Genomic DNA, 57671 nt, shown 5'->3' with positions numbered 1-57671 from the left:
CGTGGCGCTGGACGCGGCCGACTCCGTCTTCCCCGAGCTGGTGCGCCGCCAGGTCCACGACGACCGCTCGGCCCCGGCGAGCGCGCTCGGCATGAGCGGCGGGGACGCGCTGCCCGGCTTCTTCGCCGGACGGTACGCGATGCTGCCGCTCAACCTCTCCTACCGGCAGCAGATACAGCAGCAGGCGCCCAAGGGCTTCGACTGGGTGACGCTGCCGCTGCCGGTGGGCGCCGGGGCGCCGGACGGCGGGCGCGCGCAAGGGGTCAGTCCGCAGACGCTGTCGGTGTCCCGGAGCTGCAAGCACAAGGAGGCCGCCGCCGCCTTCATCGACTTCATGACGCAGACCCCGCATCTGGTGCAGCTGGCGCGCGGCGACTGGATGGCCCCCACCGGCAGCGACGCGCTGCGCGACCCGTCGCTCACCACGGACGCGCTCGGCTGGCGTACGGGCATGGCCGTCGCCGCGCACCTGGTGGCGTCCCCGGCGCTGGGGCGGCGCGGCTACCCGGAGTGGTCGGACAAGGTCGCCACGCCCGCGCTCCAGCAGTTCTACAGCGGTGCCATCGGCCTGGACGGGCTGCGCGACAAGCTGGTGCGCGACGGCAAGCGCGTCTTCGACCGCTACCGCGCCTGAGGTCCTGCCCGCCGCGGAGCCGTGCCGGTCCGGCGACGCCCGTCCGGACGGCCCGGCTCCGCTCCCGGGAGCGGCAACCCCCGACGCGGGCGGGCGCATCCGCCCCCGAGCACGACCCCGGCCGGCACGAACGGCCCCGACGCGAACCGCCCCGCCACGGAAGGAGCCCCGGCCGTGCCCCGTACGTCAGCCGCCGGCCGGACCCGCGCCTCGTCCCGGACCGCGCACCGCCCGCCGCCGCACCCGCGGCCGCCGCCGCACGGGCGGCGGCACGGCGCACCTCGGCACCACCCCGCAGGACTCACCAGGAAACGGCACGTCATGAGCACAACTCCCCCGCCCCTCGCCGCCCCCGGCACCGACGCCCTCTCCTCCACCCCGCCACCCGTCGGTCCCCGGCAGCCCCCGCCCCTGCCCGGCTCGCCCCGTGACCACGCGCGCGGCGCCCTCACCGGCCTCGCGGTGGGCGACGCGCTGGGGGCCCCGGCCGAGAACATGAAACCGTCGCAGATCCGCAAGCGCTGGGGCCGCATCGAGGACTTCGTCACCGACGACCCCGCGGGCACCGACGACACCGAGTACGCGATCCTGTCCGGCCTGCTGCTCGGCCGGTACGGCTCGGCCCTCACCCCCGCGGACGTCGAGACGGCCTGGCACGTCTGGATCGCCGACCGCGACGAGGGCGCCTTCCGTGGCGCCGGGTTCAGCGAGCGCGGCACCCTGGAGAACCTCCGCCGGGGCCTCGCCGCGCCGATCACCGCGCAGCACCGGCACGCCTGGAGCGACGGCCTGGCGATGCGGGCCGCGCCCTGCGGGGTATTCGCCGCCGGGCGCCCCGCGGAGGCCGCGCGGCTGGTCGCGATCGACGGCACCGTCAGTCACGAGGGCGAGGGCATCTACGGCGGCCAGGCCGTCGCCGCCGGGGTCGCGGCGGCGATGGGCGGCGGCGACACCGCGGCCGTGATCACCGCCGCGCTGTCGGTGGTGCCCGAGGACTCCTGGACCGCGCGCTCGCTGCGCCGGGCGGTCACGGTCGCGAGCCGGCTCCGGCTGGACCCGGCCCTGGCGGTGCTGGACCGCGAGCGGGCGCTGCGCGCCGCGGTCGTCATCGGCGGCTACCCGTGGACGGACCTCGCGCCCGAGGCGGTCGGGCTCGCGTTCGGCGCGTTCGCCCTGGCGGGCGGCGACTTCACCGGTTCGGTGCTCACGGCGGTGAACATGGGCCGGGACGCCGACACCACCGCCGCCGTCGCCGGCGCCCTCGCCGGCACCCTCGGCGGCTGGACCGCGATCCCCGAGCGCTGGTCCAAGGCCGTCAAGGAGGTCCACGGCAGCTGCCTGCCCGCGATGTCCGGCTACCACGTCCTCGACATCGCCGACCTCCTCTCCCCCGACACCCCCACCCTGGCGGCGTCATGACCACCCCCGGCACCCCACCGCCGCACCCCGGTCCCGGGCCCGCCGGAGGCTCGGCGCCCGGGGGAGGTCCCGGGCGGGCCGCAGGGCCGGTGCCGGGGGCCCGCGGCGCGGTCCCGGCACCGGAGGAGGAGGCGCGGTCGCGGGTCGAGGGGATGCTGCTGGGGCTCGCGGCCGGGGACGCCGCCGGGTGGCCGGCGGCGCGGCACCGCGCGGTGCGCATGCCGGAGTGGACGCGGCGGCTCACCCGGGAGCTGGACACCTTCGCCGAGCAGAACGAGACCACGACCCTGCCCGTACCCATCGCGCTCAACCAGCCGCCCGAGCCGCTGCGGCTCGGGCCCTCAGACGACGCCGAGTGGGCGGCCTTCACCGCCGAGGCGGTCGTCGCCTCGCGCGGCGCGCTGCTCAGCGACCTCAGCCGGGACCGGCGGGTGCGCGCCGCGGTGGACCTGGCGTGGATGTCGCTCGCCGCCGAGATCTCGTCGGCGGCGGCCCGCGCCCCGGAGGTGGAGTCCGCCGAGATCCCGCTGCGCGCCCGTATCTCCGTACGCGCCGGGCTCGGCAATCTCGCGACAGGTCTGCGCCCGCCCGCCTCCGGGCACGACAACCCGCACTTCTTCGACGACGCGGCGTGCGTACGGGCGTGCGTCCTCGCGGTCGTCCACCCCGGCGACCCCGAGGGGGCCGCCGATCTCGCCGAGTTCGACGCGCGCTACACGCAGGACGAGGACGGGGTGCACGGCGCCCGCGCGATGGCCGCCGCGGTGGCGCTCGCGCTGGCGGGCGCCACCGCGCCGGAGTGCGTGGCCGCCGCGCAGGCGCAGCTGCCCGTGGGCTCGGAGATCGCGCGCAACGCCGAGCACGCCGTCGACCTCGCCCGCGCCGCGGCCGAGGAGGCCCCGGGCGGGCGGGCGTTCGGGCTCGTACCGCTGCTGGAGCACCAGATCATCGACCACGTCTACAGCTACGGCATCGCCGCCGCCGACACCGTGCCGGTCGCGCTCGCGCTGGTGCTCGCGGCGGACGGCGCCGCGGTCGAGGCGGTGCCCGCCGCCGCGTGCCTGTCGCGGGTCGCGGACTCCGCCCCCGCGCTCTCCGGAGCGCTCGCGGGCGCCCTGGGCGGCGCCCGCTCGCTGCCCGCCCCGTGGCGCGCGGCGTGCCGCATCCTGGCCGGCTGCGCGCTGCCGCGCATGGCGGGCGTGGACCTCATGGAACTGGCGGGGCGGCTCGCCGCCATCGAGCCGGCCGTGCCCGCCGCCCCCTCGGCCCCGTCAGCCCCCTGCGACACCTCCACGGAAGGACTCGCATCCCATGCAACCGACGCTTGAGGACCGCATCACCGGCTGCCTGGTCGGCGCCGCCGTCGGCGACGCGCTGGGCGGCCCGGTGGAGGGCTGGACGCCCGAGCAGATCGCCGAGCGGCACGGCGGGAGGGTGCGCGGCATCGTCGGCCCCTTCCACGCCGACTGGCGTACGGCCCGGCCCATCGCGCCGTACCACAAGGGCGACGGGCACGTCACCGACGACACCCTCATGACACACGCGCTGGTCCGGGTCTACGCGAAGGTGCGCGACCACCTGGACGCGTACAGCGTCGCCGAGCACCTGGTTCCCGACCTGATCGGGACGCCCCGCTGGGTCCCGGAGCTGGAGGCCGAGGCGCTGCCGCTGCAGCGGATCTTCCTCGCCGAGAAGTGGATCGTGGCGCGGCTGCACTACGGGCACGTCGACCCGCGGGAGGCGGGCACCGGCAACATCGTCAACTGCGGTGCGGCGATGTACATGGCGCCGGTCGGCGCGGTCAACGCGGGCAATCCGGCGGGGGCGTACGCGGAGGCGCTGGAGGTCGCGGCGCCGCACCAGTCCTCGTACGGGCGGGAGGCCGCCGGGGTCTTCGCGGCGGCCGTGGCCGCGGCGTTCCTGCCGGGCGCGACGGCCACCAGCGTCGTCGACGAGGCGCTGGCCCTGGCCAAGGACGGCACCCGCGCCGCGATCGAGGCGGTCTGCGAGGCGGCGGTGGCGTACGACGACTGGGAGCGGGCGCTCGGGCCGCTGCGCGAGGCCGTCGCGCCCTTCGACACGGTCGGCCCGCACTACCGGGAGCCCTCGCTCGGCGCTCGCCGCCCCTCGCGGCTGCACGCCATCGAGGAACTGCCGGTGGCGCTCGGCATGCTGCTGGTCGCGGACGGCGGGTACGAGCCCGCGGTGCTCGGCTCGGTCAACTACGGGCGGGACTGCGACTCCATCGCCACCATGAGCGGCGCGGTCGCGGGCGCGCTCGGCGGCAGCGCGGCGGTGCCGGAACGGTGGAGCACCGAGGTCGCCCGCGCCAGCCGCCTCGACCTCCACGCTCCAGCCGCCGAACTGGCCACCGTCACCCGCGAGGTCTTCACCCGCGACACCGCTCGCCGCCGCACCCACGAGGCGGCGTTCGCCGCACTGGCGGAGGCGAGGTGACCGCCCCGGCGCCCGGCGGCGCACCCGCGGCGGAGGCGGAAGACGCCCCCCGTCCCGCACCTCTCCCCGTCCCCCGGCACCCGCACGGCACGGCGCACCGACCGCTCCGGGCGTGTCGCGAACCCGCCGCCACGCCACACCCCGCCCCCCGCCGGACCCGGGCACGCGGCCACCACCCGCACGGCACGGCGCACCGACCGCCCCGGGCGTGTCCCGAGGGCCTCACGGCGGCGGGGGACGGCAGTCGGGCGGGAGTGCGGTGAACGACATGCTGCGGCTGACGTGGGTTCAGCCGGAAGACCTCATCGGGCACGAGCTCCGGCAGGCGGCGGAGGACGGCCGCGACGCCCACGACGTCCGGCGGCGCTGGCTCGCCGCGGGCGGTCACCTCGCGCCGCCGCGCGCGGGGGCCTCGCCCACCGCGGCCCCTCCCGCGCTACGGGCCCTCGCGGAAACGCTCCTCGACGAACTCGCCGCCCGCCCCAGCCCGCTGGCCGCGGACGAGCCGACGGGCCTCGACGCGATCCACGCCCTTGCACCGGCGTGGCGGACAGCGTCCCCGGCGGGGGGACGTACCGACCCGTCCGGCGGCTGCGCAGGTCACGGCGTACCGGCCGGCAACGCCCGTGGCGGATCCCGGCCCCACGGCGGCGCGGCGGATCCGTTCGGCGGTCGCGCCGTTCCGGGCGCGGACCGGCCGGCGCCGACGCCGCCCCCCGGCGGGCGCTCCGGCGGGCGCTCCGGCCCTGCTCCGGCCGGCAGCGGGGCGGGCACGGGGCCCGGGGCCGGGGGCGCCGCGCCCCCGGAAGCCCTCGTCCGGCGGCTGGAGGCCGGGTGGCTCGGGCGGGCCGCGGGGTGCCTGCTGGGCAAGCCCGTGGAGAAGCTGCCGCTGGAGGGGATCCGGGAGATCGCGCGGGGAACGGGCAACTGGCCGCTGCGGACGTGGTTCACGGCGGTGGGGCTGGATCCCGGCGTGGCGGCACGCCATCCGTGGAACAGGCGCAGCGCGCCCACCTCGCTCGCCGAGAACATCCGCGGGATGCCGGAGGACGACGACCTCAACTACCCGCTGCTCGGGCTGCTGCTGCTGGAAGCGCACGGGCACGGCTTCCGCACCGCGGACGTCGCGGAGCTGTGGCTCGCCGAACTTCCCGCGGGCCGGACGTTCACCGCGGAGCGGGTCGCCTACCGCAACCTGCTGGAAGGGGTCGAGCCGCCGCTCACCGCGCTGCGGCGCAACCCCTTCCGGGAGTGGATCGGCGCCCTCATCAGGGCCGACGTCCACGGCTGGACACACCCGGGCGATCCCGCGGGCGCGGCGGACGCGGCCTGGCGGGACGCGGTGCTCACGCACACCGCCAACGGCATGCTCGGGGCGATGTTCGCGGCCGCCGTGATCGCCGCGGCGGCGGGCGGCGGCGCGGACGTGCACGCGTGCCTCGCCGCCGGGCTCGGCGTGCTGCCGCCCCGCTCGCGGCTGGCGGCGGCGGTGCGGTTCGGCGTGTCGGCCGCCCGCGCGGAGCCGTCCGGCACGCCCGAGGGCTTCGCGGGCGTGGTGGACGCGCTGCACGCCGCGTACGGCGGCCACCACTGGGTGCACGTCCTGCCCAACGCGGCGCTGCTCGCCGCCGCACTCACCCACGCCGGGGGCGACTTCTCCGGCTCCGTCACCCGTGCCGTCTCCGGCGGCTGGGACACCGACTCCAACGGCGCGACGGCCGGCTCGGTCGCCGGGCTGCTCGCGGGTTCGCCCGCCGCGCTGCCCGCGCGCTGGACGGGCCCGCTGGAGAACCGGCTGTCCACGACCGTCGGGGGTCTCGACGGCATCGGCTTCGACACGCTCGCGCGGCGCACCGCCGCGCTCGTCCACGCACGCTAGGGAAGGCAGTTGATGACCGTCACGAAGGCCGCGGTCGCGGTGCTCGGCAGCGCCAACATGGACCTGGTCGCGTACGCGAAGGCCGCGCCGCGGCTCGGCGAGACCGTCACCGGCGAGTCGTTCCGGACCGTGCCGGGCGGCAAGGGTGCCAACCAGGCGATCGCCGCGGCGCGCGCGGGCGGCGCGGTCACCATGATCGGCGCGGTCGGCGACGACGACTTCGGCGTACAACTGCGCGCGGCGCTCGACCGGTCGGGCGTCGACACGGTCCGGCTGCGTACGGTGCCGGGCCCGAGCGGCATCGCACAGATCACCGTGGACGGCGCGGGCCACAACGCGATCGTCGTGGTGCCCGGCGCCAACGGCACGGTCACGGCGCTCACCTCGCAGGACGAGGCGGCGATCGGGGCGGCGGGCGCGCTGCTGCTCCAGCTCGAACTGCCGCTCGCCGGCGTGCTCGCCGGGGCCCGCGCGGCGCGCGAGCGCGGGGTGCGCACCGTGCTCACGCCCGCTCCCGCGCAGCCGCTGCCGGACGAACTCCTGGCCGTCACCGACCTGCTGGTGCCCAATGAGCACGAGGCCGCCGCGCTGAGCGGCGAGGGCGACCCGCGAGCGGCGGCCCGCGCGCTGCTGGACGTGGTGCCGGAGGTGGTGGTCACGCTGGGCGCCGCGGGGTGCCTGCACGCCGTACGCGGCCGGGAGCCGCTGGCCGTGCCCGCGCTGAAGGCGGAGGTCGTGGACACCACGGCCGCCGGCGACACGTTCGTGGGCGCGCTCGCGGTCGCCCTGGGTGAGGGCCGACCGGCGGACGAGGCGCTGCGCTGGGCGACCGCCGCGTCCGCGCTGTCCGTCGAGCAGGCCGGCGCCTCGTCCTCGATGCCGCTGCGCGCGGCCGTCGACGCACGCGCCGCCGCGGGGCACCCCGTCCCCCGCCGGCGCGCCGCCCGTAAGTGAACCGGAACAACCGCACCAGAACCGAGGTACCACCCATGCACCACCAGCCCTCCGGCGGCCCGTTGACCGGCCTGCGGGTCGTCGACCTCGCCACGCTCTTCGCGGGCCCGACCGCCGCGATGCTGCTCGGCGACTTCGGCGCCGACGTCGTCAAGGTCGAGCACCCGCGCAAGCCCGACCCGTCCCGCGGCCACGGCCCCGCCAAGGACGGCGTCGGCCTGTGGTGGAAGCAGCTCGGCCGCAACAAGCGCACGATCACCGCCGACCTCGGCACACCCGGCGGGCGCGACGTGCTGCTGCGGCTCGCGGTCGGCGCCGACGTGGTCGTGGAGAACTTCCGCCCCGGCACCCTGGAGCGGTGGGGGCTGGGCTGGGAGGAGCTGTCCGCCGCCAACCCGCGGCTGGTGCTGGCCCGTGTCACCGCCTTCGGCCAGACCGGGCCGTACGCGAGCCGCCCCGGTTTCGGCACCCTCGCCGAGGCGATGAGCGGCTTCGCGGCGGCCACCGGTGAGCCCGAAGGACCGCCGACGCTGCCGCCGTTCGGCCTGGCCGACTCGATCGCCGGGCTCGCCACGGCGTACGCGGTCATGGCGGCGCTGGCCGGCCGCGACCGCACCGGCGCCGGACAGGTGGTGGACATGGCCATCATCGAGCCGATGCTCGCCGTGCTCGGCCCGCAGCTCCTGTGGTACGACCAGCTCGGCTACGTGCAGCCGCGGCTGGGCAACCGGTCGAACAACAACGCCCCCCGCAACACCTATCGCACCGCCGACGGCGGCTGGGTCGCGGTGTCGTCGTCCGCGCAGTCGGTGGCCGATCGGGTGCTGCGGCTGGTCGGTCACCCGGAGTTCACCGGCGAGCCGTGGTTCGCGACCGGCGCCGGGCGCGCCGCGCACGCCGAGGAGATCGACAAGGTCGTGGCCGAGTGGATCGGCCGCCGCACCCGCGCGGAGGTGGTCGCCGCCTTCGAGGAGGCGCAGGCCGCGGTGGCCCCCGTCTACGACGTGCGCGACGTCGTCGCCGATCCGCAGCTGCGGGCCCTGGGCACGGTGACCCGCGTCGACGACCCCGAGCTGGGATCGCTGCGCATGCAGAACGTCCTCTTCCGCCTCTCCGGGACCCCCGGCGCCGTCCGCTGGCCGGGCCGCCCGCACGGCGCCGACACCGACGAGGTGCTGGCCGAACTCGGCCTGACCGAGGCGGAGATCGCCGCACTGCGCGCGGAGGGCGCGCTGTGAGCGGGCCGGCGGTGGCGGCGCCCGCACCGGGCGGCGGACCGGACGCGGCCGCCACCGAACGGCTCGCGGCGAGCGGACCCGAGGTGGCGGCGCCCGCACCGGGCGGCGGACCGAACACAGGCGCCACCGAACCACCCGCTGCAGGCCGACCCGAAGCGACGCCCCCGGGCCGCGGGCCGAACACGGCAGCCGCCGCGCCGCGTACGGAGGGCGCGCTGTGAGCGGGCCCGAGGTGACGCTGCCCGCCCCGAACGGCGGACCGGACGCGGTCGGCGCCGGGCAGGACGAGGGCCTCGCGCTGACCTGGCTCTACGCGCCGGGTGACCGGCCGGAGGTGGTGGCGAAGGCGCTGCGGTCGGGCGCCGACGTCGTGCTCGTCGACCTGGAGGACGCGGTGCCGCCCGGCCGCAAGGAGTACGCGCGGGCCGCGACCGCGGAGCTGCTGGCCGAGCCCGCGCACGGGCGGGTCCCCGTGCACGTGCGGGTCAACGCCCTGGACGGCCCGCTGGCCGGTCCCGACCTGGCCGCGCTGGCCGGGCTGCCGGGGCTCGGGGGGCTGCGGCTGCCGAAGGTCGGCACACCCGCGGACGTCGTCCGGGTGGCCCGCGCGGTACGGGCGGCGGGGGCGGACGCGCCGCCCCTCTACCCGCTGCTGGAGTCGGCGCTCGGCGTGGAGAACGCCTTCGCCATCGCGGGCGCCGACCCCGCCGTGCGCGGCATCGCCCTCGGCGAGGCCGACCTCCGCGCGGACCTCGGCCTGACCGGCGAGGAGGCCCTGACCTGGCCGCGGGTCCGCACGGTCGTCGCCGCCCGCGCGGCGGGCCTCGCGCCCCCGGCCCAGTCCGTCCACCCCGACGTCCGCGACCTGGTGGGCCTCGGCGAGTCCTGCCGCCGGGGCCGCGCCCTCGGCTTCCTCGGCCGCGCGGCGATCCATCCGCGCCAGCTCCCGGTCATCGAGCGCGCGTACAGGCCTTCCGCGCAGGAGGTCGCGGCGGCCCGCGAGGTCCTCGCGGCTTCCGCCACGTCCCCCGGCGCCCTCGCCCTCCCCGACGGCCGCTTCGTCGACCCCGCGGTCGTCGCCGTCGCCCACCGCACCCTCCTCCTCGCCGCCCGCCGCCCGCCGGACTGACCCGCGCAATTCCGGAACTGATGATCCGGCGTGCTGGGCGGTGCGGCCGAAGCCCCGGCAAGGCGACAACGAGTCGTAGGCGGTGCGCGCGGAGCCGCGGAGAACCTAAATGCGTCGACAGCGCCCCTCGGCACCCGGCACAGTGGCCACCCGTGACGAGCAGTGAACTGTGGACCCGCGCGACCGCCGACCGCTACGACGCCGAGGAAGCCGAATCGTCCTCGGCTGCCGTTCTCGGACCCACGCTGGCCTTCCTCGCCGAACTCGCCGGAAACGGCCGGGCACTGGAGTTCGCCATCGGAACTGGACGAGTGGGCGTCCCGCTCCGGGAACGCGGCCTGCCCGTCGTGGGCATCGAACTGTCCGAGCACATGGCAGCGGTCCTGCGGCGCAAGATCGACAAGGACGCGCTCCCCGTCGCCATCGGAGACATGGCCACGACCGTCGTCCCTGGCGAGTTCACCCTGGTCTATCTCGTCTACAACACGATCACGAATCTCCTCACGCAGGACGAGCAGGTCGAGTGCTTCTGCAACGCCGCACGTCACCTGACCCCTGGCGGCCGATTCGTCATCGAGCTGGGCGTGCCGCCGCTGCGGTTCCTGCCGCCCGGGCAGGTCGCGGTGCCGTTCGATGTCTCCGACCGGCATCTCGGCTTCGACACCTTCGACCTGGTCGAACAGATCCTCGTCTCGCACCATCTCACCCGCGACGGCGAAGACGGCCGCTACCGCCGCGACAACTCCCGGCACCGGTACGCGTGGCCGGCGGAGCTCGACTTGATGGCGCGGATCGCAGGGCTCGAACTGGAACGTCGCGTTGCGGACTGGGACGGTTCTCCGTTCACCGAGGACTCCGCGAAGCACATCTCCGTATGGCGCAAGCCGGCCTGAGGGCGGCACCAGGCCGTCAGTGTTGGCCGTGCCTGTCCTGAACCTCTGTCGGAAGTTCAGGCGTCTCCAGCAGATGAGTGCGCATCCGGGGGTGAGGAAGGCTTCGTGGATGTCGTCGCGTCTCTCCCAGCGGATCCGCAGGCGGCGAAAACCGGTGCAGGTGGGCGAATGTTCCCTCCACGACCCGGTCCAGGCGGCTCCCGCGATCGAGTACCCCACAGGCGAACCGTGCGTCAGGCCTGTCTGCGAGGCGGGACACTCCCATCAGCTCGTGCGGCACATGACTGCTGATGATGTTCCCGGTCTCCGCACGCACTGGGTGTGTGGAGGAAGTCTCCCAAGGTGAAGACCCACGACCACGGGGGTGGTTCCTCCGAGGGCACCCTGAGGGCTCTGTTCGACTGCGAAAGTCGCCCAGGCATCCGGTCGCGATCTTCCCAGGGCCTGTCTCTCGGACCGGACTGTGAGTTGAAGCCGCGTCTGGATCTGGTCCGGAACGTGGAACTGGCCTCCGGCTGGGGCCGGAGGCCAGTTCGCTGCTGCACGGGGTGCCCCGGAAACGGGACGGATCAGGTGAGGGTGTTGAGCAGCGCCTCTTCGACGTGGTCGGCGGCGTTGCGGTGGCCGAGGGCGTTGGGGTGCACGAAGGACAGCTGGTCGGGGAGGGTGACGACGCCTTCGACCCACTTGCTGTCGTCGCAGACGCTGTGGTCGCGGGAGGAGGTGTAGAGGTCGACGTAGCCGGCGGCGTCCTGGGTGCCGGTGGAGTCGTCGATGGTCTTGTTGAGGGGCTCCAGGACGTCGGCGCGCAGCCAGGCCAGGTCGCCGGAGGTGATCGTGCCGAACTGCGTGAGGTCACCGAAGCTGCACTTGGCGGTGTCCCGGGGGATGACCGTGGGGTAGCCGACGGCCAGGATCTTCGCCTTCGGGGCGCGCTCGTGGAGCACGGTGAGCATCCGGTCGTACTCGTGGCGCACGGTCTTCAGCCGTTCCGGGACGTCGGCGCCCAGGGCGTCCTTGCACGGAGTGCCCTTGCCGTCGTTCTCGCCGCCGAGTTGCATGCACTTGGTGATGAAGTCGTCGAAGCCGAGGGTGTTTCCGCCCACGCCGACGGTGATGACGTCGGTGTCGGGGCCTACCGCCTCGGACTGAGGGGGCACGGCGGGGAAGGGGTAGTCCGGGTCCTCGGAGAAGGGCGGCAGGTGGCGGCCGATCGGGTGCTGGGGCGTGTCGGTGACGTTCGCGATGGTGGCGGCGCCGCAGCTGACGTTGGTCAGCTCGAACAGGCCGTAGAGGTCGCGGTCGATGACCTGGGGGTAGGAGCGGTCGGTGCGCTCGCAGCCGTCACGGGGAACCTCGAAGGTGTTGCCCGCGGCCTGGATGACCCCGGCGGTGTAGGAGTCGCCCAGGGCGACCCACTGGTGCTCCTCGGCTGCGGCGGATGACTGGGCCCCGCCGAACTGCGCGGGGACAACAGCGCCGGCGGCGAGCGCCGCGGCCGAGCAGAGAAGGGCGAGACGGGCACGGAAGCGTGTCACGAATTCTCCAGGATTGGGACGTACGGGGTTCCGCCTCAACCATACACACAAAGTAACCGAGAGTGTCAATCTACTTACGGAGAGTATCCGTGATCATGGGCTTTTGAAGCCGCGGTCTTCCTATGACGCTGCTGACCACCTTGTCCGTCCGGAACGAGAGGTCACCACCGTGGAGGCCCTGCACAATCGTGCCGCGCGGCGCCCCACGGGCTCCGGCCTGGCGGGGTGCCTGCGACATCTGAGCTTCACCGAACTGGGCACGATCCGGGCGGCTGCGGTGTCGGCTCACGTACAGGCGCTGACGGGAATGTGCTGGCAGCAAGTGCCGCCTCGGGCAACGTTCGCCCTGTGGAGCGCGGTGGTCGTTGGTAGGCTGTGGTCAGCCGCTGCGGGCAAAGGCGTGATGGGAAATCCGCTTCAATCTTCGAGATTGTGACCCTTTTCGGTCTGAGCCGGTTCGAGTCCGGTAGCCCGCGGCGGTGCGGATGTGCTCCGGGGCAGCGCACGCGGCGTGACGTATTTGTGCCGGGCCCTTCGTAGCCGTCAGGCTGTGGCCGTGGCAGGGCGGGTGGGCGTCCGTGAGATCGATGACGACAAGGGCAGGCGGCGACTGCGGTCCACCCGTAGAGGTACCGGGTCAGTGGTGACCTGGCGGCGGCCCGGATGGGAAATGAGCGATCGCACCACGGGCGCCCCGGCAACGCGTGAACCGTGGCGTGCCTGGCTCGGAAGCGGTTGGCGAACTGCTCGCTCCGCCACGGGGAGTCCGCCTCCTCCTCGGGCGGCGCCAATCGGCCACCTGCGTCGCCCGGGGTCTCGACACCAACCACCCGCGGGGCCGGGACATCCGGTTCGGGCAAAGCTTCCAGCAGCCGCAACACCACGCCGTGGCCGATGGGCACCCCGAAGGGCCGTGCCATCCGGGCGCCGGCCCGGCCGGCGAGGGCGAGATCCACCGCGGCGAGAGTCGACCGCGACCGCTCCGTCCACCGGCTGTGCCGCCGGGTCGGTCCCGGCAGTTGCCCAGCGAACGTCCACCGAGTACAGGACGACTCCGGGCAGAAGAGCCGCCGGACTCGCCCCGCGGCACGGCCACGGCCACGGCCGGAGAGGGTGCCCGGCGGGGCGGAGGGGACCGCTCGCTACGATCGGCCCCACGCCAGTGGGAGGGAGCGGGGATGGACGGCGAGACGTTCTACCGGAGCCTCGGCGGCAGCCGGTTCGGCAGCACCGAGTGGACCGCCGGGCCCTGGAGCCCGAAGGCCCAGCACGCGGGCCCGCCCTCCGCCCTGATCGGGCGGGCGCTCGAACGGCACGAGGCGCGCCCCGGGATGCGGATCGCCCGCGTGACCGTCGACCTGCCCCGCCCCGTACCGGTCGGCGAGCTGGACGTCGAGGTGCGGACGGTGCGCGCGGGCGGGCGGACCGAGCTGCTGGAGGGCCGGATCACCGCCGACGGCAAGCCCGTGCTGCTGGCCAGGGCGTGGCGGCTGGTGGCCGCCCCCGCGGACACCCCGGCGCTGAGCCCGGTGCCGCCCGTGCCGCCGGTGCCGGGGCCGCAGCCGAAGCAGGTGATGGCGGGCGCGTACCTGGACGGCTACGTCTCGGCCATGGAGTGGCGCTTCCCGCCGGGCGCGCCCGGCGCGCCGGAGCCGGGGTTCGACACGCCCGGGCCGGGCACGGTGTGGGCGCGGCAGCGCGTCCCGCTCGTCGCGGGCGAGGAGGACACCCCGCTGACCCGCGCCCTCACGCTCGCGGACAGCAGCTGGGCCGTCGCCTTCGAGCTGGACCACCGCAGGGACCTGGTGATCAACACCGACGTGACGCTGCTGCTGCACCGCGACCCGGTCGGCGAGTGGCTGTGCCTGCGCTCGGCGACGGCCGCCGCGCCCGGCGGATCGGGCCTCGCGCACGGCGAGTTGCACGACGCCTCGGGCGACTGCGGCCGCATCGCGCAGACCCTGCTGGTCGCAGGACGCTGAGCCGTACGGTCCGGGCCCCGGCCATGCCTTTCCGGTTCGAGGGGTTTTGTCCGCCATAATCGCGAGCAGGAGCACGTCAGCGACACGGCGGACGACGACCCGGCGGATCGGGCACGACGGCAGAGGGTGGACCCATGGCCTCCACGGACCAGGCGGCGGGCGGCGGCACGCCCGGCAAGGGCGAGAACAAGGGCACGGCGCAGATCGGGGTGACGGGCCTCGCGGTGATGGGCCGCAACCTCGCACGCAACCTCGCCCGGCACGGCTACGTCACCGCGGTCCACAACCGGACCGAGACCCGTACCCGCGCGCTGGTGGAGGAGTTCGGCGGCGAGGGCCGCTTCGTCCCCGCCGCGACGCCCGAGGAGTTCGTCGCCTCGCTGGAGCGCCCGCGGCGCGTCATCGCCATGGTCAAGGCGGGCGCCCCCACGGACGCGGTGATCGAGGAGTTCGCCGCGCTGCTGGAGCCCGGCGACATCATCGTGGACGCGGGCAACGCGCACTTCGCGGACACCCGCCGCCGCGAGCAGGCACTCCGCGAACGCGGCATCCACTTCGTCGGCAGCGGCGTGTCGGGCGGCGAGGAGGGCGCGCTGCACGGCCCGAGCATCATGCCCGGCGGCTCCGCGGAGTCCTACGCGGCGCTGTCCCCCATGCTGGAGGCCATCGCCGCGAAGGCCGACGACGGCTCACCCTGCGTCGCCCACATCGGCCCGGACGGCGCCGGGCATTTCGTGAAGATGGTGCACAACGGCATCGAGTACGCCGACATGCAGCTCATCGCGGAGTCCTACGACCTGCTGCGGCACGCGCTCGGCCTGCCGCCCGAGCGCATCGCCGAGGTCTTCCGCGGCTGGAACCAGGGGCGCCTGGACTCCTACCTCATCGAGATCACCGCGCAGGTGCTCGCGCACACCGACGCGGCCACCGGCGGGCCCTTCGTCGACATCGTGCTGGACCAGGCGGAGCAGAAGGGCACCGGGCGCTGGACGGTGCAGACCGCGCTCGACCTCGGCGTGCCGGTCAGCGGTATCGCCGAGGCCGTCTTCGCGCGGTCCGTCTCCGGCCACGCCGACCTGCGGGCCGCCGCGCGCGAGCTGCCGGGACCCACGCCGACGCTGCTGGACAGCGCCGCGTACGACCGCTTCGCCGAGGACGTCGAGCAGGCGCTGTACGCGTCGAAGATCATCGCGTACGCGCAGGGCTTCCACCAGATCGCGGTGGGCAGCGCGGAGTACGGCTGGGACATCGACCAGGGCCGTGTGGCGGCGATCTGGCGGGCGGGGTGCATCATCCGCGCGGCGTTCCTGGACCGGATCCGCGCGGCGTTCGACGGCCGCCCCGACCTGCCGACGCTGCTCGTCGACGACCACTTCGCCGACGCCCTGCGGGGCGCCCAGAGCGCGTGGCGGCGGGTCGTGAGCACCGCCGCCGAACTCGGCGTACCCACCCCGGGTTTCGCCGCCGCGCTCGCGTACTACGACAGCCTGCGGGCGGAGCGGCTGCCGGCGGCGCTCGTCCAGGGCCAACGCGACTTCTTCGGCGCCCACACCTACCACCGGGTCGACCGCCCCGGCACCTTCCACACCCTCTGGGCGGACCCCGACCGCCCGGAGGTCACCGCTTCCTGACTCCGAGGTCCTCCCTCCCCGCGGGTGAGTGGCCGGGCCACCCGCGCGGTTCGGCCGGGGCGCGGTCCCCGGCGACCCGGCCGCCCGCCGGCACCACGGACGCCGTCGAGGCGGACCCGGCCGCCGGTCGGGTCGGAAAAGCGCGCCGGCAGCCCGGCGGGCGTGGACTTTCCCCCGCCCGAGGCGTGGACCAGCGCGGGCCCCGCCACGTCGGTGCCCGTGACGAGGCACGACCCCCCACCGGGGAACGGTCCCGCGGCCAACCGCCGCCCGCGCCGCGCAGGGGCGACCCCCGCCTCCCCCGGCCTACGGCCGCGTGAGCATGCCCCACCCCGGCGCATAGTTCCCGTGCAGGATGAGCGACGCCGCTCCCACCGCCCCCACCGCGTCGCCGATCACGCTCTTCTCGACCTCGATCCGCCGGATCACCCGCGCGACGGACGTCGCGTTCACGGCCGCGTCGATCTCCTCGCAGAGGATGTGCTCGATCCCGCGGATCGACTCCCCGCCCAGCACGACGCGCGAGACGTCGAGCAGCGCGACCGCCCCCCGCGCGGCCTGCCCGAAGCGGCGCCCGGCGCGGCGCACGGCGTCGAGGGCCGCGGGGTCGGCGGCCCGCGCCGCCTGCCGCAGCAGCTTCCAGTCGCGGTGCACCGCGGCCGCCGCGCCGGTGACGCCGATCCGTGCGGCCGCCTGCGCCCCGTGCCGCTGCACGAGGTCGCCGATGACGCCGGCGGGGCTGACGTACGGGCCGACGCAGTTGCTGCCGCCGCAGTCGCAGGACAGCCCGTCCGCGGCGATGGCGATGTGGCCGAACTCCCCCGCGTTGCCGGAGTCGCCGTGCAGCACGGTGTTGTTGAGGACGATCCCGGCACCGACCCCGGTGCCGAGGTAGATGAACAGGAAGCTCCCGGCGCGCTTGCGCCCGCCTATCCAGCGCTCCCCTATGGCCGCGGCCGTGGCGTCGTTGTCCATGGCGACGGGCATGCCGGTGGCGTCCTCGAACATCGCCCGCAGCGGCACCCGGCCCCAGCCGGTGAAGTTGGGCGGGGAGACGACGGCTCCGGCGGGGCCGTCGATCGGGCCGGGCGCGGCGATGCCGGTGCCGAGCAGCCGCGCCGGGTCGACCTGCGCCTTGGCGGTGAGCCGGCGGGCGGCGGCGGCGACCCGCGGCACGACCTCCTCCGGGGCGGCCCCGTCGGGCAGACTCACCCGGCGGTTGGCGAGGACCTCCCCGGCGAGGTCGACGACGACGACCACCGCGGCGTCCGGGTCGAGCTGCACGCCGACCGCGTACGCCCCGTCGGGCCGCGGCGACAGCAGGGTGCGGCGCTTGCCGCCGCTGGAGGGGGCGTGGCCGGACTCGGAGACGAGCCCGGCGTCGAGCAGCCGGCGCACCACGTTGGAGACGGTCTGGCTGGTCAGGCCGGTGAGCGGGGCGAGTTCGACGCGGCTGACGGGCCCCGCGGTGCGGATCGCGTCGAGCACCACGGCCTGGTTGTAGCCGCCGACCCGCGGAAGATTCGTCCCCTGTGTCACTGCTCCCCGCCTTTCTGCACGCCCCCGGCGCCGCCTTCCCCGGGGCGGTCGCGGGCGAAGTTTACCTGCCGGATCCGTTGACTTACTCAATCCATTGGATTTAGCTTCGCCGTCATGCCAGGGCTGTGCGCCCTGCTGATCGGGGGCGGGCCCGACCGGGCGGCCCCCGGTGCGGTCCGCCGCGCCGCGGACCGAATCTGGCCCTTCACCGGAGGTCAAGCGTGCGAACGAGACGTCGAGCGGTGATTGCCGCCGCGGTCCTCACCACCGTGAGCGCGGCAACGTTGTCAGGGTGCGGCTCCGGCTCCGGGGCATCGGGAAAGACGATCAAGGTCGTCTACCAGCAGCAGCTCAACAACAGCAACCACATCCAGGCGGACTTCCTGGGCCCGATGGTCGAGCAGTTCGAGAAGGCCAACCCCGGCACCACCGTCAAGCTCGTCCCGGTGACCGCGAGCGAGAACGACTACTACACCAAGATCCAGCTGATGATGCGCTCCCCCGCGACGGCGCCCGACCTGGTCTACGAGGACACCGCGACGATCAACTCCGACGTGGCGAGCGGCTATCTGCGGCCGCTGGACGACTATCTGAAGACCTGGCAGGACTGGAGCGCCTTCGCCGCCCCCGCGAAGGCCGCGATGAAGTTCTCGGACGGCAAGACCTACGGGGTGCCGGACAACACCGACACCCGCGGCCTCTGGTACAACAAGCAGCTCTTCGCCCAGGCCGGCATCCCCGTGCCGTGGCAGCCCAAGACCTGGGCGGACGTGCTGACGGCCGCCCGTACCGTCAAGTCCGCGCTGCCCGGCGTGACACCGCTGAACGTCTACACCGGTGTCGCGGCGGGCGAGGCATCGTCGATGCAGGGCTTCGAGATGCTGCTGTACGGCACCCCGGCGGCCGACGACGCGCTGTACGACAGCAAGCAGGGCAAGTGGGTGGTCGGCAGCAAGGGCTTCACGGACGCGCTGGACTTCCTGCACACCGTGTACGGCGAGGGCCTCGGCCCCTCCCCGCAGCAGGCGCTGGGCGCCAACATCCAGGCGGCGGTGGGCACCGAGATGATCCCGTCGGGCAAGCTCGCGATCGACCTCGACGGCTCGTGGATGCCCAACAGCTGGATCCGCACCGGCCCCAAGCCGTGGCCTCAGTGGCAGAGCACGATGGGCATGGCCTACATGCCGACGCAGAACGGCCAGGGCAGCGGCAAGGTCAGCATGTCCGGCGGCTGGGCCTGGTCGATCCCGGCGAAGGCCAAGAACCCCGATCTGGCGTGGAAGTTCACGCAGTTCCTGGAGAGCAGGGCCAACTCGGCTCGGTGGAACAGCGTCAACGCCACCATCGCGGTGCGCACCGACGTCGCCTCCGACCCGGAGTACCTCAAGGCGCTGCCCACCAACGGGTTCTTCACCTCGCTGGTCCCCGACACGTACTACCGGCCCGGGGTGCCCGCGTACACCCAGGTCTCCAGCGCGATCCAGAAGGCCATGGAGTCGGTGACGACCGGCCAGGCCTCGGTCGGCAAGGCCGCGTCCACCTACGACAGCGACGTGAGGACCGCGGTCGGCGGCGACAAGACCGTCCAGGGCGCGCAGTGACCGCCACCGCCACCACGGCCCCCGCCGCCCGGCCGCGTCGCGGCCGGGCGGTGTCCGGCCTGCTGCGCGGCATGCCGCTGCTGCCCGCGCTGGTGCTGCTCGCGGTGTTCATGGCCGGACCGGTCGCGTACTGCGTCTACTACGCCTTCACCGACATGCAGCTGACCGGCTCCTCGGGCACCCACTTCATCGGCTTGGACAACTTCAGCCGCGCCTTCCACGACTCGGACTTCACCAACGCCGTGCGGCTGACGCTGGTCTTCGTGATCGGCTCGGCCGTCGTCGGGCAGAACACCCTGGGGCTGGCGCTGGCGGTCCTGATGCGGAAGGCCTCACGGCCGGTGCGGGCGATCACCGGCACGGTGGTGATCTCCGCGTGGGTGCTGCCGGAGGTGGTGGCGGGCTATCTGATGTACGCGTTCTTCTTCCAGCAGGGCTCGCTCAACGCGATCCTGCACGGCCTCGGACTGCCGCGGCAGAACTGGCTGTACACGCTGCCGATCCTGGCGGTGTGCCTGGCCAACGTCTGGCGCGGCACCGCCTTCTCCCTGCTGGTGTACTCGGCAGCGCTCGACGACGTTCCGCAGGAGCTGGTCGAGGCGGCCGAGGTGGACGGGGCCGGGCCCTGGCAGCGGCTGTGGCGGGTGACGCTGCCGGTGATCCGCCGCTCGGTGACGACCAACCTGATGCTGATCACCCTGCAGACCCTCTCGGTCTTCGGGCTCATCTGGACCATGACCCGCGGCGGCCCGGGCAACAAGGCCGAGACGCTCCCGGTGTTCATGTACCAGCAGGCCTTCACCAGCAGCCTGATCGGCTACGGCACCGCGGTCGCGCTGGTGCTGCTGGCGGTGGGGGCGCTGTTCTCGGTGGTCTACATCCGCATGCTGAAGGTCGAGGAGGACTGATGGCGGCCACCGAACACCTGCGGGCGGTACGGGTCCGGCCGGACGCCGGACGCCGCGCGGCGGAGCGCACCCGCCGGCGGCGCCGGCTCACCGGCCGGGCCGCCGTCGACGCGGGACTGCTGGCCTTCTCGGCACTCTACCTGGTGCCGCTGCTGTGGATGCTGCTGGCGTCGGTCGACGCGCACGCCGACTTCCGGCTGTCGGTGCCGTCGCCCACCGGGGAGAACTTCCGCCGGATCCTGGACAACGACATCACCTACCGGCCGATGCTCAACGGCCTGCTGCTGTGCGGCGGCGGCACCGTGCTGTGCGTGGTGTGCTCGGTGCTGGCGGCCTACCCGCTGTCGCGCTACCGGTCGCGGATGCGGCGGCCCTTCCTCTACACCGTCCTCTTCAGCACCGGGCTGCCGATCACCGCGGTGATGATCCCGGTCTACAGCATGTTCGTGCAGGTGAACCTGATCGACTCGATGCCGGGCACGACGCTCTTCCTGGCCTCGGCGGCGCTGCCGTTCGGGATCTGGCTGATGAAGAACTTCATGGACGGCGTACCGCTGGTGCTGGAGGAGGCCGCCCGCATCGACGGGGCGGGCACCCTCCAGGTGCTGTGGCGGATCGTGCTGCCGCTCATGTGGCCCGGCGTGATCGTGGTGACGATCTTCACCTTCATCGGGATGTGGGGCAACTTCTTCGTCCCCTTCATCCTGCTGCTCTCCCCGGAGAAGCTGCCCGCGTCGGTGAGCGTCTTCACCTTCCTCAGCGCGCACGATCAGACGCAGTACGGCCAGCTGTCCGCATTCTCCATCGTCTACTCGGTCCCCGTCGTGATGCTCTACCTCGTCCTGGCCCGCAAGCTCGGCGGCGGCTTCGCCCTGGGCGGCGCCCTCAAGGGCTGACCCGGCGATCGCCGCCTGCTCTGCCGGCCGGACGCACCTGCCCGTACGACCTCCGACTCGCCCGACGCACGGGAAGGCTCCGCCATGCACACCGACCCCACCATCATCGAGCAGCGGCTCGACCGCGTGCTGAGCCAGCGGCTGCGGCCCGCGGTGCACGCCCGGTGCGTGCCGCTGGACGTCGAGGTGTGGCACGTACCCGGCGAACCGGTCACGGTCGCCGAGGGCCTCGCCGCCGACTACGCGCCCGCGCGGGTCGGCGACCGCTGGGGGCCCGCCTGGTCGACCAGCTGGTTCCGCGTCAGCGGCCGGATCCCGCAGGAGTGGGCGGGGCTGCCGGTGGAGGCGGTGGTCGACCTGGGCTTCGGCTTCACCGACCCGGGCTTCTCCGCCGAGGGCCTGGTCCACCGCGCGGACGGCACCGCGGTCAAGGCTCTCAACCCGCGCAACAGCCATGTCCCGGTCGCGGCGGCCGCGGTGGGCGGCGAGCAGGTGGCGTACTACATCGAGGCCGCCGCCAACCCGCTGGTGATGCAGTCCGGGCCGGAGCTGCTGACCTTCCACCCGACGCAGGCCGGCGCACGGGCGCCGTGGCTGACCGGCGCGGAGGGCCCGGCCGGCGAGCCGCTCTACCAGCTGCGCCGGGCGGATCTGGCGGTCTTCGACCGCGGGGTGTTCGAGCTGGTCCACGACCTGGAGGTGCTCGGCCAGCTCGCGGCGGAGCTGCCGGAGCAGGCGACCCGGCGCTGGCAGCTGCTGCGCACGATCGAGCGGGCGCTGGACGCGGTCGACCTCCAGGACGTCTCCGGCACGGCGGCCGCGGCGCGTGCGGTGCTGGCCCCGGCACTGGCGTCGCCCGCGGGCCCGGCCGCGCACCGCATCTCGGCGGTCGGGCACAGCCACATCGACTCCGCGTGGCTGTGGCCGCTGCGCGAGACGGTGCGCAAGGTGGCCCGTACGGTCTCCAACGTCACGCAGCTGATGGACGACCACCCCGGCTTCCGCTTCGTGATGTCGCAGGCGCAGCAGCTCGCATGGCTCAAGGAGCACCGTCCCGACGTCTTCGCGCGGGCGGTGGAGAAGGCGAAGTCCGGGCAGTTCCTGCCGGTCGGCAGCCTGTGGGTGGAGCCGGACACCAACATCACCGGCGGCGAGTCGCTGGTGCGGCAGTTCGTCCACGGCAAACGCTTCTACCTGGAGGAGTTCGGCGTCGAGACGGAGGAGATGTGGCTGCCGGACACCTTCGGCTACAACGCGGCGCTGCCGCAGCTGATGAAGCTCGCCGGGGTGCGCTGGTTCCTGACCCAGAAGATCTCCTGGAACACCACCAACGTCTTCCCGCACCACACCTTCTGGTGGGAGGGCATCGACGGCACCCGGATCTTCAGCCACTTCCCGCCCGTCGACACCTACAACAGCGACCTGTCGGGCGCCGAAGTGGCGCGCAGCGAGCGGAACTTCCGGGAGAAGGCGTGCACCGACCGGTCGCTGGTGCCGTTCGGCTACGGGGACGGCGGTGGCGGGCCGACCCGGGAGATGATGGCGCGCGCCGACCGGCTGGCGGACCTGGAGGGCTCGCCGCGGGTGGCGGTCGAGGCGCCCGCGGAATTCTTCGCGAAGGCGTTCGCCGAGCACACCGACGCCCCCGTGTGGGTGGGCGAGCTGTACCTGGAGTTCCACCGCGGCACGCTGACCAGCCAGCTCGCCACCAAGCAGGGCAACCGCCGGGGCGAGCACCTGCTGCGCGAGGCGGAGCTGTGGGCGGCGACGGCCGCGGTGCGCACCGGGGCCCCGTACCCGTACCGGGAGCTGGACGGGCTGTGGAAGACGCTGCTGCTGCACCAGTTCCACGACATCCTGCCGGGCACGTCGATCGCCTGGGTGCACCGGGAGGCCGAGCAGACGCACCGGGAGCTCGCGGCCGCGCTGGAGGAGATCGTCGGACGGGCGCTGGGCGCGCTGGCCGGGCCCGACGAGGGGGGCGAGGTCGTCTTCAACGCCGCCCCGCACGCCCGCGGCGGCGTCCCCGCGCTCGGCGCGGCGCCGCGGTCCGCGCCGCCCGGCCGCACCCCGCCGGTCGCGGACGGCGACGGCTTCGTCCTGGACAACGGCCTGATCCGGGTCGCGGTCGACGCGCGCGGCCTGGTCACCTCGGTCCACGACATCGCGGCCGGCCGCGAGGCGCTGGCCCCGGGCTCCCCGGCCAACCTGCTGCAGCTGCACCAGGACTTCCCCAACCGGTGGGACGCCTGGGATCTGGACGCCTTCTACCGCAACACCGTGCGCGACCTCACCGAGGCCGACGAGGTCGCGGCGGTGGACGGCGGGGTGCGGGTGGTCCGCACGTTCGGCGCGTCGCGGATCGAGCAGGTGCTGACGCTGGAGCGGGGCGCGCGGCGGCTGGACGTGGCGACGGTCGTGGACTGGCGGGAGCGGGAGAAGGTGCTCAAGGCGGCCTTCCCGCTGGACGTGAGGGCCGCGCACTCGACCGCGGAGATCCCGTTCGGGCAGGTGGAGCGGCCCACGCACACCAACACCAGCTGGGACGCGGCGAAGTTCGAGGTGTGCGCGCACCGCTACCTGCACGTCGGCGAGCCCGGCTGGGGTGCGGCGCTGGTCAACGACTCGACGTACGGCCACGACATCACCCGTGACGTCCGCCCGGACGGCGGCACGACCACCACGGTGCGGCTCACCCTGCTGCGCGCCGCCCGCTTCCCCGACCCGGACGCCGACCAGGGCGTCCACACGCTGCGGTACGCCCTGGTGGTGGGCGTCGAGCCGGGCGACGCGGTACGCGAGGGCTACCACCTGAACCTGCCGGAGCGGGCGGTGCCGGGCAGCGCGGTGGTGGCGCCGCTGGTCGCCCTCGACGAGGAGGGCGTGGTGGTCTCCGCGGTCAAGCTCGCCGACGACGGTTCCGGCGACGTGGTCGTACGGCTCTACGAGGCGCGCGGCCGGCGGGTGGCGGCGGTGCTCACGCCGTCCTTCGCGCTCGGCTCCGCGGTGGTGACCGATCTGCTGGAGCGGCCGCTGCCGGACGACGGCAGCCACGAGGTCGCGGGTTCGGGGGTCCGGCTGCGGCTGCGCCCCTTCCAGATCCTCACGCTGCGCCTGGCGGTGCGGCGGCCGTGAGACCGGCCCGCGGGCGGCGCCGGGCGGAGGGGGCCCGGCGACGCCCGCGGGCGGTGGGAGCCGGCCCTTGACCGAGCCGCTGAGATCGGGGCCCGTCCACGCATCCCGGGTTCACGGCTGTGAATCGCTCAAGTGTTGAGCTCGCCCGTCAGCGGGACCGCCCGGGAGAGGTGCAGGGTGCCGGTCGTGACCAGTGCGACGCCGGCCAGTTCGGGCAGGATCCACCAGCCGGTGCGGATGTGCTCGGCGTAGACCAGGATCCCCAGTAGCAGGCTGACGGTCGCGTCGCCGAGCGTCAGCGCGGGCTGCGAGGCGGCGATGGAGCCGGCCTGCAGCGCGTTCTCCAGCAGGAAGACCGCGGCCACCCCGCACACCGCGAAACCGTACGTCTGCCAGGCCGTCAGGAACGCGCCGAAGCCGTCGTCGGAGAAGGTGTTGGCGGCCGACTTCATGAGCGCCGCCGTCAGCGCGTTGCCGACCGCGGCGGCGGAGCCGAGCAGGGCGGCACGACCCGCGCCCGAGCGCCGGTGCCGCGCGGCCCCGACCGTGCAGCCGATCGCCGCGAGGCACAGCGCCAGGGCCGGGATCCAGCGCGCCATCGACGCCTGCGGATGCCCGCCGTCCGGCGCCGCGCTCGCCAGCGCGATCACGAGCCCGGCGACCATGCAGGCCACCGAGACCCAGCCCGCCCTCGGCAGCGTGCGGTGCAGCACGGGCAGCGCGATCAGCAGCGCGAAGGGCAGTTCCAGGATGAAGACCGGCTGCGCGAGCGCGAGCGGGCCCATGACGAGGGCGAGCGCCTGGAAGAGCGCGGCGCCGACCACGCCGCCGATGCCCAGCAGCCACACCGGCTGGCGCACCAGGTCCATCATCAGCCGGGGCTTGAGCGCGTCCCCCGGCGGGACCGCCAGCGCGGCCTTGCGCTGGAAGACCGTCCCGGTGGCGTTGCTGGCCGCCCCGATGAGCGCGAAGAGCACGCAGAGCACCAGCAGGGTCGGCCTCCGGTGGCGTCGGGGCCCGGCGCGGGGGGGGCGCCGCCCGGGCGGCGGGCGGGTCCGCGGCCCGGCGCGGACGTCTGTCGGCCCCAGCATCCAGCGCGCCGGCCCCCGCTCCCGCCACCGGCCGGGCCGACGGGCGGGTCTTCACCCGTTCGGCGCGGCAGGGGCGGGGTGCGTCAGGCGGCGAAGGCGTCCACGCCGGTCAGCTCGGCCGACAGCGCCCACAGCCGGGCGGCCTGCTCGGGGTCGACGGCGTAGTCGCGTACGCCGCCGCGGGTGCCGTCGTCCTCGCCGGGCACGGCGATGTCGCAGTCCTCCAGGTAGACCCCGCCGAGGCCGTCGAGCTGCGGGGACGTCGCCGCCCACACCTGGGTGGCCGCGCCCTCCTGCGGCGACTTGAACATGCCCGGGTTGAGCACCTTGCCGGTCTCGTCGATCCAGCCGCGCTCGATCATCTCGGACTTCGCCAGGTGCCGCTGGAGCGGGGTGAGGATGCCGCCGGGGTGCAGGGCGAAGGCGCGCACGCCGCGGTCGCGGGCCAGCGCGTCGAGCTGCACGGCGAAGAGCACGTTGGCGGTCTTGGACTGCCCGTAGGCCTGCCACTTGTCGTAGCCGCGCTCGAACCACAGGTCGTCCCAGCGGATCGGCGAGTTGTGGTGGCCGCCCGAGGAGACCGAGACGACCCGGCCACGGCCCCGCTCGATTGCCGGCCACAGCCGGTTGACCAGGGCGAAGTGGCCGAGGTGGTTGGTGGCGAACTGCAGCTCCCAGCCGGGGCCGACCCGGGTCTGCGGGCAGGCCATGATCCCGGCGCTGTCGATGACGATGTCGAGGTCGCGTCCGGTGGCCAGGAAGCGGTCCGCGAAGGCGCGGACGCTGTCGAGGTCGGCGAGGTCCAGCTCGTCGAACTCGACGCCCGGCAGACCGGCGAGCGCCTCGCGGGCGGTCTCGGGACGGCGCGCGGGCACCACGACGTTCGCGCCGGCCTTGACGAGCGAGCGGGTGGTCTCCAGGCCGATACCGGAGTAGCCGCCGGTGACCAGGGCGAGCTTGCCGGTCAGGTCGATGCCGTCCAGGACCTCGTCCGCGGTGCTGTGGGCGCCGAAGCCCGAGCCGATCGGTTTCTGCGGTGTAGTCATGCCGTCGAGGCTAGGAGTTGAAGTGCGCTATAGCGCAAGCGCGGCCGTACGGCGCGGCGCGCGGGCCCTACGGCTCAGCAGTCCGGCCGCAGGCCGGCGACCGTCACGCTTCCGCTGTCCGCCGCGGCCGACACCGACACACGCGAGACCGTCAGGTGCCAGCCGCCCCGGTGCAGGGACGTGTTGACGACCCGGCCGTCGGCGGCGGTCTTCGGGGGCTCCGCGCGGCGCCAGCCGGCCCGTTCCAGGCCCGCCAGCAGGCGGTCCGTCTGAGCGGTCGAGGCCGGCAGCGGCTTCGGGTCGAGGAGGCACTCCGGCCGCGGTTTGTGCCCGCTCCAGTACTCTGAGTACAGGTTGATGACACGCATCGTGCCGTCGTCGTGGATGCCCGCCTGCCCGAGCGCCGCGTCGACCTCCGCCTGCACCTCGCCCTTCGCCAGCACCGGCCCGCCGGCCACCGCGCCCGCGCCGTCCGCCGCCGTCACCGCGGCGCACAGCGCCACCGCCGCGGCCGCCGCGGCACTCCCCACCCGCATCTCGTCCCCCTGACGTCAGACGGAGGAGATTACGCGCTCGGCGATCACCCCGCACACCGGAGGGCCACGCACTGCAGGGGTCCGATGATCACACTAGGCTGAACGGCGGAGCTGCGCGGAGCGAAACGCGCAGGCCGCGGACGGGGACGGGATATCCATGACAACGCCGGAGAGCACACGCCGATCCGTACTGCTGACCGTCGACGACGATCCCGGGGTCTCCCGGGCGGTCGCCCGCGACCTCCGGCGGCGCTACGGCGAGCGCTACCGGGTGGTACGGGCCGAGTCGGGCGACTCGGCGCTCGACGCGCTGCGGCAGATGAAGCTGCGCGGCGACCTGGTCGCGGTGATCCTCGCGGACTACCGGATGCCGCAGATGAACGGCATCGAATTCCTCGAACAGGCCATGGACGTCTATCCCGGCGCCCGCCGGATCCTGCTCACCGCCTACGCCGACACGGGCGCCGCGATCGACGCGATCAACGTCGTCGACCTGGACCACTACCTGCTCAAGCCGTGGGACCCGCCGGAGGAGAAGCTCTACCCGGTGGTCGACGACCTGCTGGAGAGCTGGCTGACCTCCGACCACCGCCCGGTGCCGGAGACCAAGGTGGTCGGCCACCGCTGGTCGGCCCGCTCCTCCGGGGTGCGCGAGTTCCTGGCCCGCAACCAGATCCCGTACCGCTGGTATCTCTCCGACCAGGCCGAGGGGCGCCGGCTGCTCGACGCCGCGGGGCACGACGGGATGCGGCTGCCGCTGGTCATCGCCCCCGGCGGCGACGTGCTGGTCGAGCCGTCGGACCAGGACCTCGCCTCCCAGGTGGGGCTGGCGACGACGCCCGCCGAGGAGTTCTACGACCTGGTGGTGATCGGCGCCGGGCCCGCGGGGCTGGGCGCGGCGGTCTACGGGGCGTCGGAGGGCCTCAACACGGTGCTGGTGGAGCGCACCGCGACCGGCGGGCAGGCCGGGCAGAGCGCCAGGATCGAGAACTACCTGGGCTTCCCCGACGGCGTCTCCGGCGCCCAGCTCACCGACCGGGCCCGCCGCCAGGCCACCCGTTTCGGGGCCGAGCTGCTCACCGCGTGCGAGGTCACCGGCCTGGAGGTGAGCGGGCCGACGCGCACCGTGCGCTTCGCGGACGGCTCCGCGGTCTCCGCGCAGAGCGTCATCCTCACCACCGGCGTCGCCTACCGGATGCTGGAGGTGCCCGGCATCGCCGAACTCACCGGCCGGGGCGTCTACTACGGCTCGGCGCTGACCGAGGCCGCGGGCTGCGAGGACCAGGACGTCTACATCGTCGGCGGCGCCAACTCCGCGGGGCAGGCGGCCGTCTACCTCTCGCGCGGTGCGAAGTCGGTGACGCTGCTGGTGCGCGGGCCCTCGCTGGAGGCGTCCATGTCGCACTACCTGATCCAGCAGATCGCGGCGATCCCCACCATCTCGGTGCGCACCGGCACCGTGGTGGCGGCCGCGCACGGCGAGGACCACCTGGAGGGCCTGACGCTGCGCGACACCGCCACCGGCGCTACCGAAATGGCCGACGCCCAGCGGTTGTTCGTCTTCATCGGGGCCGCGCCACGCACCGACTGGCTGGACGGCATCGTCCGCCGGGACACCCACGGCTTCGTGCTGACCGGCCCGGACCTCGCCGCCGAGGGCGAGCGCCCGGCCGGGTGGGAGCCGGACCGGCCCCCGTACCACCTGGAGACCAGCGTGCCGGGGGTCTTCGCGGCCGGCGACGTCCGCGCGGAGTCCGCCAAGCGCGTCGCGTCCGCGGTCGGCGAGGGCGCGATGGCCGTCATGCTCGTACACCGCTACCTGGAGGGGCTGTGACCGCGACGCTGCCGTGCAACCCGGAGGAGCTGCGCTCGCTCTTCCTCTTCGAGCACCTGTCGGACGAGCAGCTGGACCGGCTGTGCGCGTCGGGCCGCATCGAGTCCTTCGAGCCCGGACCGGTCTACGCCGAGGGCGACCCGGCCACGTGCTTCTACGTGCTGCTGGAGGGCACGGTCGTGACGTCCCGGCGGGTCGGCGCGGACGACGTGGAGGTCAACCGCACGTCGATGCGGGGCGTCTACGCGGGGGCCTTCCAGGCGTACCTGGGCGACCGGGTGCCGCAGCTCTACACCAACTCGCTGCGGGTGACCGGGCCGTCCCGCTTCTTCGTGCTGGCCGCCGACGAGTTCGCGGGCATCGTCCGGGAGTGGTTCCCGATGGCGGTGCACCTGCTGGAAGGGCTCTTCTTCGGCAACCAGACCTTCCAGCAGGTCGTCAGCCAGCGCGAGCGGCTGCTCGCGCTGGGCTCGCTGTCCGCGGGCCTGACGCACGAGCTGAACAACCCGGCGACCGCCGCGCTGCGCGCCACCTCCGCGCTGCGCGACCGGGTGGCCGGCATGCGCCACAAGCTCAAGGTCCTGGCCGGCGGCCCCTACCGGCAGTCCGACCTCGACACCCTGATCCAGGTGCAGGAGCGGGCCGTCGAGCGGATCACCAAGGCGCAGGAACTGAGTCCGCTGGAGACCTCCGACCAGGAGGACGCGGTCGCCGACTGGCTGGACGCACACGGCATCGGCGGCGGCTGGGACCTCGCGCCGGTCTTCGTCCAGGCCGGGCTCGACGAGGAGTGGCTGGAGCAGGTCGCGGCCGCCGTGGACGCCGAACTGCTGGAGAGCGCGGTGCGGTGGCTCAACTACACCGTCGAGACCGAGCTGCTGATGAACGAGATCGAGGACTCCACGACCCGGGTGTCCGGGCTGGTCAACGCGGCCCGGCAGTACTCGCAGCTGGACCGGGCGCCCTTCCAGGTGGTCGACATCCACGAGCTGCTGGACAGCACGCTGCAGATGCTCACCGGGAAGATCGGGCCGGAGGTGCGGGTGGTGCGGGAGTTCGACCACTCGCTGCCGCGGATCCCCGCCTACCCCGGCGAGCTCAACCAGGTCTGGACGAACCTGATCGACAACGCGGTCTCCGCGATGGACGGCTCGGGCACGCTCACCGTGCGCACCTCACGGGACCACGGCAGGCTGGTGGTGGACTTCCTGGACACCGGTCCCGGGGTCCCGGCGGAGATCCGGCAGCGGATCTTCGAGCCGTTCTTCACCACCAAGCCGGTGGGCCAGGGCACCGGGCTCGGGCTCGACATCTCCTGGCGGATCGTGGTCAACAAGCACCACGGCGACCTGGACGTCGAGTCCGAGCCGGGCAACACCCGCTTCCGGGTGCGGCTGCCGCTCACCGCTCAGTCCCCCGACACCGAGGAGTCCGCCTCATGACCACCCCACCCACTCCTGGCATCGACCCGTCGGTCCCGCCGAGCGGCGACGGCTGCGCGGAATGCGACAAGGCCGGCGGCTGGTGGCTGCACCTGCGCAGGTGCGCGTCCTGCGGCCACGTCGGCTGCTGCGACAGCTCCCCGGCGCAGCACGCCAGTGCGCACGCGGCGGCCACGGGCCACGACGTGATCCGCTCGTACGAGCCGGGTGAGGACTGGTTCTGGAACTACCGCACCGAGAGCTACGTCGAGGACGGCCCGGACCTCGCTCCGCCCCTGAGCCACCCCACGACCCAGCCCACCCCCGGCCCCGCCGACCGCGTCCCGGAAGGCTGGCGCTCCCAGCTCCACTGAGCGCCCCGCGGGGGGCGTGGGCAACCGCGCGCCCGGGGGAGGACGGCGACGGACACCTCCCGCGCCGGCCCGCGGCCGAAGGGGGCGCGTGGGGGGTACCTCCCACGCGAAGCTCCGGGGGAGAACCGCGCGAGCGGCCCCCACCGGCGGAAGGCCCGCAGCACAGCTCACGAGGCGTCGCGGCGGGTCAGGCGTCCCGCGCCCGAAGGGCGAGAGCCCCGGCCGCCAGCCCGGCCGCGGCCCAGGCCGCGACAACGCCGAGCCCGGCGTACGGCCCGATCGGGGCCTCCGCCCCGGAGAGCGTGGTCTGGACAGCGAGCCCCGCTGTCATCGGCCCCACCTTCTGGAGGCGCTCGTGCCACTGCGGGTCCGAGACCACGGAGGCGATGATCGGGAAGAGGTAGAGCAGCCCGAGCACGGCCCCCACCGCAGCGGCGGAGTCCCGTACCGCGGTGGCCAGGCCCAGGGCGAGCAGCCCGACCAGCACCAGGTACGCCACCGAGCCGGCGGCAGCCCTGAGCACCGGGCCGTGCGCGGCCGAGAAGCCGGTGAAGCCGTGCCCGGGCAGGATGAGCCCGCCGGCGAGCAGCGAGCCGGCCACGGCCACGGTCCCGGCGGCCAGCACGAGGGCGCCGAGCACCGCCGCCTTCGCCGTGAGGACGGTGCCCCGGCGCGGCACCGCCGCGAGGGTCACCCGGATCATCCCGGTGCCGTACTCCGATCCGATGAGCAGCACGGCGAGCACCGCGACCCCGGCCTGGCCGGCCTGCACGCCGGCCAGGGCGGCCTTCGCCGGGTCCTGCCCGCACACCGCTCCGGCCGCGGCCCCGCAGTGCACCGCCACCGCGCTTGCCGCGCCGACGGCCACCGTGCCGACCGCGACCGCGGCCGCCAGCCACAGCAGGCCGGGCAGCGTGCGGACCTTCGTCCACTCGGCGTGCACCGCCTGCCGCAGCGCGCTCACGCGTCCCTCCGGCGCAGGCGCACCGCGGCGAGCGCGACAGCGGCGGCGGCCCAGCCGCACAGCACCGCGAATCCGGCCCACGGGTCGAGCGGGAAATACCCGTCACCGGGTGAGTAGTCCGCGGTGACCTGCGCGTACTGGTGGGCGCTCTGCTGGACGGCGAAGGCTGCGGCGGGGGTGACGCGGGTGAGCCAGCGGGACGGGCCGGTGGGCAGCATCCCGGAGACCGCGAGGATGTACGGCACCACGATGGCGACCACGACCGCGGTGACCGCGCCCGCGCTGCGCCGCAGCAGCGTGCCGACGGCCAGCGCCAGGACGCCGGTGACGGCGAAGAGCCCGGCGGTGCCGAGGACCACCCGCATCTCGGTTCCGGCGGCCAGATGGTGGAGCGGGAAGTGCTTGTGCTTCTCGACCGCCTCGACGAGCCACACCGCTGCCAGCGACGCGACCAGTCCGGTGGCGAAGCACAGCCCGCCGACGACGACGGCCTTGGCCGCCAGCACCTGTCCGCGGCGGGGCGCAGCCGCGAAGGTGGTGCGGATCAGCCCGCGGCGGTATTCGGCGGTGACCGACATCGCGGCAACGACCGTCACCACGACGAGCCCGGCGAAGGCGCCGATGAGGCAGTCCTCGACGGACTTGCCGGGTTCGTCGCGGCCGTGGACGAGCGGGGCGACGTCCCCGCTGCCGGTGAGCGTGTAGGTGCCGCCGGACTGCCGGTAGCCCAGGTCGGGGTCCTGGTCGGGACCGCCGCCGACGGTGTCGCCGGTCCAGTCACCGCCCGCGGCGCCCCGCACGGTGACCGAGTCGAAGGAGGCGGTCGCGGTGCTGGGGCCGCCGTCCACCGAGGCGCCGTTGACGGAGCGGCTGGTGACGACGTATTCCGGCGAGGTGGTGAACAGCCCGATCTGCACGGTGGCCGGAAGCCCGGCGAGCCGCGCCGTGCCGATCCGCGTCCAGTGGGTGCCGTCGGCGGAGTCGTAGCCGGTGAGGGTGTCGCCGCTGCGGGTCAGCCGCAGCCACCGGGGGGAAGCGGTGGTGACCTTGCCGGGCAGGCCGGCCACGTCGTGGGTGTAGTCGTACTGCATCCGCACGCCGTGCGCGCCGCTGAGCGCGACCGCGGCGTACGCCGAGCCCGGCTGCGTACCGTCCTTGACGATGACACCGGCCTTGGCCCAGGGCTGCACGCCGGAGGCGAGCCCGCTGCTGCCCGATCCCGGTTCGGCGTGGCCCCCGGGCGCGTAGCGGCCGGTGAGCGAGGTGATCCGGGCGGTCACGGAGCCGTCGCCGGTGAGCGGGCGGTGCACGAACGTCAGGGCGTCGCGGACCTCCACACCGCCGGGGCCGGTGAGCGCGGTGTGGTCGCACGCGCCGCCGTCGGGGCCGTTGCAGACGATGCTGCTGCCCGCCGCACCGAGCAGGCCCACGGCGACGGTGACGACTGCCGCGACGAGGAGGCCGACGACCCAGCCTCGTACCGTCCGGATTTTGGTGAACTCCGCGTGCAGCAGCGGCAGGAAGCCGTCCCGGCCGGGCGTCTGCGGGGAACGGTAGGGGGTCGTGGTCCCTGGAGCGGGCGCGGTCACAGCGCACCTCCGGACCGGAATTCGACGGCGTCGCGGGTCAGTTCCATGTATGCCTCCTCCAGCGTGGCGCGGTGCGCGCTCACTTCGGAGAAGGGCAGGTCGGCCCGCCCGAGCAGCGCGGTGACCTGCTCGGCGGCCAGACCGGCGACGGTGAGGGTGTCACCGCCGGTGGCCGCGACGGTGGCGCCGGCCTGCGTGAGCAGGGTCATGGCGCGGACCCGCTCGGTCGTGCGCAGCTCGACCCGGTCGCCGGAGGCCGCCGCGATCAGCTCGGCGACCCCGGTGTCGGCGATGACCTTGCCGCGACCGACGACCAGCAGGTGGTGGGCGGTGTCCTGGAGTTCGCTCATCAGATGGCTGGAGACCAGGACCGCGCGGCCCTCGGCGGCGAGCGACCGCAGCAGACCGCGTATCCACACGATGCCTTCGGGGTCCATGCCGTTGAAGGGCTCGTCCATGACGAGCACCGGCGGGTCGCCGAGCAGCGCGGCGGCGATGCCGAGCCGCTGGCGCATGCCCAGCGAGAAGCCGCCCGCCTTGCGGCGGGCCGCCTGCCGCAGGCCGGCCTGCTCGACGACCTCGTCGACGCGGCGCGCGGGCAGGCCCTGCGAGTGCGCGAGCCACAGCAGGTGGCCGCGGGCGCTGCGGCTGGGCTGGAGCGCGCCGGCGTCCAGCAGCGAGCCGACGTGGGAGAGCGGGTTGCGCAGCTCGCGGTAGGGGCGGCCGCCGATCAGCGCGGTGCCGGAGTCGGCGGCGTCCAGGCCGAGGACCACGCGCATGGTGGTGGACTTGCCGGCGCCGTTCGGCCCGACGAAACCGGTGATCCGCCCGGGGGTGACGGTGAAGGTCATCCCGTCCAGTGCCGGTGCCGTCCCGAACCGCTTGCGCAGGTCGCGGACTTCGATGGTTGCTTCCATGACAGACGAGGCTAGGAAACGGGGGGCCGCGGCGCGTCACGCGGCGGAGCGGTCCTCGGCGTACCGTCGCAGGGGTACGCCGGACGGGTGGTGTCCCCCCTGAGATGTACGGCGGGGTCCCTGGTCAGGAGGACGCGCCGGGTGCGGACTTGGCGGGAGAATGCCGGTGTGAGGCCGAAGGACACCACGAGGGTCGGGGAGTTCGCGGCGTCGCCACGGGCTCCGGCGGTGGTGGCGGCGCTGCTCGCCGCTGCCGCGGTCACGGAGGCGGCGGTGCGGGTCGCGGTGGCGGGCGGCGGGGGCTCACCAGCGTTCGCGCTGCTGGTGGTGGCGCTGCTGGCACTCGCGACGACGGTGCCGCCGGTGTTCCTGTCCGCGCCGCCTGCGGCGGTCGCGGGAGTGACGGCAGCGGTGCTGTCCCTGGCCGCGTTCGGCACGTTCACGGCAGCCGGGGCGGTGGCGGTGCCGCTGACCCTGCACCGGCTGGCCGCGGGGGCGCCGGCGGGGGGCGGTGCGCGGGTGGCGCTCGCGGTGGGCCTGGCCGTGCCCTTCCCGGTGGCCGCGCTGTGCGACCCGCGCCTGGCGGGGGAGGCGCGGGTGCTGGCACTGCTGGCCGCGTCCGCCGCGCCGGCCGCGGCGTGGGCCGGGGCCGCACGGGCGGCGCGGGCGGAGGCCAGGGTGCACAGCGCGGCCCGGCAGGTCAGCGCGCGCAGCCTGCTGGAGCACACCGCGCGCGGTGAGCGGGCCCGAATAGCCCGGGAGTTGCACGACGTGGTGGCGCACCACATATCCATGATCGCGGTCCAGGCGGAGACCGCACGGCTGACCACGCCCGGGATGCCGCCCGCGGGTGCGCAGCGGCTGTCGGACATCGGCGACACCGCCCGCGCCGGGCTGACCGAGATGCGCCGGCTGCTCGGGGTGCTGCGGCAGGACGCCGAGGTGGACGCGGCCGAGCGCCGCCCGCAGCCGGGCCTGCAGCAGCTCACCGAGCTGGTCGACGAGGCCAGGAGCGCCTCGGGCGCGGGCGTGCGGCTGATCGTGTCCGGCCCGGCCGCGGCGCTGGACCCGGGGGTGGAGCTGGCGGCCTTCCGCATCGTCCAGGAGGCGCTGACCAACGTACGGCGGCACGCCAGGGGCGCTGCGGTGGATGTGGAACTGCACTACGCGCACGACGCGTTGCGGCTGCGGGTGCGCGACAACGGGCCGGGACCGGGCGCCGCACCGGCTGCCGCCGGGGTGTCCGGCGGGCACGGCCTGCCCGGGATGCGGGAGCGCGCCGCGGCGGCGGGCGGCACGCTCAGCTGCGGGCGGGCTCCGGGCGGCGGCTTCGTGGTCGAGGCCACGCTCCCGGCCGGCGCGGAGGTGCTGCGGTGAGCGCCGCTCCCCCGCCGCCGGTGCGGGTCCTCGTCGCGGACGACCACCAGGTGGTGCGGACGGGCTTCGCGGCGCTGCTGGACACCCAGCAGGACTTCACCGTCGTCGGCACGGCGTGCGACGGGGCCGAGGCCGTGGCCGCGTGCGGCGAGCTGGCGCCCGACGTCGTGCTGATGGACGTCCGGATGCCGGTGCTGGACGGCATCGAGGCGACCCGGCGGCTGACGTCCGCGGAGGGCGCCGCGCCACGGGTGCTCATCCTGACCACGTTCGACCTGGACGCCTACGTCTACGACGCGCTGTGCGCCGGGGCGAGCGGCTTCCTGCTCAAGGACGTCACGGCGGAGCGCCTCTTCGAGGCGGTGCGGATCGTCGCGGCGGGAGAGGCGCTGCTCGCACCGGGCGTGACGCGCCGGCTGATCGCCGAGTTCGCCCGCCTCCGCCCGGCCGCCGCCCCCGACTCCCCCGCCGCCCGGCCGTCCGCCGAGCTGTCCGCGCTGACCCCGCGCGAGACGCAGGTGCTGCGGCTGGTCGCGCAGGGCCTGTCCAACGCGGAGATCGCCGCGCAGCTGACGGTCACGGAGGAGACCGTCAAGACGCATGTGAGCCGGATCCTGGCCAAGCTGGGGCTGCGCGACCGCACCCAGGCGGTCGTCATGGCGTACGAGACGGGCCTGGTCACGCCGTCGGGCCGGTGAGAGGCGGACGCTCAGCCGGAGCCGGAGGCCGGACCGGAGGCCGGACCGGAGGGCGCGCGGGAGCCGGTGCGGTCGCGGAAGGGCGGGACGGGCGGGCCCTCGGGGAGCAGTTCGATGATCACGAAGGCGGTCACCGCTGCCAGCACCACCACGGGCAGCGAGCCGGTGTGGCCGAGCAGCAGCGCCACCAGCACCACGGTGCTCACCGGCAGCCGCATCGCGGCGGCCGTCGCCGCGGCCATCCCCGCAGCCGTGGCGGGCACGACGCCGAAGCCGGGCAGCGGTGCGAGCAGCACCCCGAAGGCCGCGCCGAGGAAGAGCGAGGGGAAGATCGGCCCGCCGCGCAGGCTGCCGAGGCTCAGCGCGTAGCCCGCGGACTTGAAGGCCAGCACCGCGACCAGCGCGCCCACCGACCAGGCGTGCGGGTGCGCGGCCAGGTCCGGCAGCGTGGACTGCCCGGACAGGGCGACGTCCGTCGGCGACCGCCCGGTGATGCCGGTGTACGCGGCGGCGCAGCTCCCCATGGCGAGCGCGGCGAGGAGCGTGTTGCGCAGCGGGTGGGCGGCGACCAGGATCGCGGTGCGGCGGCCGGCCAGCATGACGTAGTGGATCACGACCGCGATGAGCGCGGCCATCAGCACCGACCACACCACGTCGCCGGCGTCGAGCAGCGGGGGCGCGGGCAGTCCGATCTCCAGGCTGCCGGTCTTCAGCCCGGTCCAGTGGCCGAAGCCGGTGAAGACGATCGCGCCGACGCCGCTGGACAGCAGCGCGGGCAGCATGACGGCGAAGAGCTGGGGCCCGCCGACACCGGCGACCTCCATCAGCATGACGGCGGCCACCAGCGGGTTGCCGAAGATCGCGGCGATGGCCGCGGCGGCGCCCGCGGCGCCGACCAGCGCGGTGCTCGCCTGCGTGGCGGGGGCGCGGACCAGGTCGCGGAAGAGCAGCGCCAGGCCGCCGCCGAGCGCAATGAGCGGCGCCTCGGGCCCGAGCACGACGCCGAAGGGCAGGCAGCACAGCGCGGCGAGGACCACACCCGGCAGCGATGCCGGGGTGGCGCCGCCGGAGTGCAGGCCGGCCACCGGCACGTGCCCGCCGCGGCCGGGGAAGCGCAGCACCACCAGGGCGGTGCCCGCGCCCGCGACGGCCGCACCGGCCAGTGACCACCACCACGGCGCCCGGTCGTAGCCGAGGTCGTGCGGCCATTGGGTCCAGATGAGGTGCTGGAGCTCGTGCAGGGCGGCCAGGAACCAGAAGGCGACGAGCGACACCGGGATGCCGATCAACCCGCTGAAGACCAGCGCCCGCCGGTACTGCGGCCGGCGCAGCATGTCCCGCAGCGCGTCGGCCTCCTTCGGCTGGCTGCCGGGCGCCGCGCCGGCGGGGGTGGCGGGAGCGGGGGCGGCCGGGGTCTGCTCGCTGATGGGTCGCCTCCTGGCTCGGCGCCCGCGGCGCGCCCGGATCGTATACGAACGGCGCGGCCCGCGGGTGCGGTCGGCGGGCGTACGGACGGGCCGCGCGGAGCGGTACGGCACCCCGCCCGGTGGTCAGCGCACACTAACCGCGGGGCGGCCGGGCGCCGCCCGTGGCACGCGGCGGCGCGCCGAAAACCCCCCGGTGGGCGGTGGGCGCCCCGCTGCGGAGGCGCGGTGCAGGTGCTGCGGGCAGGTCGCGCGGCCGGGCCGGGACGGCGCGGGTGCGGTCACGCCCTCCGCTGCAGGGCCACCACCGCGACGTCGTCGCCGAGGCGGCTGCCGACGTGCCGGGCCAGGTCCGCGGTCAGGGCGGTGAGCAGGTCGGCGGGGGCGAGGCCGCTCCAGTGCACGAGCCGCTCGGTCAGCGGGTAGAAGGCGCCGTCGTCGTCCCTGGCCTCGATCACACCGTCGGTGTAGAGCAGCAGCACGTCGCCGACCGCGAGGTCGTACGTGTCCAGCTGCTGGGTCTCCGGCGTGAGGTCGCCGAGGCCCAACGGCACCGCGGGGTGCGCGGACTCCAGCGGCAGGACCTCGCCACGGTGCAGCAGGATCGGCGGCGGGTGGCCGCAGTTCACGATGCTGATGCTTCCGCCGCCGGGGGCGACGTCGACCACCACGGCCGTCACGAAGCGCTCCAGGAAGCCGGCGGTGACGGGAGCCGCCGCGGGCTCGGGCTCGTGTGCGGAGGGCGGCGGGGGCAGCGGTTCCAGCGGGAGTTCCGCGGAGTCCGTGAGGTCGGTGAGGTCGTCACGCAGGCTCTCGTCGAGGTCCGCGGGCAGCGCGCGCAGTGGGGTGCGGTGGCGGGCGCTGCGGCGGAAGGCGGCCAGCAGCATGCCGGTGACCTCCACGGCGGCCATGCCCTTGCCCTGGACGTCGCCGACCATCACGCGGATGCGGCCGCCGCCGAGGTCCGCGGCGGCGTAGAGGTCACCGCCGATGGCCGCCTCGCGGTCGGCGGCGAGGTAGGTGGACGCGATGGCGAGCGGGCCGAGCCGGGACGGCAGCGGGCGCAGCAGGGCCCGCTGGGTGACCGCGGCGACCCACCTGGCCTGGGCCAGCTCGCGTTCGCGGCGCTGCCGGACGGCGGCGGCCAGCACGGACGCGCCGCCGATGAGGGTGGTGGTGGCCATGACGACGGGGAAGTTCACCGCGTCGAGCTGACCGTTGTTCCAGGCCGCGATCGCCAGGCACGGGAAGGTGGCGGCGACCAGCAGCAGGACGGCCCAGGGGCCGAGGAAGACCGCCGACAGCGCGGGCACCCCCACCATGAGCCCGCCGATCCTGATCCGCTCCCCGCCGGCGACGTCGACGACCAGCAGCAGCCCGAGCAGCAGCAGCGCGGCCGCCAGCCGGGCCGTCGTCGAGTAGGCGACCCTCGGCAGATGCGTGCCGTCGGATGCACCGTTCAGGGGCATATGTTCAAAAATACCGCTCGACGCCCCGGGTCATCCGCCCCCGGGCGGGTGACCTCGTGATCAGGCCGACGGCGGCGGCGCGGTGCTGCGCCGGATGACCAGGCTGGTGGCGAGCTCCATGCGGGTGGTGGACGTGCTGCCGGGCGCCGCGCGCAGCCGCAGCATCATCCGCGAGGCCTCCTCGGCCATCCGCCGCAGCGGCTGGCGCACGGTGGTCAGGGCCGGGCGGGACCACTGGGCGACGGCGACGTCGTCGTAGCCGACCACCGAGAGGTCGACGGGGGTGCGCAGCCCGTGCGCACCCGCCGCCTCCAGGACGCCGATGGCCTGCAGGTCGCTGCCGGCGAAGATCGCGGTGGGCCGGTCGGGGCGGCCCAGCATCCGCATCGCCTGCTCGTAGCCGCCCTCGACGTGGAAGTCACCGAAGGCGATGAGGTCGGGGTCGATGTCGAGACCGGCGGTCGTCATGGCCGAGCGGAAGCCGTCCAGCCGGGCGAGCGAGCACATCATGTCCTCGGGCCCTGTGATTATTCCGACACGGCGGTGTCCGAGTTCGATCAGATGCCGGGTCGCGGCGAGACCGCCGGACCAGTTCGCCGACCCCACCGAGGGCACGTCGGGCTCCGGGTCGCCGGCCGGATCGATGATCACAAAAGGGATCGAACGGCTCCTGAGCTGCTGCTTGAACTCGTGGGGCAGCGCCGAGAAGACCAGGATCACGCCCATCGGGCGGCGCCGCAGGACCCCCTCGATCCACTCGTTGTCCGGCGAGTGGCGGGTCCCGCTCTCGGTGAGCACCACGCTGCCGCCGATCTCCTTGGCGACCTTCTCGACGCCCAGGATCAGCTCCATGGCCCAGATGGCGTCCAGCTCGTGGAAGACGATCTCGATCAGGGGCGCCTCGGATCCGCCACGGGTCGTCCGGCGGTATCCGTGCAGCTCCAGGAGTCGTTCAACTTTCAACCTCGTCAGCGCCGAGACGTCCTGACGCCCGTTCAGCACTTTCGAAACTGTCGAGACGGAGACCCCGGCAGTTTCGGCGACCTGGGCGAGCGTGACCCGACTCTCGTCCACCTCTTCATCCATAAGAGCGCAGCGTACGACACATCTGCGCGTAACGCTTTGATAACCCGGAGCCCGAGGGTTGACCGTTTCGAAGCTGCGCCATAGCGTCACACCGCGCAGCAATTTTCGGCGAGGATGCCGAAACATTTCGAAAGGCTGGACGATGAAGAAGAGATGGCTTCCCCGTGCTGTGGCCGGCAGCGTGGTACTCGCCCTCGGGCTGACGCTGGCCGCGTGCGGCGGTGGCAGCTCCAGCAGCAGCAGCTCTGGCAGCTTCACGGTGCTCGTCTACGGTGACGCGAGCAACAAGGTCGAGAAGCAGATCGTCGACACCTTCAACAAGACGTCGAAGGTCAAGGCGAAGCTGCAGACGATCCCTGGTGCGGACTACCAGACCAAGCTGCAGACGATCATCAACACCAAGCAGGCCCCGGACGTCTTCTTCAACTGGGGCGGCGGCAGCATCGCGCCCTTCGTCAAGGCCGGCCTCCTCCTGCCGCTCGACGACATGATCGCCAAGGACCCCAACCTGAAGTCGCAGTTCCTGCCTTCGGTGTTCAACGGCGCTGTGGTCGACGGCAAGTCCTACGGCATCCCCATGCGCGGCACCCAGCCCGTCATGCTGTTCAACAACAAGAAGGTCCTGGCCGACAACGGTCTGGCCGCGCCGAAGACCTGGGACGACCTGATCAACGCGGTCAAGGTCCTCAAGGCCAAGAAGATCACCCCGATCGCCCTCGGTGGCGGCGACCAGTGGCCGACCCTCATGTGGTACGAGTACATGTACGACCGCATGGCCGGCCCGGGCCTGTTCGACAAGGCCCTCGGCGGCGACAAGTCCGCCTGGGACACGCCGGAGAGCCGCGCGGCGCTCGGCAAGCTCAAGGAACTGATCGACGCGGGCGCCTTCGGCAGCAACTTCGACTCGGTCAAGTACACCGACGGCGGCTCGGTCGCGCTGGTCGCGCAGAACAAGGCTGCCTTCGAGCTCATGGGCTCCTGGTACTACTCGCAGCAGCAGCAGGACAACCCTGACTTCGCCAAGACCGGTCTGGGCTACAGCAGCTTCCCGACCGTCCCGGACGGCAAGGGCGACCAGACCGACATCGTCGGCAACACGAACAACTACTACTCGGTCCTCAAGAAGACCAAGCACGCCGACGCCATCGCGCAGTTCCTGAAGCTGCAGTACAGCGACGAGTTCGTGAAGGCCCACGTGGCGATCGGCAACCTGCCGACCACCACCAACACCACGAACTTCCTGGACCAGGCCGCCGACCCGGCCTACGCGAAGTACCAGTACGACCTCGTGAAGGCCGCGCCGTCCTTCCAGCTCTCGTGGGACCAGGCCTACCCGCAGTCGGCCGCCAACGCGATGCACACCGCGGTGCAGCAGTTCTTCGACGGCAAGCTCGACGCCGACGGGTTCATCAAGGCCATGCAGGCCCTGCCCACGTCCTGAACCGGGATCCAGAAATGACCACCACTGATTCACCCAGGGTGGAGAAGCGCCGGCCCGTACTCCGGGCCGGCGCCGGCCGGCCGGGCCGCAGGTCCGGCGCCTCCGTGGCCCGCCCAGGCTTTGCCTGGGCGGCGCCCGCCACCCTGTTCTTCATGCTGTTCGCCGTCCTGCCGCTGGTCATGGTGGCGGTGCTGTCCTTCTCCAACTGGGACGGCATCAGCTCCCTGTCCTTCACCGGCGTGGACAACTGGAAGACGCTGTTCCACGACCACGTGATGCTGCAGAGCATCTGGCTCACCCTGATGGTCACGGTGCTCGGCGTCGTCGTCCAGACCCCGCTGAGCATCCTGCTCGGCGTGTGGGCGGCCGGCAAGCAGCGCAACCGGGCGATCCTGTCCGCGATCTACTTCATCCCGCTGCTGCTGTCGGCGACAGCGATCTCCATCCTGTGGCGCGCCCTGCTCGACCCGAACTTCGGTATTCCGTCCCAGGCCAAGTGGCTGTTCGGCGACGGCAACCTCTTCGGTCACCAGGGCACGTCCATCGGCGTGCTGATCTTCGTCGGCGCGTGGCAGTACACGCCGTTCCACACCCTGATCTACCAGGGTGCGGCCCGCGCGATCCCGCAGGTGCTCTACCAGGCCGCGGCGATCGACGGCGCCGGGCGCTTCCGGCAGTTCTGGTCCATCACGCTGCCGCAGCTGCGCACCACCATGGTCACCTCGATGATCCTCATGGTGGTGGGCGGCATGACCGTGTTCGACACCGTGCTGATCCTGACCCAGGGCGGTCCCGGCACGGACACCACGACCACGCCGTACTACTCCTACGTACAGGCGTTCAAGAACTTCGACTTCGGCTACGGCTCGGCCATCGCCATGGTCCTGGTCGTGATCGCCACGATCATCTCGCTCGTCATCGTCAAGTTCTCCGGATACGACAAGATGCGCAGCTCGTCGGAGGGACTGTGATGAAGCGCCGTCCCAATTACCTCGCCGGCTTCGGCTCGCTCGTCTGGCTGGTCCTGATCGGCCTGCCGCTGTACGTGATGCTCGCGGCGACCCTGCAGAGCCGTTCGGACTACGCGGCCAACGGCCCGCTGTCCTGGCCGAAGCACTTCACGCTGTCGAACTACACCCAGGACTTCTCCAACGGGTTCGGGCACTTCTTCCTGAACACGGTCCTGGTCACGGTGGCCGTCGTGGCGATCGTGCTGGTGCTGATCCCGCCGCTGTCGTACGCGATCGTGCGCAGCCAGGGCAAGACCACCACCGGTGTCTTCCGGCTGTTCCTGCTCGGCCTGGCGATCCCGTCGCAGGCGGTGATCATCCCGATGTTCTACGTCATCACCAAGGCCGGCCTGTACGACAACCTCATCGGCCTCATCCTGCCGACCGCCGCGTTCTCGCTGCCGGTCTGCGCGCTGGTCCTGACCGGCGTGATGCGGGAGATCAACTCCGAGCTGTACGAGGCCATGGCCATGGACGGCGCCTCGCCGATGCGGACGTTCTTCCAGCTGGTGGTGCCGCTGTCCAAGAGCGGTCTGTCCACCATCGTGGTCTTCTCCGCCCTCCAGGCGTGGAACGGCTTCCTCTTCCCGCTGGTCCTGACCCAGACCGACAAGTCGCGGGTCATCACCATGGGCCTGTTCCAGTTCCAGACCGAGCACGGCATCGATGTCCCCGGTCTGCTGGCCGCGGTCGTGCTGTCGATGCTGCCCATCTTCATCGTCTACCTGTTCGCCCGCCGTGCCCTGGTCCAGGGACTCATGGGCGTCGGAGGAAAGTGACCGGCACCATGGCCGAAGAGACTAAGTCCGCTACTCCCCCCTGGAGGGACACCTCCCTCGCCCCGGAAGTCCGGGCGGATGCGCTGATCGCGGCGATGACCGTGCAGGAGAAGGTCGCGCAGCTGTTCGGGATCTGGGTGGGTGCGTCCGACGAGGGCGGCGAGGTCGCCCCGTACCAGCACGAGATGGAGGAACCGGTCACCCTTGAGAGCCTGCTGCCGCAGGGTCTCGGCCAGCTGACCAGGTCGTACGGGACCGCGCCGGTCGACCCGGCGCTCGGCGCGCTGTCACTGCTGCGCACGCAGCGGAGCATCGCGGCGGCGAACCGTTTCGGCATCCCGGCCGTCGCGCACGAGGAGTGCCTGGCCGGCTTCGCGACCTGGGGCGCGACCGCCTACCCCGTACCGCTGTCGTGGGGCGCCAGCTTCAACCCGGAGCTGGTCCGCTCGATGGCGGCCCGGATCGGGCAGGACATGCGCGCCGTCGGCGTGCACCAGGGCCTGGCCCCGGTGCTCGACGTGGTCCGCGACGCCCGCTGGGGCCGGGTCGAGGAGACGATCGGCGAGGACCCGTATCTCATCGGCACGGTGGCCACCGCGTACGTCCAGGGCCTGGAGTCCACCGGCATCGTGGCGACGCTCAAGCACTTCGTCGGCTACTCGGCCTCACGCGCCGGACGCAACCTCGCGCCCGTCAGCATGGGCCCCCGGGAGCGCGCCGACGTCATGCTGGCGCCGTTCGAGATGGCGATCCGGGAGAGCGGCGTCCGGTCGGTCATGCACGCCTACACCGACATCGACGGTGTGCCCGCGGCCGCCGACCCCGACCTGCTGACCGGCCTACTCCGCGACACGTGGGGCTTCACCGGCACGGTCGTCGCGGACTACTTCGGCATCGCCTTCCTCCAGCTGCTGCACGGTGTGGCCGGCGACCTCGGCGAGGCAGCCGGCGCCGCCCTCAACGCGGGCGTGGACGTCGAGCTGCCGACCGTCAAGGCGTTCGGCGAGCCGCTGCTCAAGGCGATCGCCGACGGCCAGGTGCCCGAGGCGCACATCGACCGCGCCCTGCGCCGCGTCCTGGTGCAGAAGGTCGAGCTCGGCCTGCTGGACCCGGACTGGAACCCGGTGCCCGCCGCGCTGGACGGCGTGGACACCGCGGACACCGCCGCGCTGCGCGGCTCGGTGGACCTCGACTCGGCCGGCAACCGGGCGGTCGCCCGCGAGATCGCCGAGCAGGCCGTCGTGCTGCTGCGCAACGAGGGCGGCACGCTGCCGCTCGCCCGCCCCGCGAAGATCGCGGTCATCGGCCCCAACGCCGAGGTCCCGACCGCGGTGCTCGGCTGCTACTCCTTCCCGGTGCACGTCGGCAGCCAGCATCCCGAAATGCCGCTCGGCATCGAGCTGCCCACCCTGCGCGAGGCGCTGGCCGAGGAGTTCCCGGACAGCGAGATCACCACGGCGCGCGGCTCGGACATCGACACCGACGACACCAGCGGCTTCGCCGAGGCCGCGCAGCTGGCCGCCGAGGCGGACATCGTTGTCCTCGCGCTCGGCGACCGTGCCGGACTCTTCGGCCGCGGCACCAGCGGCGAGGGCTGCGACAGCGAGTCGCTCACGCTCCCCGGCGTGCAGCAGCAGCTGCTCGACACGCTCCTCGACGCCGGCACCCCGGTCGTCGTCACCATGCTCGCGGGCCGGCCGTACGTGCTGGGCCGCGCGGTGGACGAGGCCGCGGCGATCGTGCAGACGTTCTTCCCCGGTGAGGAAGGCACGCGGGCGGTCGCCGGCGTGCTGTCCGGCCGCGTGGCGCCGTCCGGCAAGCTGCCGGTCAGCATCCCGCGGAGCCCGGGCACCCAGCCGTCCACGTACCTGGTGGCCAAGCTCTCGCACGCGAGCGAGTCGTCCAACATCGACCCGACGCCGGCCTACGGCTTCGGCCACGGTCTGACGTACACCAGCTTCCAGTGGGACGACCTGGAGGTGCCGGAGCTGGAAGCCGGCACCGACGGCGAGATCAGCCTGTCGTTCACCGTCCGCAACACCGGTGAGCGCGCGGGCACCGAGATCGTGCAGCTCTACCTGCACGACCCGGTCGCCTCCGTGGTGCAGCCGGTTCAGCGGCTGATCGGCTACCGCCGGGTGGACCTGGAGCCGGGGCAGTCCGCCCGGGTCGAGGTCACCGTGCCGGCCGACCTGGCGTCCTTCACCGGACGCGACGGCCGCCGCGTCGTGGAGCCCGGCGAGCTGGAGCTGCGGCTCGGCGCGTCCTCCACGGACCAGCGGCTGACGGTGGTCGCGACCCTCACGGGTCAGGTGCGCGAGGTCGACCACACCCGCAGGCTGCACGCCGCGTTCAGCACGACGGTGGCCTGACGGCCTGAACCCCGCGCACGACGCGCAACAGCGGCGGCGGCCGCCGGCTCCCACCGGCGGCCGCCGCCGCATGCGCGTGTGCAGGCGCTTTACGCCACGGGCTGCCCCATGAAGTGCTTTGCCGGGCCTCCGCGCGCGGTTGCTCCGCGCCACGAGCTGCCCCGTGAAGCGCTTTGCGCCAACCTCCGCCCGCTTCGGCGGGTCGCGCACCTCGCACTGGAGCTGCGCCTGGGAGGTGCCCTCACGCGCCCCTGGGCGACTGCCCCTTGCGGTGGCGGTGCCGTCTTTCCCGAGCGCGGGCGGGGCGCTCCCTCGTCACGCCAGCCTCAGCACCTCCCGCAGCACAGCCGTCAGCTCCGCCTCCGGGTCCGGGGCGGCCGTGGGCGAACGCCAGGCCACGAAACCGTCGGGACGGACGAGCACCGCGCCATCCTCGGACGTGGTGTGCGCCGCGGCCCAGTCGGCGTCCGGCTCGGTGACGAGGTCGGCGCCGGGGCCGCCGCCGATGCGGTAGCGGTCCAGCGGCACCCCGAGGCTGCGGGCGGCGCGTTCGGCGGCGGCGTGCCAGCCGGCGTCCGCGCCGGCGCCGCTGAGCAGCACCGGCACCTTCTCGTAGAGGTCGAGCGTGGACAGCCGCTCGTCGCCGCGGGTGACCCACAGGTGCGGGGCGCGGGTGCCCGGCTCGCCGGTCCACAGCCGCGGGCCCTTCGGCCCCGGGCGGGCGGCTGCCTGACCGCGCGGCGGCAGGACCGGGCCGCCGGGAGGCGGCTGTTCGCCGGGCATGGCGGGGGTGTGCGGAACGACCGGGCCGCCGGTGCCGCCGGGGCCCGCGGGCGGCGCGGGGGGCACCGGGGGCTGCGGCACCACCGGCCGGTCCGGGTCCACGCCGACGACCGCACCCGCCGGGTAGCGGTAGCCGAGCGCCACGGTCAGCACGCCGCTCTGCCGGTTGCCCCCGGTGGGCAGGGCGTCGTAGCCGGGGTGGCTGTGCTCGGCGGAGCGCTCGGAGGCGCGGGCGCTGGTGGCGACGGCGACCGGCCGCCGCTCCTGCCCGTAGGTCTCCAGCAGTCCGGGGCCGGCCCAGCCGCCGAGCACCGCGGCGAGCTTCCATGCCAGGTTGTGGGCGTCCTGGATACCGGTGTTGGAGCCGAACGCGCCGGTCGGTGACATCTCGTGGGCCGAGTCGCCGGCCAGCCACACCCTGCCCTGCCCGTAGCTCTCGGCGACCCGCTCGGCGGCGTGCCAGGGGGCCTTGCCGGTGATCTCGATCTCCAGGCCGGGCGCGCCGACCGCGGTGCGGATGTGCGCCGCGCACCGCTCGTCGGTGAAGGCCTCCAGCGGCTCGCCGTCCTCGGGGTGCCAGGGCAGATGGAAGACCCACTCGTCCTGGTTGTCGACGGGCAGCAGCGCGCCGTCCGCGTCCGGGTTGGTGAGGTAGCAGGCGATGAAGTGCCGGTCGCCGACGACCTCGGCGAGGCGCTTGGCGGTGAAGGTGACGCTGACGTTGTGGAAGAGCTCGCCCGCGCCGGTCTGGCCGATGCCCAGCGCGCGCCGTACGGGGCTGCGCGGCCCGTCGGCGGCGACGAGGTAGTCGGCGCGCACGGTGCGGGTGGTGCCGCTCTCCCGGTCCAGGATCTCCGCGGTCACCCCGTCCGCGTCCTGCGTGAAGGACGTCAGCTCGGTGCCGAAGCGGATGTCGCCGCCCAGGTCGCGGGCGTGCCGCAGCAGCACCGGTTCCAGGTCGTTCTGGCTGCACAGGCACCAGCCCGACGGGCTGAGCGCGGCCAGGCCGCCGCCGGGGTCGATCTCCCGGAAGAGCCAGTGCTGGTTGGCGCCGGTGAGCGACTCGGCCTGCAGGATGCCGTGGTTGCGGGCCAGCACGGAGGCGGCCTCGCGGATCGCCGGCTCGACGCCCGCGGTCCGGTAGATCTCCATGGTGCGCACGTTGTTGCCGCGGCCGCGCGGATGGTGCGAGGTCGCCGCGTGCTTCTCCACGAGCAGGTGGCGCACGCCGAGCCGGCCGAGGAAGAGGGAGGCGGACAGCCCCACCAGGGACCCGCCGATGACGAGGACCGGTACGTGCTCGGTGCGGTCACCGCGGCCGCGGTCGGTGGACGTCGGTTGCATCTGTTGCTCCTGCCTGTACGGGCGCGGGGCGCGACGGCGGTGGGCCGCCGGTGCTGCCGGTGCTGCCGGGACCTGCGCCGGGTGCGGCGCGGCCCGGGGGCCCGGCACGCCCTCGTCCGGTCCCGCCTCTCTCCTTGCCCGGTCGGCGGCCCACAGGGTTGCGGCGGCCGCGCATTCGCCCACATGGACCGCAGATCTCGCGGCGTTGGCGGCATCGACGCACGATCGGAAAACCAGGGGATGGCAGATGGGCAGTCGGACACGGCCGCGCGGCAGCCCACCCGCGACAAGCCCGCACGTGAGACCCGCCGCCGAAGGGCGGCACCGTGAAGGAGAAGTGGAAGATGACGACCCTGTCCGGAGAACCGGGAACGGCGGGCACTGCCGTCACCGCAGGGGCCACCGAGCCCGCGACGCTGCGCGTGGTGCTGATGCTGGACGTCAGGAAGGGCGCGCAGCAGGCCTTCCTGGACGCCTACCAGCTGCTGCGCGACCAGGTCGCCTCGGTGCCCGGCCATGTCAGCGACCAGCTGTGCCAGTCCATCGAGGACCCGTCGCAGTGGCTCATCACCAGCGAGTGGGAGAGCGCCGCGCCCTTCCTGTCCTGGGTGGAGAGCGCCGAGCACCGCGAGATGGTCAAGCCCATGCACGACTGCGTCAACGACACCCGGTCGCTGCGCTACGAGGTGCTGCGCGAGACGTCGGCGACCGGCCACTCCGGCAGCCGCGCACCGCGCCCGGAACGGGCGGGCGACGGCCGGATCCGGCACGCGATCACCTTCACCGTCCGGCCCGGCAGCGAGGAGGTCGTCGCGAAGCTGCTGAGCGAGTACGCCTCGCCGTCGGCCCGCGTCGACTCCGCGACCCGGCTGTGCCGGACGTCGCTGTTCATGCTGGGCAACCGGGTGGTGCGGGCGGTGGAGGTGCGCGGCAGCCTCTCCGCGGCGCTGCGGCACGTCGCGCAGCAGCCCGAGGTGCGGGCGGTCGAGGAGGCCATCAACCCGTATCTGGAGGAGGAGCGCGACCTGACCTCCGCCGAGTCGGCGCGCGCGTTCTTCAGCCGGGCGGCGCTGCCGGCGGTGCACGAGGCCGTGGCCGTGGCCGAGCGCGCCGGCACGGTGCGGCGGTACGCGCTGCAGTACCCGGTGCGCGGCGGCAGCGGCGCCGCGGCGGCCCGGGTGCTGGCGCGGTCCGACGAGCTGGCGGCGGCCGACCCGACCGGCTCGCTGGTCCGCAGCACGGTCTTCCAGCGCGACGACGTCGTCGTGCGGGTCGTGGACCTGGCCGACGCTGCGGACGCCGACCTGGCGCTGACCACCGGCACGGCGGACCGCGACCTGGCCGCGGAGCTGGGCCGGCAGCTCGAACTGCCCGGCGCCGTCCGCAACCTCGGTACGGACCAGGGGCGCGCGGAGCTGCTCGCGCACTGCCGGATGACCCTGCTCACCGACCGCCACTCGCAGGACGTGTGACGGCTGGCCGCACGGCCCGGCAGCACCGCACCACCGCAGGCGACACGTCCGCTCCCCTTCCGCGGCCGGCCGCCGTGACACCACTGGAGGCACCCGTCATGACCGCTCAACCCCACCGGATCGTGCACGTCGACGACGTCCAGCCCAACCGGCGCCGCGGCGGTGATCTGCGCGCCATGCTCACCCCGACCGTCAGCGGCTCGACCAGCGGTTTCATGGGCGTCGCGATCCTGCAGCGCGGCGAGCGCATCGCCGAGCACTACCACCCCTACTCCGAGGAGTTCGTCTTCGTCGTCGAGGGCGAACTGGAGGTCGACCTGGACGGGACGGCGTACGCGCTCTCGCCCGACCACGGGCTGCTGATCCCCAAGGACGTGCGGCACCGCTTCCGCAACGTCGGCACCGGCACGGCCCGTATGGTCTTCCACCTCGGCCCGCTCGCACCGCGCCCGGAGCTGGGCCATGTCGACACCGAGGACGCCGCGGGCAACCCGCTGCTGCCCGCCGAAGGCTCCCCGGCCGCCGCCGGGCGTCCGGCGGAGGCGGCGGGAGCGGTCAAGTGACCAGGCGCGTCGCGGTCACCGGCCTCGGGGTGGTCGCCCCGGGCGGGGTGGGCGTACCGGCCTTCTGGGACCTGCTGTCCGCGGGGCGGACGGCGACCCGGCGGATCTCGCGGTTCGACGCCACGGGCTTCCGCTCCCGAATAGCCGCCGAGTGCGACTTCGACCCGGCCGGCGTCGGGCTCGACCCGGTACGGCTGGCCCGCGCCGACCGCTACGTGCAGTTCGCGATGGCCGCGGCGGACGAGGCGCTGCACGACTCGGGGCTGGACCCGCAGACCGAGGACCCCTGGCGGATCGCGGTGTCGCTGGGCACCGCGGTGGGCGGCACGACCCGGCTGGAGCACGACTACGCCCTGGTGAGCGCGGGCGGTGACCGCTGGGACGTGGACCCGGCGAAGGCCGAGGCGCATCTGCACCGGGCCTTCACCCCGAGCGCGCTGTCGGCCGAGGTCGCCGAGCAGGTCTGCGCGCGCGGCCCGGTCCAGACGGTCTCCACCGGCTGCACCTCGGGCCTGGACGCGGTCGGCTACGCCTTCCAGACCATCGAGGAGGGGCGCGCCGACATCTGCATAGCCGGCGCGTCGGACTCGCCGATCTCCCCGATCACCGTGGCCTGCTTCGACGCCATCAAGGCCACCTCGCCGAACAACGACGACCCGGCGCACGCCTCGCGCCCCTTCGACGCCGACCGGGACGGCTTCGTCCTCGGCGAGGGCGGCGCGGTGCTGGTCCTGGAGGAGCTGGAGCACGCGCGGGCCCGCGGCGCGCACGTCTACTGCGAGGTCACGGGCTATGCCTCGTTCGGCAACGCCCACCACATGACCGGCCTCACCCGCGAGGGACTGGAGATGTCGCGGGCCATCGACCACGCGCTCGCGCACGGCAGGACCGACCGCACCGCCGTCGACTACGTCAACGCGCACGGGTCGGGCACCAAGCAGAACGACCGGCACGAGACGGCCGCGGTCAAGCGCTCGCTGGGCGAGCACGCCCGCAGGACCCCCATGAGCTCGATCAAGTCGATGGTCGGGCACTCCCTCGGCGCGATCGGCGCGATCGAACTGGCCGCCTGCGCGCTGGCGATGGAGCACGGTGTGGTGCCGCCCACCGCCAACTACGAGACCCCGGACCCCGAGTGCGACCTCGACTATGTGCCGAAGGTCGCGCGCGAGCGCCGGCTGCGGACGGTGCTGTCCGTCGGCAGCGGCTTCGGCGGCTTCCAGTCCGCCGTGGTCCTCAACCGGGAGGAGGCGAGCCGATGACCGCAACGACCACGGCAAGGACCGGCCGGCGGCGCCGTACGGTGATCACCGGGCTGGGCGTCGTCGCCCCCGTCGGAGTGGGCACCGACGCGTACTGGAAGGCGGTCAAGGAGGGCGTGAGCGCCCTCGGCCCGGTCACCCGGGAGGGCTGCGAGGCGCTTCCGCTGGCCGTCGCGGGCGAGGTGCCGGGTTTTGACCCGTCCTCGCTCGTCGAGGAGCGCTTCCTGGTGCAGACCGACCGCTTCAGCCACTTCGCGATGGCCGCCGCCGACATGGCCCTTCGCGACGCGGTGCTGGACGCGGCGGGTGCCGGGGAGTACGGCATCGGCGTGGTGACCGCGGCCGGCTCCGGTGGCGGCGAGTTCGGCCAGCGCGAGCTCCAGCAGCTGTGGGGCCGCGGGCCGCGCTACGTCGGCCCGTACCAGTCGATCGCCTGGTTCTACGCGGCGAGCACCGGCCAGATATCCATCCGCGGCGGCTTCAAGGGCCCCTGCGGGGTGGTCGCGAGCGACGAGGCGGGGGGGCTCGACGCCTTCGCACACGCCGCGCGCAGCATCCGGGGCGGTACCGACGCCATGGTGGTGGGCGCGACCGAGGCGCCGCTCGCGCCGTACTCGGTCGTCTGCCAGCTGGGCTACCCGGAGTTGAGCCGGGCGGTCGACCCGCAGCAGGCGTACCTGCCCTTCACCGACCGGGCGTGCGGCTTCGTCCCCGCCGAGGGCGGCGCGATGTTCGTCGCCGAGGAGGAGGACGCGGCCCGCGAACGCGGCGTCACCGCACGGGCGGTGGTCGCCGGGCACGCCTCGACCTTCACCGGCTCGGCGGACTGGGCCGCTTCCCGCGAGGGCCTGGCGCACGCGATCCGCGGCGCGCTGGCCGAGGCGGGCGCGGCGCCCGAGGAGGTCGACGTGGTCTTCGCGGACGCGCTCGGCGTGCCCGCCGCCGACCATGCCGAGGCCCTGGCGCTGGCCGACGCGCTGGGCCCGCACGCGGCCCGTGTGCCGGTCACCGCCCCCAAGACCGGTACCGGGCGCGCCTTCTGCGGAGCCGCGGCGCTGGACGTGGCCTGCGCGGTGCTGGCCATGGAGCACGCGGTAGTGCCGCCCACCCCGAACGTCACCGACGTGACGGGCGGCCTCGACCTGGTCACCGGCCACGCCCGGCCCACCGACCTGCGCACCGCGCTGGTGCTCAGCCGCGGCCTGCTCGGCCACAACTCGGCGCTCGTGCTGCGGCACGGCGCGGACGCCCGGCTGTGACCGCCGTCCCCACTCCCCCGTTCCCGAACCCAAACCCCTCACGCAAGGAGCCGTTCATGCACACCGAGATCACGTACGCGGAACTGGCCGCGCTGATGGAGCGCCGGGCCGGCGTCGTCGTCGACCCGGCCGACCTGGAGCTGCAGTCCGACACCCCGTTCGCCGAATTCGGCCTCGACTCGCTGGGCCTGCTCGGCATCGTGGGCGCGCTGGAGAACGAGCACGGCGCCACCATCCCGGCCGACGCCGACGCCTGCCGCACGCCGCGCGAGCTGCTGGACGTCGTCAACGGCGTGCTGAAGGCGAGGGCCTGAGCCATGGCCGCACACACCGAGAACGAGATCGTCATCGGCGCCCCGCTGGACCTCGTGTGGGACATGACGAACGACCTGGAGCACTGGCCGCAGCTGTTCAGCGAGTACGCGTCGGTGGAGGTCCTGCGGCGCGAGGGCCGCAAGACCACCTTCCGGCTCACGATGCACCCGGACGAGAACGGCACGGTGTGGAGCTGGGTGTCCGAGCGCGAGCCGGTCCCCGAGACCCGTACCGTGACCGCCCGCCGGGTGGAGACCGGGCCGTTCGACTTCATGGAGATCTTCTGGAGCTACCACGAGGTCCCCGGCGGCACCCGGATGCGCTGGGTCCAGGACTTCGCGATGAAGCCGGAGGCGCCGGTGGACGACGCCGGGATGACGGCCCGGATCAACGCCAACTCGGTGGTCCAGCTCGAACTCATCAGGGACACCATCGAGAAGCGTGCCCGCGAAGAGGTTCCCGTCGCCAACTGACCCCGCGCCCGGGCGGGTCGGCCCGCCCGGGCCCCGAAGTGCCCTCGCTCCCCCACGCCCAGGAAAGGACGTACCGCCGTGCACCGCGCCCTGATCGTCGCCCGGATGGCCCCCGGCTCCGCGGACGACATCGCCGAGGTCTTCCGCACCTCCGACCGCGGCGACCTGCCGCGGCTCATCGGGGTGAGCAGCCGCAGCCTGTTCCAGTTCGGCGACCTCTACTTCCATCTGATCGAGGCGGACGGCCCACCCGGCCCCAAGGTGGCGGAACACGCCTCGCACCCCGATTTCCAGGACGTCAGCCGCCGGCTGTCCCCCTACGTCAGCGCGTACGACCCGGAGACCTGGCGGTCCCCCAAGGACGCGATGGCGCGGGAGTTCTACCGCTGGGACCGCGCTGCGGTCGGCCAGGACGCCTGAGCCGCCGTTCGTCGTCCGGACGGCCCAATCCGCCACCCGGAGGGCGCAAGGACCACCCCCTTGCAGCCCTCTCCGGTGGCGCGTGGGGTGCGTGGGGCTGACGGTGAACACGTCGCACCTGCGATTCACTTCGGCCGACCGCCTGTCGACCGGCGCAGACGCGACGGAAGGACACCTCACATGCGCACTGCCCGCACCCTCTTCGCCGGAGCTGCACTCTCTGCAGTCCTCGCCATCGCCGCCCCGGCCGCCCACGCGACGGGTGCCGTCAACGCGTACGACCCGAGCAGCCACGGTTCGTCGCACTCCACCACCCAGAACGACTCGCAGTCGGCGACGGAGAACAGCAGCGACTCCGCCGCGACCGGCTCCGACAGCACCACCTCGGACGACGCCACCCAGCAGGGCGACGCCGGTTCGTGGCACGGCAAGCACCCGCACGGCGGCGTGCACACCGGCGGCGGCGGCATGGCGCTGTCCGGTGGCGGCATGGCGGCCGGCTCGGTGCTGCTGCTCGGCGGCCTCGGCGCCGGTGCGGTCGCGCTGCGCCGTCGCCGCACGCCGGTCGGCGGCCTGGTCTGAACCGCCCTCCGGTGAACGGCTGATCACCGGCTGACGCTCCTCAGCTGTCTCCTGCCGTGGCCACCGCCGCTCCCCGCGGCGGTGGCCACGGCATATCCGGCTCCGCTTCCGGAAGCTTCCGCTCGCGAGCCGCGGCAAGGCCCCGAGGAAGGCCCGAGGAAAGGCACCACCCCATGACGTCCCAGCAGTACCCGCCGCCGCCCGTGCGCGCGGCGGACGCCCCGCCGCCCCGCGCGCGCACCCGCACTGTGCGGTGGGCGCTCGCCTCGGCGGCGATCGGCGCCCTGATGATCTACAGCTCGGTCGACTCCGCGGGCCGCGGCCTGCCCGCCCCGCCCGCCTCGGCCGCGGCGCCGCCCGGCGCCTCCGCGAGCGGCCAGAGCGCCATCGCGCCACTGCCCATGGTCACCGTGCCGCCGCTGCCCGGATCCGCCCCCACCCGGCTGGTCGTCAAGGGCATCGGGGTGAACGCGCCCTTCACCAGCCTGCACCTGGACTCCGCGGGCAATCTCGACGCGCCCCCGGGCGGCGACAAGAACCTCGTCGGGTGGTACGCCGACGGCCCCAGCCCCGGCGAGCGCGGCCCGGCGATCGTGGCCGGGCACGTCGACACCAAGACCGGTCCGGCCGTCTTCCTGATGCTGCGCCTGGTCAAGCCCGGCGACCCGGTGGAGATCACCCGGGCGGACGGGACGGTGGCCGTCTTCACCGTCGACTCCGTCGAGCAGTTCTCCAAGGGCGACTTCCCGAACCAGCGGGTCTACGGCGACACCCCCGACCCGCAACTGCGCCTGATCACCTGCGGGGGCAGCTACGACCGCAGCAAGCGCGACTACACCGACAACGTCGTGGTCTTCGCGCACCTGACGTCCTCCCGCAAGGCCTGACCTCCCCGTACGGCGGCGGGGACGACGCTGTCGAAGGCGTGCAGGTACGGGCCCACCGGGCGCACCTCGCCGACCTCCAGGCCGGCTTCGGTCATCCGCGTGACCAGGCTCTCCCTGGTGTGCTTCTGCCCGCCGACGTTGAGCAGCAGCAGCAGGTCCATGGCGGTGGTGAACCGCATGGACGCGCTGTCGTCCACCAGGTTCTCGATCACCAGCACCCGGGCCCCGGGGCGGGCGGCCGCCACGACGTTGCGCAGCGTCCTGCGGGTGCTGTCGTCGTCCCATTCGAGGATGTTCTTGATGACGTAGAGATCGGCCTGCACCGGGACTTCGTTGCGGCAGTCGCCGGGCAGCAGGGTGGCGCGGTCGGCCAACGCGCCGCCCTCGCGCAGCCGGGGGTCGGCGTTCGCGACGACCTTGGGCAGGTCGAGCAGGGTGCCGCGCAGCTGCGGGTAGCGCTCCAGCAGCCCGGCGAGCACATGGCCCTGGCCGCCGCCGATGTCGGCGACGGAGGCGATGCCGGTCAGGTCGAGGCTGTCCACCACGTCGCGGGCGGACTGCATGCTGGAGCGGGTCATCGCCTTGTTGAACACCGCGGCGGATTCGGGCGCGTCGTCGTGCAGGTACTCGAAGAAGCGCTTGCCGTACAGGTCGGTGACGACGTCGCGGCCGGTCCGGACGGCCTCGTCCAGCCGCGGCCAGGCCTCCCACGTCCACGGCTCGGTGCACCACAGGGCGATGTTGCGCAGCGAGTCGGGCGCGTCCTCGCGCAGCATCCGCGACATCGCGGTGTGCGCGAAGCGGCCGTCGGGCTGTTCGGCGAAGACGCCGTAGCTGCCCAGCGCCCTCAGCAGCCGGCCGAGCGGCCGGGCCTCGGTGCGTACGGCGGCGGCCAGTTCCTCGGCGGTGGCGGGCTCGTCGCCGAGCGCGTCGGCGACGCCGAGCCGGGCGGCGGCGCGGATCGCGGCGGCGCACGCGGCGCCGAAGACCAGCTCGCGCATGCGCATCGCGGACTGGTCGGGGGCGTGCTGCGGCGGTGCGGGCGGGGCCTGCGGCGCCGCGGCGGCCGGTCGGGTCATGGTCATGGTCGGCCCTTTCGGTCGTGCCGGGTCGGGGGCGGGATCGGACGCGGCCGCGGTGCGCGCGGCGGACCGGCGTGGCGTACGGTCAGCACCGGCCGGCCGGCTGGGAGACGGCGCAGGAGTTCGCGCTGAAGGTGTTGCCCGAGCCGTTGGTGTCGCGGTCGGCGATGTCGGCGGGCACGTTGCCGGTCAGGGTGTTGCCGTTCACCTGGTCGCGCACGTTGGCGACGCCGACCTCGCTCGGGAAGAGCACCACGCCGCCGGACATGGGCGAGGCGCCGGAGTTGCCGCTGATGGTGTTGTCGGTGACGCGGGTGTCCTCGGCGCCGGTGAGCAGCACGCCGGTGCCCTGGATGTCGGGGAGCCGGCCGTTGGAGGCGCAGAACTTGTTGTTCTCGGTGATCCGGTTGGCGCGGATGTCGAGGTCGCCGGCCTTCGGGTTGTTCTCGTCGCCGACGACGAAGACGCCGCCGCAGTTGCCGGAGACCGTGTTGTCCTCGACGGTGAGGACGCGCGCCCGGCGGATGGTGACGCCGATCCGGTTGCCGGTCAGGGTGTTGCCGGAGATGACGGTGCCCTCGGTGTCCAGCGCGCCGCCCTCCTCGCTGACGAGGTTGGCGACGAAGATGCCCGACTGGCCGTTGTCGACCGCCCGGTTGTCGCTGAGCACCGCGCGGGTGGACCTCTCCTGGCTGATGCCCTGGGCGCCGTTGCCCTGAACCAGGACGTGCCGGACAACCATGCGGTCGGTGCCGGAGGCGTCGATCCCGTTGGCGCGGAAGCCGGTGACGTCGAGGGCCTCGATGCGGACCGCGGTGAGCGGCTTCCCGGCGGCGCCGGTCACGCACACGCCGTGCCCGGCGGCGGCGCACGCGGCCTGGGTGGTGGTGCCGCTGACGGCGGTGCCCTGCTCGGACTGCGCGGGAGCGGGGGCGGGGGTCTGCTTGCCGGTGTGCGCGGTGCCGGTGTCGGCGCCGGTGGTGGACGTCGTGGTGTTCACCGGGGCGCCGGACGCGGCCGCGGTGCTCTTGGGCGGGGCGGCGGGCGCGGACCCGGCGCCCTGGTCGGCCGGGGCGGTGATCGTGACCTGGCCGGGGGCGGCGCCCATCAGCGTCACGTTCCGCGTGATCTGCACGCTCTCCCGGTAGGTGCCGGGCATCACCAGCACGGTGTCCCCGTCGGCGGCCGCGTCGACCGCCTCCTGGACGGACTGGCCTGCGCGCACCACGTGGAGCCTTCCCTCGGCGTGCGCGGCGGGCGCCGCCACGACGCCGGCGCCGAGCGCCGCGGCCGCCATGACTCCCGCCAGGTATGTGCTGTGCCGTACGAGCATTGCTGTGACCTGCCTTTCTCGCCCCGGCAGAGCAACAGCGCTGCGCGAGGTCCCAGGGCCTTCTGTCGAATGGCGCCCGCCGTCTCGCCCCTCGGGGGTGGGCGGCGCGGGCGCGGTTCGAAGCTATGGGCGCCCTGGTCGGCCCGCCATTTGTGCGCGGGCATCCGGGGACGCCGGAGGGCCGCCGTGCGCGCGGTGCGCACGGCGGCCCTCGGGCGCCGGTCCTTCAGCCGGCCGCGGGCGCCGTCACGAGGCGGTGCAGACCGGGGTGCCGAGATTCGTGGCGGATCCGTTCAGGGTCATGCCCCACGAGGTGCTCGCGGACGGCGCGAGGGTGCCGTTGTAGGAGACGTTGCGCAGGGTCGTCGCGGGCGCCGACGCGTCGACGGCCGCGTTCCAGACGCTCGCGACCTGCACGCCCGAGGGAAGCGTCAGCCGGACGGCCCAGCTGCCGGTCTGCCGGGTGCCGGTGTTCTGCACCGTCACGTCGGCCTGGAAGCCACCGGACCAGGAGTTGCTGATGTGCACGGCCGCGGTGCAGCCGCCGGAGGCGGGCGGGGTCGTCGGCGGGGTGGTGGGGGGCGTCGTCGGAGGTGTCGTCGTCGGGGTGGTGGGCGGCGTGGTCGGGGGCGTGG

48 protein-coding genes and 1 pseudogene (1 of these 49 running past the window's edge) are annotated in these 57671 nt (G+C 74.0%); 33 read left to right on the top strand and 16 right to left on the bottom strand.

Going from position 1 to position 57671, the window contains the following annotated elements:
* The 9 genes from IH54_RS0122510 to IH54_RS0122470 all read left to right on the top strand — a co-directional run.
* Positions 1-634: the 3' portion of an ABC transporter substrate-binding protein gene (locus IH54_RS0122510; RefSeq protein WP_031519656.1), read on the top strand. Its footprint begins 689 nt before the window's first position; the window shows 634 of its 1323 coding nt (coding positions 690-1323); the start codon falls outside the window, past its left edge; its stop codon occupies positions 632-634.
* 321 nt (positions 635-955) lie between these two features.
* Positions 956-2053, top strand: a complete 1098-nt coding sequence (locus IH54_RS0122505) for an ADP-ribosylglycohydrolase family protein (protein WP_078862441.1) — start codon at positions 956-958, stop codon at positions 2051-2053.
* 152 nt (positions 2054-2205) lie between these two features.
* Positions 2206-3381: an ADP-ribosylglycohydrolase family protein gene (locus IH54_RS0122500; RefSeq protein WP_420711795.1), complete on the top strand. Its 1176-nt coding sequence runs from the start codon at positions 2206-2208 to the stop codon at positions 3379-3381.
* Positions 3365-4510 carry an ADP-ribosylglycohydrolase family protein gene (locus IH54_RS0122495; protein WP_043181895.1) on the top strand — a complete coding sequence of 382 codons (1146 nt, stop codon included), beginning with the start codon at positions 3365-3367 and terminating at the stop codon, positions 4508-4510. Before IH54_RS0122500 ends, IH54_RS0122495 begins: the two co-directional genes overlap by 17 nt.
* Before the next feature lie 268 nt (positions 4511-4778).
* Entirely contained in the window at positions 4779-6389 is a 1611-nt protein-coding gene (locus tag IH54_RS0122490) for an ADP-ribosylglycohydrolase family protein (RefSeq protein ID WP_043181902.1), read from the top strand.
* A gap of 12 nt (positions 6390-6401) precedes the next feature.
* Positions 6402-7343 carry a ribokinase gene (locus IH54_RS0122485; RefSeq protein ID WP_052397744.1) on the top strand — a complete coding sequence of 314 codons (942 nt, stop codon included), beginning with the start codon at positions 6402-6404 and terminating at the stop codon, positions 7341-7343.
* A 35-nt stretch (positions 7344-7378) separates the two neighbouring features.
* Positions 7379-8581: a CaiB/BaiF CoA transferase family protein gene (locus IH54_RS0122480; protein ID WP_031519641.1), complete on the top strand. Its 1203-nt coding sequence runs from the start codon at positions 7379-7381 to the stop codon at positions 8579-8581.
* Between the two features lie 238 nt (positions 8582-8819).
* Complete coding sequence (locus tag IH54_RS0122475) at positions 8820-9710, top strand: HpcH/HpaI aldolase/citrate lyase family protein (protein WP_052397750.1); 891 nt, start codon at positions 8820-8822, stop codon at positions 9708-9710.
* 152 nt (positions 9711-9862) lie between these two features.
* A complete protein-coding gene (locus tag IH54_RS0122470) occupies positions 9863-10603 on the top strand; it encodes a class I SAM-dependent DNA methyltransferase (protein ID WP_031519636.1) in 741 nt (246 codons plus the stop codon).
* 57 nt (positions 10604-10660) lie between these two features.
* Here the strand turns inward: IH54_RS0122470 and IH54_RS43505 are convergent.
* Positions 10661-10787, bottom strand: a pseudogene (locus IH54_RS43505) (IS5/IS1182 family transposase); the annotation flags it as partial.
* Between the two features lie 385 nt (positions 10788-11172).
* Entirely contained in the window at positions 11173-12141 is a 969-nt protein-coding gene (locus IH54_RS0122465; protein ID WP_031519634.1) for an SGNH/GDSL hydrolase family protein, read from the bottom strand.
* Positions 12142-13319: 1178 nt separating this feature from the next.
* Here IH54_RS0122465 and IH54_RS0122460 point away from each other — a divergent pair.
* A complete protein-coding gene (locus IH54_RS0122460; RefSeq protein WP_031519631.1) occupies positions 13320-14123 on the top strand; it encodes a thioesterase family protein in 804 nt (267 codons plus the stop codon).
* A gap of 134 nt (positions 14124-14257) precedes the next feature.
* Positions 14258-15754: an NADP-dependent phosphogluconate dehydrogenase gene (gene gndA, locus IH54_RS0122455; RefSeq protein WP_052397743.1), complete on the top strand. Its 1497-nt coding sequence runs from the start codon at positions 14258-14260 to the stop codon at positions 15752-15754.
* Positions 15755-16060: 306 nt separating this feature from the next.
* On the opposite strand, the gene IH54_RS0122450 is transcribed toward gndA, so the two are convergent.
* Positions 16061-17293 (bottom strand): ROK family transcriptional regulator, encoded by a 1233-nt coding sequence (locus tag IH54_RS0122450; protein WP_031519627.1) that lies wholly within the window; start codon positions 17291-17293, stop codon positions 16061-16063.
* Between the two features lie 245 nt (positions 17294-17538).
* Between IH54_RS0122450 and IH54_RS0122445 the strand changes: the two genes are divergently transcribed.
* From IH54_RS0122445 to IH54_RS0122430, 4 genes are all read left to right on the top strand, one after another.
* Positions 17539-18894 carry an extracellular solute-binding protein gene (locus IH54_RS0122445; protein ID WP_420711796.1) on the top strand — a complete coding sequence of 452 codons (1356 nt, stop codon included), beginning with the start codon at positions 17539-17541 and terminating at the stop codon, positions 18892-18894.
* Positions 18891-19802: an ABC transporter permease subunit gene (locus IH54_RS0122440; protein ID WP_031519623.1), complete on the top strand. Its 912-nt coding sequence runs from the start codon at positions 18891-18893 to the stop codon at positions 19800-19802. Before IH54_RS0122445 ends, IH54_RS0122440 begins: the two co-directional genes overlap by 4 nt.
* Positions 19802-20698 (top strand): carbohydrate ABC transporter permease, encoded by an 897-nt coding sequence (locus tag IH54_RS0122435; protein ID WP_031519620.1) that lies wholly within the window; start codon positions 19802-19804, stop codon positions 20696-20698. The genes IH54_RS0122440 and IH54_RS0122435 overlap by 1 nt, the downstream gene beginning before the upstream one ends.
* Positions 20699-20782: 84 nt before the next feature.
* On the top strand, positions 20783-23833 hold the full coding sequence (locus tag IH54_RS0122430) for an alpha-mannosidase (protein WP_031519617.1): 3051 nt from the start codon (positions 20783-20785) through the stop codon (positions 23831-23833).
* A 128-nt stretch (positions 23834-23961) separates the two neighbouring features.
* Here the strand turns inward: IH54_RS0122430 and IH54_RS0122425 are convergent, their stop codons facing one another.
* The 3 genes from IH54_RS0122425 to IH54_RS0122415 form a co-directional block, all read right to left on the bottom strand.
* The gene (locus IH54_RS0122425) at positions 23962-24825 is read right to left on the bottom strand and encodes a DMT family transporter (RefSeq protein WP_031519615.1); all 864 of its coding nucleotides are present in this window, start codon (positions 24823-24825) and stop codon (positions 23962-23964) included.
* A gap of 182 nt (positions 24826-25007) precedes the next feature.
* Entirely contained in the window at positions 25008-25970 is a 963-nt protein-coding gene (locus IH54_RS0122420) for an SDR family NAD(P)-dependent oxidoreductase (RefSeq protein WP_031519613.1), read from the bottom strand.
* 74 nt (positions 25971-26044) lie between these two features.
* Positions 26045-26506, bottom strand: a complete 462-nt coding sequence (locus IH54_RS0122415) for a hypothetical protein (protein WP_159011996.1) — start codon at positions 26504-26506, stop codon at positions 26045-26047.
* A gap of 157 nt (positions 26507-26663) precedes the next feature.
* Here IH54_RS0122415 and IH54_RS0122410 point away from each other — a divergent pair, with 157 nt between their 5' ends.
* From IH54_RS0122410 to IH54_RS0122400, 3 genes are read left to right on the top strand one after another with little or no spacing between them, the layout of a single operon-like run.
* Positions 26664-28340, top strand: a complete 1677-nt coding sequence (locus tag IH54_RS0122410; RefSeq protein ID WP_031519609.1) for an FAD-dependent oxidoreductase — start codon at positions 26664-26666, stop codon at positions 28338-28340.
* The gene (locus tag IH54_RS0122405) at positions 28337-29782 is read left to right on the top strand and encodes an ATP-binding protein (RefSeq protein ID WP_043181893.1); all 1446 of its coding nucleotides are present in this window, start codon (positions 28337-28339) and stop codon (positions 29780-29782) included. Before IH54_RS0122410 ends, IH54_RS0122405 begins: the two co-directional genes overlap by 4 nt.
* Positions 29779-30135, top strand: a complete 357-nt coding sequence (locus IH54_RS0122400) for a UBP-type zinc finger domain-containing protein (protein ID WP_031519606.1) — start codon at positions 29779-29781, stop codon at positions 30133-30135. Before IH54_RS0122405 ends, IH54_RS0122400 begins: the two co-directional genes overlap by 4 nt.
* A gap of 187 nt (positions 30136-30322) precedes the next feature.
* Here the strand turns inward: IH54_RS0122400 and IH54_RS0122395 are convergent, their stop codons facing one another.
* The 3 genes from IH54_RS0122395 to IH54_RS0122385 are packed head-to-tail and all read right to left on the bottom strand — an operon-like array spanning position 30323 to position 33605.
* Positions 30323-31099 carry an ABC transporter permease gene (locus IH54_RS0122395; RefSeq protein ID WP_107060233.1) on the bottom strand — a complete coding sequence of 259 codons (777 nt, stop codon included), beginning with the start codon at positions 31097-31099 and terminating at the stop codon, positions 30323-30325.
* Complete coding sequence (locus IH54_RS0122390; RefSeq protein ID WP_234343703.1) at positions 31096-32688, bottom strand: ABC transporter permease subunit; 1593 nt, start codon at positions 32686-32688, stop codon at positions 31096-31098. The genes IH54_RS0122395 and IH54_RS0122390 overlap by 4 nt, the downstream gene beginning before the upstream one ends.
* Positions 32685-33605 (bottom strand): ATP-binding cassette domain-containing protein, encoded by a 921-nt coding sequence (locus IH54_RS0122385; RefSeq protein WP_031519600.1) that lies wholly within the window; start codon positions 33603-33605, stop codon positions 32685-32687. The genes IH54_RS0122390 and IH54_RS0122385 overlap by 4 nt, the downstream gene beginning before the upstream one ends.
* Before the next feature lie 168 nt (positions 33606-33773).
* Between IH54_RS0122385 and IH54_RS47750 the strand changes: the two genes are divergently transcribed.
* Positions 33774-34982: a sensor histidine kinase gene (locus IH54_RS47750; protein WP_043181890.1), complete on the top strand. Its 1209-nt coding sequence runs from the start codon at positions 33774-33776 to the stop codon at positions 34980-34982.
* Complete coding sequence (locus IH54_RS0122375) at positions 34979-35680, top strand: response regulator (protein ID WP_031519596.1); 702 nt, start codon at positions 34979-34981, stop codon at positions 35678-35680. Before IH54_RS47750 ends, IH54_RS0122375 begins: the two co-directional genes overlap by 4 nt.
* An 11-nt stretch (positions 35681-35691) precedes the next feature.
* On the opposite strand, the gene IH54_RS0122370 is transcribed toward IH54_RS0122375, so the two are convergent.
* From IH54_RS0122370 to IH54_RS0122360, 3 genes are all read right to left on the bottom strand, one after another.
* A complete protein-coding gene (locus IH54_RS0122370) occupies positions 35692-37014 on the bottom strand; it encodes a chloride channel protein (RefSeq protein ID WP_043181887.1) in 1323 nt (440 codons plus the stop codon).
* A 371-nt stretch (positions 37015-37385) separates the two neighbouring features.
* Positions 37386-38573: a PP2C family protein-serine/threonine phosphatase gene (locus IH54_RS0122365; RefSeq protein WP_078862440.1), complete on the bottom strand. Its 1188-nt coding sequence runs from the start codon at positions 38571-38573 to the stop codon at positions 37386-37388.
* A 60-nt stretch (positions 38574-38633) separates the two neighbouring features.
* Entirely contained in the window at positions 38634-39659 is a 1026-nt protein-coding gene (locus IH54_RS0122360) for a LacI family DNA-binding transcriptional regulator (protein WP_031519589.1), read from the bottom strand.
* 142 nt (positions 39660-39801) lie between these two features.
* Between IH54_RS0122360 and IH54_RS0122355 the strand changes: the two genes are divergently transcribed.
* From IH54_RS0122355 to IH54_RS0122340, 4 genes are read left to right on the top strand one after another with little or no spacing between them, the layout of a single operon-like run.
* Positions 39802-41100 (top strand): ABC transporter substrate-binding protein, encoded by a 1299-nt coding sequence (locus tag IH54_RS0122355; RefSeq protein ID WP_031519587.1) that lies wholly within the window; start codon positions 39802-39804, stop codon positions 41098-41100.
* Between the two features lie 14 nt (positions 41101-41114).
* Positions 41115-42071, top strand: a complete 957-nt coding sequence (locus IH54_RS0122350) for a carbohydrate ABC transporter permease (RefSeq protein WP_078862439.1) — start codon at positions 41115-41117, stop codon at positions 42069-42071.
* The gene (locus IH54_RS0122345) at positions 42071-42889 is read left to right on the top strand and encodes a carbohydrate ABC transporter permease (RefSeq protein WP_031519583.1); all 819 of its coding nucleotides are present in this window, start codon (positions 42071-42073) and stop codon (positions 42887-42889) included. The genes IH54_RS0122350 and IH54_RS0122345 overlap by 1 nt, the downstream gene beginning before the upstream one ends.
* An 8-nt stretch (positions 42890-42897) precedes the next feature.
* Complete coding sequence (locus tag IH54_RS0122340; RefSeq protein ID WP_031519581.1) at positions 42898-45261, top strand: beta-glucosidase family protein; 2364 nt, start codon at positions 42898-42900, stop codon at positions 45259-45261.
* Positions 45262-45576: 315 nt separating this feature from the next.
* Here IH54_RS0122340 and IH54_RS40090 read toward each other — a convergent pair whose 3' ends face one another.
* A complete protein-coding gene (locus tag IH54_RS40090) occupies positions 45577-47388 on the bottom strand; it encodes an FAD-dependent oxidoreductase (protein WP_043181885.1) in 1812 nt (603 codons plus the stop codon).
* Positions 47389-47732: 344 nt separating this feature from the next.
* Here IH54_RS40090 and IH54_RS0122330 point away from each other — a divergent pair, with 344 nt between their 5' ends.
* The 9 genes from IH54_RS0122330 (at position 47733) to IH54_RS0122290 (ending at position 54621) form a co-directional block, all read left to right on the top strand.
* On the top strand, positions 47733-48860 hold the full coding sequence (locus IH54_RS0122330) for a SchA/CurD-like domain-containing protein (RefSeq protein WP_031519577.1): 1128 nt from the start codon (positions 47733-47735) through the stop codon (positions 48858-48860).
* A gap of 98 nt (positions 48861-48958) precedes the next feature.
* On the top strand, positions 48959-49423 hold the full coding sequence (locus IH54_RS0122325; protein WP_031519575.1) for a cupin domain-containing protein: 465 nt from the start codon (positions 48959-48961) through the stop codon (positions 49421-49423).
* The gene (locus IH54_RS0122320; RefSeq protein WP_031519573.1) at positions 49420-50685 is read left to right on the top strand and encodes a beta-ketoacyl-[acyl-carrier-protein] synthase family protein; all 1266 of its coding nucleotides are present in this window, start codon (positions 49420-49422) and stop codon (positions 50683-50685) included. The genes IH54_RS0122325 and IH54_RS0122320 overlap by 4 nt, the downstream gene beginning before the upstream one ends.
* Positions 50682-51944: a beta-ketoacyl synthase N-terminal-like domain-containing protein gene (locus tag IH54_RS0122315; RefSeq protein WP_031519570.1), complete on the top strand. Its 1263-nt coding sequence runs from the start codon at positions 50682-50684 to the stop codon at positions 51942-51944. The genes IH54_RS0122320 and IH54_RS0122315 overlap by 4 nt, the downstream gene beginning before the upstream one ends.
* A gap of 56 nt (positions 51945-52000) precedes the next feature.
* Complete coding sequence (locus IH54_RS0122310) at positions 52001-52258, top strand: acyl carrier protein (RefSeq protein WP_031519568.1); 258 nt, start codon at positions 52001-52003, stop codon at positions 52256-52258.
* A gap of 3 nt (positions 52259-52261) precedes the next feature.
* Positions 52262-52732, top strand: a complete 471-nt coding sequence (locus IH54_RS0122305) for an SRPBCC family protein (RefSeq protein ID WP_031519565.1) — start codon at positions 52262-52264, stop codon at positions 52730-52732.
* Positions 52733-52810: 78 nt separating this feature from the next.
* Positions 52811-53152 carry a TcmI family type II polyketide cyclase gene (locus IH54_RS0122300; RefSeq protein WP_031519563.1) on the top strand — a complete coding sequence of 114 codons (342 nt, stop codon included), beginning with the start codon at positions 52811-52813 and terminating at the stop codon, positions 53150-53152.
* A gap of 180 nt (positions 53153-53332) precedes the next feature.
* Positions 53333-53734, top strand: a complete 402-nt coding sequence (locus tag IH54_RS0122295; RefSeq protein ID WP_031519561.1) for a hypothetical protein — start codon at positions 53333-53335, stop codon at positions 53732-53734.
* Between the two features lie 173 nt (positions 53735-53907).
* The gene (locus IH54_RS0122290) at positions 53908-54621 is read left to right on the top strand and encodes a class F sortase (RefSeq protein WP_031519559.1); all 714 of its coding nucleotides are present in this window, start codon (positions 53908-53910) and stop codon (positions 54619-54621) included.
* Here IH54_RS0122290 and IH54_RS0122285 read toward each other — a convergent pair.
* The 3 genes from IH54_RS0122285 to IH54_RS40085 form a co-directional block, all read right to left on the bottom strand.
* A complete protein-coding gene (locus IH54_RS0122285) occupies positions 54567-55706 on the bottom strand; it encodes a methyltransferase (RefSeq protein ID WP_420711794.1) in 1140 nt (379 codons plus the stop codon). The genes IH54_RS0122290 and IH54_RS0122285 overlap by 55 nt on opposite strands.
* A gap of 82 nt (positions 55707-55788) precedes the next feature.
* Positions 55789-57036: a right-handed parallel beta-helix repeat-containing protein gene (locus IH54_RS0122280; protein ID WP_031519555.1), complete on the bottom strand. Its 1248-nt coding sequence runs from the start codon at positions 57034-57036 to the stop codon at positions 55789-55791.
* A 246-nt stretch (positions 57037-57282) separates the two neighbouring features.
* The coding region (locus IH54_RS40085) for a cellulose binding domain-containing protein (RefSeq protein WP_043181899.1) at positions 57283-57671 on the bottom strand (389 nt) is incomplete at its 5' end.

The sequence above is a fragment of the Streptomyces sp. NRRL F-5123 genome, assembly GCF_000721495.1.
Lineage (GTDB): Bacteria > Actinomycetota > Actinomycetes > Streptomycetales > Streptomycetaceae > Actinacidiphila.
This window is presented reverse-complemented; position numbering and strand designations above follow the sequence as displayed.

What these genes read in the sequence shown, in the direction of transcription:
- IH54_RS0122505 (WP_078862441.1), top strand. Translation starts at nt 956, where the DNA reads ATGAGCACAACTCCCCCGCCCCTCGCCGCCCCCGGCACCGACGCCCTC.
- IH54_RS0122500 (WP_420711795.1), top strand. Translation starts at nt 2,206, where the DNA reads ATGCTGCTGGGGCTCGCGGCCGGGGACGCCGCCGGGTGGCCGGCGGCG.
- IH54_RS0122495 (WP_043181895.1), top strand. Translation starts at nt 3,365, where the DNA reads ATGCAACCGACGCTTGAGGACCGCATCACCGGCTGCCTGGTCGGCGCC.
- IH54_RS0122490 (WP_043181902.1), top strand. Translation starts at nt 4,779, where the DNA reads ATGCTGCGGCTGACGTGGGTTCAGCCGGAAGACCTCATCGGGCACGAG.
- IH54_RS0122485 (WP_052397744.1), top strand. Translation starts at nt 6,402, where the DNA reads ATGACCGTCACGAAGGCCGCGGTCGCGGTGCTCGGCAGCGCCAACATG.
- IH54_RS0122480 (WP_031519641.1), top strand. Translation starts at nt 7,379, where the DNA reads ATGCACCACCAGCCCTCCGGCGGCCCGTTGACCGGCCTGCGGGTCGTC.
- IH54_RS0122460 (WP_031519631.1), top strand. Translation starts at nt 13,320, where the DNA reads ATGGACGGCGAGACGTTCTACCGGAGCCTCGGCGGCAGCCGGTTCGGC.
- gndA (WP_052397743.1), top strand. Translation starts at nt 14,258, where the DNA reads ATGGCCTCCACGGACCAGGCGGCGGGCGGCGGCACGCCCGGCAAGGGC.
- IH54_RS0122435 (WP_031519620.1), top strand. Translation starts at nt 19,802, where the DNA reads ATGGCGGCCACCGAACACCTGCGGGCGGTACGGGTCCGGCCGGACGCC.
- IH54_RS0122430 (WP_031519617.1), top strand. Translation starts at nt 20,783, where the DNA reads ATGCACACCGACCCCACCATCATCGAGCAGCGGCTCGACCGCGTGCTG.
- IH54_RS0122420 (WP_031519613.1), bottom strand. Translation starts at nt 25,970, where the DNA reads ATGACTACACCGCAGAAACCGATCGGCTCGGGCTTCGGCGCCCACAGC.
- IH54_RS0122415 (WP_159011996.1), bottom strand. Translation starts at nt 26,506, where the DNA reads ATGCGGGTGGGGAGTGCCGCGGCGGCCGCGGCGGTGGCGCTGTGCGCC.
- IH54_RS0122410 (WP_031519609.1), top strand. Translation starts at nt 26,664, where the DNA reads ATGACAACGCCGGAGAGCACACGCCGATCCGTACTGCTGACCGTCGAC.
- IH54_RS0122400 (WP_031519606.1), top strand. Translation starts at nt 29,779, where the DNA reads ATGACCACCCCACCCACTCCTGGCATCGACCCGTCGGTCCCGCCGAGC.
- IH54_RS0122385 (WP_031519600.1), bottom strand. Translation starts at nt 33,605, where the DNA reads ATGGAAGCAACCATCGAAGTCCGCGACCTGCGCAAGCGGTTCGGGACG.
- IH54_RS0122370 (WP_043181887.1), bottom strand. Translation starts at nt 37,014, where the DNA reads ATGCTGCGCCGGCCGCAGTACCGGCGGGCGCTGGTCTTCAGCGGGTTG.
- IH54_RS0122365 (WP_078862440.1), bottom strand. Translation starts at nt 38,573, where the DNA reads ATGCCCCTGAACGGTGCATCCGACGGCACGCATCTGCCGAGGGTCGCC.
- IH54_RS0122360 (WP_031519589.1), bottom strand. Translation starts at nt 39,659, where the DNA reads ATGGATGAAGAGGTGGACGAGAGTCGGGTCACGCTCGCCCAGGTCGCC.
- IH54_RS0122355 (WP_031519587.1), top strand. Translation starts at nt 39,802, where the DNA reads ATGAAGAAGAGATGGCTTCCCCGTGCTGTGGCCGGCAGCGTGGTACTC.
- IH54_RS0122350 (WP_078862439.1), top strand. Translation starts at nt 41,115, where the DNA reads ATGACCACCACTGATTCACCCAGGGTGGAGAAGCGCCGGCCCGTACTC.
- IH54_RS0122345 (WP_031519583.1), top strand. Translation starts at nt 42,071, where the DNA reads ATGAAGCGCCGTCCCAATTACCTCGCCGGCTTCGGCTCGCTCGTCTGG.
- IH54_RS0122340 (WP_031519581.1), top strand. Translation starts at nt 42,898, where the DNA reads ATGGCCGAAGAGACTAAGTCCGCTACTCCCCCCTGGAGGGACACCTCC.
- IH54_RS40090 (WP_043181885.1), bottom strand. Translation starts at nt 47,388, where the DNA reads ATGCAACCGACGTCCACCGACCGCGGCCGCGGTGACCGCACCGAGCAC.
- IH54_RS0122330 (WP_031519577.1), top strand. Translation starts at nt 47,733, where the DNA reads ATGACGACCCTGTCCGGAGAACCGGGAACGGCGGGCACTGCCGTCACC.
- IH54_RS0122325 (WP_031519575.1), top strand. Translation starts at nt 48,959, where the DNA reads ATGACCGCTCAACCCCACCGGATCGTGCACGTCGACGACGTCCAGCCC.
- IH54_RS0122315 (WP_031519570.1), top strand. Translation starts at nt 50,682, where the DNA reads ATGACCGCAACGACCACGGCAAGGACCGGCCGGCGGCGCCGTACGGTG.
- IH54_RS0122310 (WP_031519568.1), top strand. Translation starts at nt 52,001, where the DNA reads ATGCACACCGAGATCACGTACGCGGAACTGGCCGCGCTGATGGAGCGC.
- IH54_RS0122305 (WP_031519565.1), top strand. Translation starts at nt 52,262, where the DNA reads ATGGCCGCACACACCGAGAACGAGATCGTCATCGGCGCCCCGCTGGAC.
- IH54_RS0122295 (WP_031519561.1), top strand. Translation starts at nt 53,333, where the DNA reads ATGCGCACTGCCCGCACCCTCTTCGCCGGAGCTGCACTCTCTGCAGTC.
- IH54_RS0122290 (WP_031519559.1), top strand. Translation starts at nt 53,908, where the DNA reads ATGACGTCCCAGCAGTACCCGCCGCCGCCCGTGCGCGCGGCGGACGCC.
- IH54_RS0122285 (WP_420711794.1), bottom strand. Translation starts at nt 55,706, where the DNA reads ATGACCATGACCCGACCGGCCGCCGCGGCGCCGCAGGCCCCGCCCGCA.
- IH54_RS0122280 (WP_031519555.1), bottom strand. Translation starts at nt 57,036, where the DNA reads ATGCTCGTACGGCACAGCACATACCTGGCGGGAGTCATGGCGGCCGCG.